At 69.2% G+C, this 57,671-nt stretch carries 47 protein-coding genes (1 of these 47 cut by a window edge); 21 read left to right on the top strand and 26 right to left on the bottom strand.

The genetic code is table 11. From position 1 onward, the window contains the following. Window positions 1–186 precede the first annotated feature (186 nt). Window positions 187–372: a type II toxin-antitoxin system Phd/YefM family antitoxin gene (locus EL266_RS05700; protein ID WP_026426863.1), complete on the bottom strand. Its 186-nt coding sequence runs from the start codon at window positions 370–372 to the stop codon at window positions 187–189. Window positions 373–650: 278 nt separating this feature from the next. Between EL266_RS05700 and EL266_RS05695 the strand changes: the two genes are divergently transcribed. Continuing rightward, window positions 651–1,187 carry a GNAT family N-acetyltransferase gene (locus tag EL266_RS05695; RefSeq protein ID WP_051281105.1) on the top strand — a complete coding sequence of 179 codons (537 nt, stop codon included), beginning with the start codon at window positions 651–653 and terminating at the stop codon, window positions 1,185–1,187. On the opposite strand, the gene EL266_RS05690 is transcribed toward EL266_RS05695, so the two are convergent. The 4 genes from EL266_RS05690 to guaA (EL266_RS05675) form a co-directional block, all read right to left on the bottom strand. Further along, a complete protein-coding gene (locus tag EL266_RS05690) occupies window positions 1,181–2,479 on the bottom strand; it encodes a GNAT family N-acetyltransferase (RefSeq protein ID WP_026426864.1) in 1,299 nt (432 codons plus the stop codon). The genes EL266_RS05695 and EL266_RS05690 overlap by 7 nt on opposite strands. A 375-nt stretch (window positions 2,480–2,854) precedes the next feature. Then, window positions 2,855–3,664: a Fic family protein gene (locus EL266_RS05685; RefSeq protein WP_084500667.1), complete on the bottom strand. Its 810-nt coding sequence runs from the start codon at window positions 3,662–3,664 to the stop codon at window positions 2,855–2,857. 19 nt (window positions 3,665–3,683) lie between these two features. Further along, entirely contained in the window at window positions 3,684–4,682 is a 999-nt protein-coding gene (gene guaA / locus EL266_RS05680; RefSeq protein ID WP_084500669.1) for a glutamine-hydrolyzing GMP synthase, read from the bottom strand. A gap of 167 nt (window positions 4,683–4,849) precedes the next feature. Continuing rightward, window positions 4,850–6,388, bottom strand: coding sequence for a glutamine-hydrolyzing GMP synthase (gene guaA, locus EL266_RS05675; RefSeq protein ID WP_051281115.1), 1,539 nt, complete (start codon window positions 6,386–6,388; stop codon window positions 4,850–4,852). A 416-nt stretch (window positions 6,389–6,804) separates the two neighbouring features. Here guaA (EL266_RS05675) and EL266_RS05670 point away from each other — a divergent pair, with 416 nt between their 5' ends. Then, window positions 6,805–7,089: a hypothetical protein gene (locus tag EL266_RS05670; protein WP_034514855.1), complete on the top strand. Its 285-nt coding sequence runs from the start codon at window positions 6,805–6,807 to the stop codon at window positions 7,087–7,089. 131 nt (window positions 7,090–7,220) lie between these two features. Here the strand turns inward: EL266_RS05670 and EL266_RS05665 are convergent, their stop codons facing one another. The 10 genes from EL266_RS05665 to EL266_RS05620 all read right to left on the bottom strand — a co-directional run bounded on the left by EL266_RS05665 (window position 7,221) and on the right by EL266_RS05620 (window position 20,221). Further along, window positions 7,221–8,366: a zinc-binding dehydrogenase gene (locus EL266_RS05665; protein ID WP_026426867.1), complete on the bottom strand. Its 1,146-nt coding sequence runs from the start codon at window positions 8,364–8,366 to the stop codon at window positions 7,221–7,223. A gap of 338 nt (window positions 8,367–8,704) precedes the next feature. Then, a complete protein-coding gene (locus EL266_RS05660; protein WP_026426868.1) occupies window positions 8,705–10,318 on the bottom strand; it encodes an MFS transporter in 1,614 nt (537 codons plus the stop codon). A 199-nt stretch (window positions 10,319–10,517) separates the two neighbouring features. After that, complete coding sequence (locus EL266_RS05655; RefSeq protein ID WP_026426869.1) at window positions 10,518–11,390, bottom strand: sugar phosphate isomerase/epimerase family protein; 873 nt, start codon at window positions 11,388–11,390, stop codon at window positions 10,518–10,520. 159 nt (window positions 11,391–11,549) lie between these two features. After that, window positions 11,550–12,557: a Gfo/Idh/MocA family protein gene (locus EL266_RS05650; RefSeq protein ID WP_026426870.1), complete on the bottom strand. Its 1,008-nt coding sequence runs from the start codon at window positions 12,555–12,557 to the stop codon at window positions 11,550–11,552. 46 nt (window positions 12,558–12,603) lie between these two features. Then, complete coding sequence (locus tag EL266_RS05645; protein ID WP_026426871.1) at window positions 12,604–13,536, bottom strand: sugar phosphate isomerase/epimerase family protein; 933 nt, start codon at window positions 13,534–13,536, stop codon at window positions 12,604–12,606. A 217-nt stretch (window positions 13,537–13,753) separates the two neighbouring features. Next, window positions 13,754–14,716 carry an ABC transporter substrate-binding protein gene (locus tag EL266_RS05640; protein WP_026426872.1) on the bottom strand — a complete coding sequence of 321 codons (963 nt, stop codon included), beginning with the start codon at window positions 14,714–14,716 and terminating at the stop codon, window positions 13,754–13,756. A gap of 76 nt (window positions 14,717–14,792) precedes the next feature. Beyond that, window positions 14,793–15,815, bottom strand: a complete 1,023-nt coding sequence (locus EL266_RS05635; protein ID WP_051281107.1) for an ABC transporter permease — start codon at window positions 15,813–15,815, stop codon at window positions 14,793–14,795. Then, window positions 15,812–17,344, bottom strand: a complete 1,533-nt coding sequence (locus tag EL266_RS05630; protein WP_026426874.1) for a sugar ABC transporter ATP-binding protein — start codon at window positions 17,342–17,344, stop codon at window positions 15,812–15,814. The genes EL266_RS05635 and EL266_RS05630 overlap by 4 nt, the downstream gene beginning before the upstream one ends. Window positions 17,345–17,419: 75 nt before the next feature. Next, entirely contained in the window at window positions 17,420–18,463 is a 1,044-nt protein-coding gene (locus EL266_RS05625; RefSeq protein ID WP_211227932.1) for a Gfo/Idh/MocA family protein, read from the bottom strand. A gap of 264 nt (window positions 18,464–18,727) precedes the next feature. Further along, window positions 18,728–20,221, bottom strand: coding sequence for a CoA-acylating methylmalonate-semialdehyde dehydrogenase (locus tag EL266_RS05620; protein ID WP_026426876.1), 1,494 nt, complete (start codon window positions 20,219–20,221; stop codon window positions 18,728–18,730). A gap of 982 nt (window positions 20,222–21,203) precedes the next feature. On the opposite strand from EL266_RS05620, the gene EL266_RS05615 reads away from it, so the two are divergent. Then, a complete protein-coding gene (locus EL266_RS05615; protein ID WP_126412021.1) occupies window positions 21,204–22,268 on the top strand; it encodes an IS630 family transposase in 1,065 nt (354 codons plus the stop codon). A 468-nt stretch (window positions 22,269–22,736) separates the two neighbouring features. Here EL266_RS05615 and iolD read toward each other — a convergent pair whose 3' ends face one another. The 4 genes from iolD to iolC all read right to left on the bottom strand — a co-directional run bounded on the left by iolD (window position 22,737) and on the right by iolC (window position 27,584). Further along, window positions 22,737–24,644, bottom strand: coding sequence for a 3D-(3,5/4)-trihydroxycyclohexane-1,2-dione acylhydrolase (decyclizing) (gene iolD / locus EL266_RS05610; RefSeq protein ID WP_026428085.1), 1,908 nt, complete (start codon window positions 24,642–24,644; stop codon window positions 22,737–22,739). Between the two features lie 74 nt (window positions 24,645–24,718). Next, window positions 24,719–25,618: a 5-deoxy-glucuronate isomerase gene (iolB, locus tag EL266_RS05605; RefSeq protein ID WP_026428084.1), complete on the bottom strand. Its 900-nt coding sequence runs from the start codon at window positions 25,616–25,618 to the stop codon at window positions 24,719–24,721. A 9-nt stretch (window positions 25,619–25,627) separates the two neighbouring features. After that, window positions 25,628–26,527 (bottom strand): Cgl0159 family (beta/alpha)8-fold protein, encoded by a 900-nt coding sequence (locus EL266_RS05600; protein ID WP_026428083.1) that lies wholly within the window; start codon window positions 26,525–26,527, stop codon window positions 25,628–25,630. Window positions 26,528–26,594: 67 nt separating this feature from the next. Continuing rightward, on the bottom strand, window positions 26,595–27,584 hold the full coding sequence (gene iolC / locus EL266_RS05595) for a 5-dehydro-2-deoxygluconokinase (protein WP_026428082.1): 990 nt from the start codon (window positions 27,582–27,584) through the stop codon (window positions 26,595–26,597). Between the two features lie 242 nt (window positions 27,585–27,826). On the opposite strand from iolC, the gene EL266_RS05590 reads away from it, so the two are divergent. The 3 genes from EL266_RS05590 to iolG all read left to right on the top strand — a co-directional run bounded on the left by EL266_RS05590 (window position 27,827) and on the right by iolG (window position 30,938). Further along, window positions 27,827–28,588, top strand: coding sequence for a GntR family transcriptional regulator (locus EL266_RS05590; RefSeq protein ID WP_026428081.1), 762 nt, complete (start codon window positions 27,827–27,829; stop codon window positions 28,586–28,588). A gap of 189 nt (window positions 28,589–28,777) precedes the next feature. Beyond that, entirely contained in the window at window positions 28,778–29,854 is a 1,077-nt protein-coding gene (locus EL266_RS05585) for a transaldolase family protein (protein WP_026428080.1), read from the top strand. Between the two features lie 94 nt (window positions 29,855–29,948). Continuing rightward, complete coding sequence (gene iolG, locus EL266_RS05580; protein WP_026428079.1) at window positions 29,949–30,938, top strand: inositol 2-dehydrogenase; 990 nt, start codon at window positions 29,949–29,951, stop codon at window positions 30,936–30,938. An 84-nt stretch (window positions 30,939–31,022) separates the two neighbouring features. On the opposite strand, the gene EL266_RS05575 is transcribed toward iolG, so the two are convergent. After that, on the bottom strand, window positions 31,023–32,054 hold the full coding sequence (locus tag EL266_RS05575) for a LacI family DNA-binding transcriptional regulator (RefSeq protein WP_026428078.1): 1,032 nt from the start codon (window positions 32,052–32,054) through the stop codon (window positions 31,023–31,025). A 276-nt stretch (window positions 32,055–32,330) separates the two neighbouring features. On the opposite strand from EL266_RS05575, the gene EL266_RS05570 reads away from it, so the two are divergent. The 11 genes from EL266_RS05570 to EL266_RS05520 all read left to right on the top strand — a co-directional run bounded on the left by EL266_RS05570 (window position 32,331) and on the right by EL266_RS05520 (window position 46,837). Continuing rightward, window positions 32,331–33,536 (top strand): Gfo/Idh/MocA family protein, encoded by a 1,206-nt coding sequence (locus tag EL266_RS05570; protein WP_026428077.1) that lies wholly within the window; start codon window positions 32,331–32,333, stop codon window positions 33,534–33,536. A gap of 354 nt (window positions 33,537–33,890) precedes the next feature. Continuing rightward, window positions 33,891–34,817, top strand: coding sequence for a myo-inosose-2 dehydratase (gene iolE / locus EL266_RS05565; RefSeq protein ID WP_026428076.1), 927 nt, complete (start codon window positions 33,891–33,893; stop codon window positions 34,815–34,817). A gap of 119 nt (window positions 34,818–34,936) precedes the next feature. Then, a complete protein-coding gene (locus EL266_RS05560; RefSeq protein ID WP_034515722.1) occupies window positions 34,937–35,656 on the top strand; it encodes an AraC family transcriptional regulator in 720 nt (239 codons plus the stop codon). A 53-nt stretch (window positions 35,657–35,709) separates the two neighbouring features. After that, window positions 35,710–36,402: a transglutaminase-like domain-containing protein gene (locus EL266_RS05555; RefSeq protein ID WP_026428075.1), complete on the top strand. Its 693-nt coding sequence runs from the start codon at window positions 35,710–35,712 to the stop codon at window positions 36,400–36,402. 338 nt (window positions 36,403–36,740) lie between these two features. Next, entirely contained in the window at window positions 36,741–38,369 is a 1,629-nt protein-coding gene (locus EL266_RS05550; protein WP_026428074.1) for an MFS transporter, read from the top strand. Between the two features lie 247 nt (window positions 38,370–38,616). Continuing rightward, window positions 38,617–39,669: a LacI family DNA-binding transcriptional regulator gene (locus tag EL266_RS05545; RefSeq protein WP_051281464.1), complete on the top strand. Its 1,053-nt coding sequence runs from the start codon at window positions 38,617–38,619 to the stop codon at window positions 39,667–39,669. Between the two features lie 290 nt (window positions 39,670–39,959). Further along, window positions 39,960–41,168 (top strand): Gfo/Idh/MocA family protein, encoded by a 1,209-nt coding sequence (locus EL266_RS05540; protein WP_026428073.1) that lies wholly within the window; start codon window positions 39,960–39,962, stop codon window positions 41,166–41,168. A 69-nt stretch (window positions 41,169–41,237) separates the two neighbouring features. Continuing rightward, window positions 41,238–42,245, top strand: coding sequence for a sugar phosphate isomerase/epimerase family protein (locus EL266_RS05535; RefSeq protein ID WP_026428072.1), 1,008 nt, complete (start codon window positions 41,238–41,240; stop codon window positions 42,243–42,245). Between the two features lie 295 nt (window positions 42,246–42,540). Then, entirely contained in the window at window positions 42,541–43,302 is a 762-nt protein-coding gene (locus EL266_RS05530; RefSeq protein ID WP_034515752.1) for a sulfite exporter TauE/SafE family protein, read from the top strand. Between the two features lie 234 nt (window positions 43,303–43,536). After that, window positions 43,537–45,591 carry a phosphate acetyltransferase gene (pta, locus tag EL266_RS05525; RefSeq protein WP_026428070.1) on the top strand — a complete coding sequence of 685 codons (2,055 nt, stop codon included), beginning with the start codon at window positions 43,537–43,539 and terminating at the stop codon, window positions 45,589–45,591. 61 nt (window positions 45,592–45,652) lie between these two features. Next, entirely contained in the window at window positions 45,653–46,837 is a 1,185-nt protein-coding gene (locus EL266_RS05520) for an acetate/propionate family kinase (protein ID WP_026428069.1), read from the top strand. A 58-nt stretch (window positions 46,838–46,895) separates the two neighbouring features. On the opposite strand, the gene EL266_RS05515 is transcribed toward EL266_RS05520, so the two are convergent. Next, complete coding sequence (locus EL266_RS05515) at window positions 46,896–47,432, bottom strand: GtrA family protein (protein WP_026428068.1); 537 nt, start codon at window positions 47,430–47,432, stop codon at window positions 46,896–46,898. Between the two features lie 149 nt (window positions 47,433–47,581). Beyond that, complete coding sequence (locus EL266_RS05510) at window positions 47,582–48,223, bottom strand: ribonuclease H family protein (RefSeq protein WP_026428086.1); 642 nt, start codon at window positions 48,221–48,223, stop codon at window positions 47,582–47,584. Between the two features lie 261 nt (window positions 48,224–48,484). On the opposite strand from EL266_RS05510, the gene EL266_RS05505 reads away from it, so the two are divergent. Together EL266_RS05505 and EL266_RS05500 are read left to right on the top strand one after the other, a co-directional pair. Next, complete coding sequence (locus EL266_RS05505; RefSeq protein WP_034515720.1) at window positions 48,485–50,182, top strand: sodium:solute symporter family protein; 1,698 nt, start codon at window positions 48,485–48,487, stop codon at window positions 50,180–50,182. 24 nt (window positions 50,183–50,206) lie between these two features. After that, complete coding sequence (locus EL266_RS05500) at window positions 50,207–50,446, top strand: hypothetical protein (protein ID WP_026428066.1); 240 nt, start codon at window positions 50,207–50,209, stop codon at window positions 50,444–50,446. 326 nt (window positions 50,447–50,772) lie between these two features. Here the strand turns inward: EL266_RS05500 and EL266_RS05495 are convergent, their stop codons facing one another. From EL266_RS05495 to EL266_RS05485, 3 genes are all read right to left on the bottom strand, one after another. After that, the gene (locus EL266_RS05495) at window positions 50,773–51,039 is read right to left on the bottom strand and encodes an HPr family phosphocarrier protein (protein ID WP_026428065.1); all 267 of its coding nucleotides are present in this window, start codon (window positions 51,037–51,039) and stop codon (window positions 50,773–50,775) included. 296 nt (window positions 51,040–51,335) lie between these two features. After that, the gene (locus EL266_RS05490; protein ID WP_026428064.1) at window positions 51,336–53,516 is read right to left on the bottom strand and encodes an alpha-galactosidase; all 2,181 of its coding nucleotides are present in this window, start codon (window positions 53,514–53,516) and stop codon (window positions 51,336–51,338) included. Between the two features lie 41 nt (window positions 53,517–53,557). Next, window positions 53,558–54,682 carry a GuaB3 family IMP dehydrogenase-related protein gene (locus EL266_RS05485; RefSeq protein ID WP_026428063.1) on the bottom strand — a complete coding sequence of 375 codons (1,125 nt, stop codon included), beginning with the start codon at window positions 54,680–54,682 and terminating at the stop codon, window positions 53,558–53,560. A 141-nt stretch (window positions 54,683–54,823) separates the two neighbouring features. Between EL266_RS05485 and EL266_RS05480 the strand changes: the two genes are divergently transcribed. Then, entirely contained in the window at window positions 54,824–55,597 is a 774-nt protein-coding gene (locus tag EL266_RS05480) for an exonuclease domain-containing protein (protein ID WP_051281463.1), read from the top strand. 36 nt (window positions 55,598–55,633) lie between these two features. On the opposite strand, the gene guaB is transcribed toward EL266_RS05480, so the two are convergent. Continuing rightward, window positions 55,634–57,160, bottom strand: a complete 1,527-nt coding sequence (gene guaB / locus EL266_RS05475; protein WP_034515717.1) for an IMP dehydrogenase — start codon at window positions 57,158–57,160, stop codon at window positions 55,634–55,636. Between the two features lie 317 nt (window positions 57,161–57,477). Here guaB and EL266_RS05470 point away from each other — a divergent pair, with 317 nt between their 5' ends. Further along, on the top strand, window positions 57,478–57,671 hold the 5' portion of the coding sequence (locus EL266_RS05470) for a WhiB family transcriptional regulator (protein WP_026428061.1). The gene runs 112 nt beyond the window's last position; 194 of the gene's 306 nt are visible here — the first part of the coding sequence; its start codon is at window positions 57,478–57,480; its stop codon lies off the right edge, out of view.

The raw sequence follows: 57,671 nt of genomic DNA, 5'->3' as shown, positions 1-57,671 counted from the left end.
AGCCCTCTTGCTCCACAGGCCCCTTCTTCCGCCCTTGTCGCGCGCTGCCAGTACGGCAACTGGCGCCATTCTAACCGGGCATGTGGCGCCGCTCCAACCGGGCATGTGGCGCCGCTCCAACCGGGCATGTGGCGACCGGTTGCTCGCCCTCACAGCCCCGGCAGAGGTGGGGCTCGCAACGGTTCATCAGATGTCACCGAGCCCGAGAGGCCGGTCGAGTGCGTCGCGGCCGATCCCGCGGCCCGCGGTCCCCAGGAGCCGGGCAACAGGCTTGCCCGCCCTCGCGATCATGACCTCCTCGCCGCGCTCCACCCTTTTCAGGAGATCGGAGAGACGTGCTTTGGCCTCAGTCACGTTGTACTGCTTGGTCATCACACAACGATCCCACCATGTTCTAGATTGGCCAAGACACGATGACCAATCTGCATCAGATGTCCTCAACCGGGCATGCGACCCTGCATGACGGCCCATGGCACCGTCCCGGCGGAGCTGGACAGGGACCCGCTTGTCAGCCGCCGAGCGCGGGGCACTGGCACCACTCCTCTTGCAGCCTCGTCGGCCTGGCGCTACCCCAACCCTGACCTCGACCGGAGCTCAGCGCCCTGCTCTATGATCGACGGATCGCCTGCAGAGCTGAAAGGACAGTGACCATGACCGTCGCTCTTGTACCGGTTGAGGAGGGCGACCTCGTCGCCTTCAAGAGGCAGATGCAGGAGGCGTTCCGGCTCGGCGCTCCCGACGGCGTGGGCGAGCACGGTGAGGTCCTGCCTGAGGAGGACGTCGACGAATCGCTCGCGGCCGCCGGCGCCGTCGCCCTGGCCGCAGTCGTGGACGACGATGTCGTCGGGGGCGCGGTGGTCATCATCGACCCCGCTGATGGCCATGGCCGCCTCGACCTGCTCTACGTCAGGCACGGCGTGCAGAGCCGCGGCCTGGGTCAGGCGATCTGGCAGACCATCGAGGCCCGCTACCCGAGCGTCGAGGTCTGGGAGACCATCACGCCCTACGCAGACGAGCGCAACGTCCACTTCTACGTCAACCGCTGCGGCTTCCACGTGGTCGAGTTCTTCCACCAGGGGCACCCCGACCCGAACACACCACCCTCACGGCCTGGTCTCCCACAGCCCCCGGCGCGAATGCTTCGCCTTGAGAAGAAGAGGATGGCGAGCCGGCTCTGCCCTCAGTGAGGGTGCCGAGTGGTGCCGGGAGCCTTCTGGTCCGGCCGGTCCGGCAACGTCCTGACGAGCACCACGCAGACGGTGTCGGTCTCGCCGTCGGCGTCCTCCTCGATCAGGGTCTCACGTGCCGCGAGCCTGTACCCGCGGTTGGCGAAGAACTCGTGATTATCCGCTTCGTCGGTGTACAGGAAGACCCGCTGCCCCGCGAGGTCCGACTCCACCGCGTCGAGCAGTCTGCTGCCGATACCCTTGCCCGTGACCTCGGGCTCCGTCACGAGAAGGATGATCTCGGCATCAGGGGCGGGGTCGAGTCGGGAGACCAAGTGCTCTCTCATCGCCAGGTACCTGTCGTCGCCGCCTCCGCGCTGAAAGACCCGCTCAAGGAGCGTGAACGCCCGGTGATACAGGGCGAAGCGGGACCTGGCGTAGGGCCGAGTCCCTCCGTGCCGGTCCGCCAGGGCGAAGCCGACGAGCCTACCGGCGTGGTAGGCGCCGTACAGGTGCGTGGAGCGGGCGATCGCCTCGCACAGGACGTCACGCCCATACGCCCAGGACTCCAGGGCGTTCCTCGAGAACCGGTCGAGCCTCAGGCCCGCGGAGGCGAGCGCCTCCGCATCGGCCAGGTCGGCCCCCGGCCTGAACTCCCTGACTGCCACGGTCCTTCCCCCAAGACTCTCCTGCTGCTGACGCTGGAGGCCTGAGGCGCGTGAGTCCCACTGCACCGAGAAGGACGAGGCGGCCGACGCGAACGAGACGCAGGCGAGCGAGAACCGAGCGAACTCGACGACCCGGCCCGTGCTCTCCACCACGGCCGCCAGCACCATGCTCCCGAACAGCAGCCCCGTGGAGACGCACACGAGCAGCAGGGACACGAGCGCGGTGACGTAGCGGTTCTCGGGCTGCTCCAGGAAGGGCTTCCAGGCGACGGCGTAGGCGGTGAGCCAGACTCCTGCGGCGATGATGGTCGTCACGACTGTGGCCAAAGGGCTGGTTGTGCCGTTGGTGATGACGCTGACCATCAGGTAGTCCGCAAGGAGCACGGCAACGGCGACGACGACGAAGGCACTGGTGGCGACCGTCCGGCGGGCCTCGGTGTGCACGACAAGGCCCCGCATGAACTGGCGGCCGGGCAGCGCAACCACCATATTGCCCACGAAGAGCAGTGCGGTCTCGGCGAGCATCTCGACAAGCGGGCTGGCCAGTGTCAGGGCGTTGATCAGGAGTGCGAGCGCGCTGAGCGCGCCGACAACGGCGACAGCCCGGGCCAGCGCTTTGAAGCGCCTGCTGGGGTGGATCGCCACGGCTCCTCCTGGTCCTGAGCGGGGTGGCCCGCCGGGCGCTATCGTCCACTGCGCCCGGCTGGCGCGTCAACACAACAGCGGCACCGAGCCTGACCCGTCCCGGGCCCCGCAGGCGGAACGCCCGACTCGCGCTGCCTGTGGCGGGCCCAAGCAGCGCCTCGCAGGCGCCACCTGTAGCGCCTTCACGCAACCCGGTGGCGCGGGTGACCGGTTCTCCCCAACGCCACCGGGTTTGGACAAGCCGCCGGCGGGCCGAAGTCTCTCCTGGAGTCGCGCTGCTCGCCCCCGGCAGTGAGCCCGGCTCAGTCCCCCTGGTCCTTCTGATCCCTCCACCTCTTGAGGCCGGGCAGAACAGCAGCCATACAGGAGATGGCCTCATCCTCGGTCATGTGGACGCCTCTGGACATCAAGGGGGCGCTGTACTCGATAAGCTCCTCCGGCGTAGGGGATGCGGAAGTAGTCGAGATACTGCATAAAACGGTCCTGCGCGGCACGGCAGGTCTCCAGGAGGAATCCCGGATGCGAGTCCCATTCACGCAGACCCCGGTAGTAGAAGGCCTTCATATCGTCGGTGATGACAAAGGGGACGACATCGCTGGCCAGACACTCCCTCAGCATGACTAGTCTCCCGACCCGCCCATTACCGTCCTGACAAGGGTGAATGCGCTCGAAGCGCACGTGCATGTCGACGATCTCCTCCAGCGTGTGGGGGCGCTCCGGCTCGTACCCGATCAGTATCGTCGCGATCTCGTCATCGACATCCTCGGGCGCCGTCGTGGTCTGGCCACCGGCCTCGTTCGGGACCCGCTTGTAAGCGCCGACGGCGAACCACTCCTTGCCGGCATCTGCGGTGGCGGCCTTGAGCAGGCCGTGAAGGCGCTTGAGCGCTTCCTGGTCGAGTGGCTCACCCGCGTGGTCGATGACGGCGTCGACGGCACGGAAGTGGTTGGAAGTCTCCACGACGTCGTCGACGCGCACGGGGCCGCCAGAGGCATCGAGCGTGCGGGTCTCGAAGATGAGACGGGTCTGCTCCTCGGAGAGCCGGCTCCCCTCAATGCGGTTTGAGGAGTAGGTGAGGTCGATCTGAAGGCGGTAGTAGATCCCACCCTTGATTCCCTGCGCCTTTTCCGCCCGCAGTCGATCCAGCAGCACGGACCCGGACGAGGTCTCGGGGACGCCGAGCATGCACGCCTCCTTCAGAGCATCATTCCCACTCGATGGTGCCCACGGGCTTGGGGGTGAGGTCGTAGGCCACGCGACACACGCCGGGGACCTCAGCCAGGATACGGGCGGTGATCCGCTTCATGAGCGGCCAGCCCAGCTCGGGCACCTCCGCCGTCATGGCGTCAACCGTGTTGACGCAGCGGATGATGACGGGCCAGTCGAAAGCGCGCTCGCCGTCGCGCACACCAGTGGCGCGCATGTCCGGCACGACGCAGAAGTACTGCCAAATGTCCTGGCCTGCTGCCTCGATCTCCTCGCGGACGACGGCGTCGGCCTCGCGCAGCGCCTCCAGCCGGTCGCGGGTGATGGCGCCCAGGCAGCGCACCCCGAGCCCCGGGCCGGGGAAGGGCTGGCGCTCGACCATGGACTCCGGCAGGCCGAGCCGCTTGCCGACGACGCGCACCTCGTCCTTGAACAGCAGCTTGACGGGCTCAACCAACTCGAAGTCCATGTCCTCGGGCAGTCCGCCCACATTGTGGTGAGCCTTGACGCCCTTATCCGACTCGAGGATGTCGGGGTAGATGGTGCCCTGCCCCAGGAAGCCCACACCGTCGAGCTTCGCCGCCTCCTCGGCGAAGACGTTGATGAACTCGGCCCCGATGAGCTTGCGCTTGGCCTCAGGATCGGTGACGCCCTCCAGCAAGCGGAGGAAGCGATCTGAGGCGTCGACGTAGACGAGATTGGAGCCCAGGCGATCGCGGAAGACCTCGACGACCTGCTCGGATTCACCCTTGCGCATGAGGCCGTGATTGACGTGGACGCTGACCAACTGCTTGCCGATCGCCTCGATGAGCAGGGCGGCGACGACGGAGGAGTCGACGCCGCCGGACAGGGCCAGCAGGACCGTGCCGTTGCCGACCTGCGCGCGCACGGCCCGGGTGGCCTCGGCGATGAAGGCGTCCGCCAGTTCGGGGGTGGTGATGCGCTCCATGTCGGCGGGGCGCTGGTTGGAGGTGAGGTCCACTGCGGTCTCCTTCATCGTCGAGTGCGGTCCTGCCCGACCCTACTGCCAATCTCACCGAGGGGAGGCAATGCGGTCGACGCGCACCGCCACGGAGACAGGCCAGCCGCCGTCGTCGACCCGTTCCTCGCGGCGGGTCTTCGTCCTGAGCCGTCTGGCCGCTATCTCTTTGCCGCCTCAGCGGCTCACTCCCACTCGATGGTGCCCGGAGGCTTGGAGGTGCAGTCGAGCACCACGCGGTTGACCTCGGGAACGGTATTGGTGATGCGCGTGGAGATGCGGGCGAGCACGTCATAGGGCAGACGCGTCCAGTCGGCCGTCATGGCGTCCTCACTGCTGACGGGCCGCAGCACCACGGGGTGGCCGTAGGTGCGCCCGTCGCCCTGGACGCCCACGGAGCGCACATCGGCCAGCAGCACCACGGGGCACTGCCAGATCTCGGCGTCGAGCCCGGCAGCACTCAGTTCCTCGCGGGCGATGGCATCGGCGGCCCGCAGGATGCGCAGGTTCTCCGCCGTCACCTCGCCGATCACCCGAATGCCCAGGCCCGGGCCGGGGAAGGGCTGGCGGGCCACGATCTTCTCGGGCACGCCCAGCTCGCGGCCGATGGCGCGCACCTCATCCTTGAACAGCTCGCGCAGCGGCTCGATGAGCTCGAAGTCGAGGTCCTCGGGCAGGCCGCCCACATTGTGGTGGCTCTTGATGTTCGCGGCGCCATCCCCACCGCCGGACTCCACGACGTCGGGGTAGAGCGTGCCCTGGACCAGGAAGCGGATCTCGCCACCGGCGGCCCCCACCTCCTCAACGACGCGGCGCTGGGCGGCCTCGAAGGAGCGGATGAACTCCCGGCCGATGATCTTGCGCTTGGCCTCCGGCTCGGTGACCCCGGCCAGCGCCCCCAGGAAGCGATCGGTCTCGTCGACGGCGATGACGCGAATGCCCATGCCCTCGGCGTAATCGGTCTCGACCTGCTCGCGCTCCCCGGCGCGCAGCAGCCCGTGGTCCACGAAGATGCAGGTGAGCTGGTCGCCCACGGCCCGGTGGACGAGGGCCGCGGCCACCGAGGAGTCCACTCCCCCGCTCAGCCCGCAGATGACATGGGCGTCGCCCACCTGCTCGCGGATGCGGGCGACCTGCTCGTCGATGATGCTGCCCGGCGTCCAGTCGGCGGCGATCCCGGCCTCATGGCGCAGGAAGTTGACCAGGGCGGCCTGGCCGTGCTCGGAGTGGAGGACCTCGGGGTGCCACTGCAGGCCGTAGAGGCGCCGGGCGCGGTCCTCGAAGGCCGCCACCGGGGTCTGCTCGGTCGAGGCGGTCACGACGAATCCGGTTGGGGCCGCCTGGACGGCGTCGCCGTGGCTCATCCACACCGCCTGCTGCGCCGGCGTCCCGGTGAACAGCCCGCAGCCGGCCTCCACCCGCGCCTGGGTGTTCCCGTACTCGCGCGTCCCGGTGCGCCCCACGGTCCCGCCCAGGGCCTGGGCCATGATCTGGAAGCCGTAGCAGATGCCCAGGACCGGCACATCGGCCTCGAACAGGCCCGCATCCATCCCCGGGGCGCCCTCGGCGTAGACCGACGACGGCCCTCCCGACAGGATGATGGCGGCCGGCTCCTTGGCGAGCAGGGCCTGGGCGCTCATCGTGTGGGGCACGATCTCGGAGTAGACGCCGGCCTCGCGCACACGGCGCGCGATGAGCTGGGCGTACTGGGCACCGAAGTCCACGACGAGGACGGGGCCGGTGCGGGAGGCCGTCGACGCGGAATCGCGGTGAGAGCTGGCAGGAGCGGGGTGGCTGGTCGTCACCGGCTCAGGATAGCCGGGCGCAACCCCGCCGGCCCGAGGCGCCCCGGTAGGGACCGCGCGCCCCTGCCACCACCGTCCCTCCTTGACGGGGTGCTGCTCGCCCGGGCAGAGCGTCGCCATGGCGGGCGGGAGCGGCCTCGGGCGCGGCGGAGTGGCACCGAGGAACGCAAGACAAGTCACTCTTATGGGTCTGGATACATCCAGAGGTAAAGCCGTAGAGTTGTTGTCGACGGAGGACCCTCCGCCCAGCCACACCAAGGCTGCACGCCGCCGTGCAGGGACGCACGGCGAACCCGACGGACCTGCTCGGCACCATCACCGAGAGGATCACTCGCATGACCACCACCCTCATCGAGCGCACCGACCAGGCTCCCACCGCCGCCAGCGGCGCCGTTCCCGGAGCCGTGCCGACCACCGTGCCCGTCGCCGCCCCGGCCGTCGCCGAGGCCACCCGCCTGCCCTTCGCCGCGACCATGGTCACGATGATGGTCGCCGTCATGATCCTGGGCGTCGTCGGAGCCGTCACCGCGATTCCGACCCTCCTGTTCGCCTCCGCGGTGCTGGGCGCCATCACCGCGGGCATCGCCATCTACACCGGTGCCAACATGATGACCGTCTGAGACAGCCCCTCACGCCGCCCACCCGGGCGCGCCCGCCGCCGGCGGCACCACCGGGCGTCGTCGTCGTCCGCCATCAACGGCCGGGCGGCTCCAGGGCGGGCGCCCCAGCCCTGGAACCGCGCCGCAAGCCGTCACAGCGACATGTCCACCACGGCACGGCCCTGGACCTCGCGGTTGTGAAGGGCCTCGTAGCCGAGCCTCGCCTCCTGGAGGGGGAAGCGGCGGGAGACGACGTCGCGGTAGTTGATGACCCCCTGGGCGGCCAGGTCGACCACGGCGGGAAGGTCCTGGCGAGTGCGCGCCCCGTAGGAGCCCAGAATGGACTGCGAGCGGCGCACCGTGCGGTTGATCTCCACCCCGGCGGTCTGGACGCCGGCCCCCAGTCCGATGGGCACCATGCGCCCGCCGTCGGCCAGGACGTCCAGGGCGGTGGTCCAGGTGGCCGGGATGCCCAGAGCCTCGAAGGAGACGTCCACGCCCTTGCCCCCGGTGAGCCGGAAGACCTCCTCGCGGGCGTCGTGGGTAGACGAGTTGACCACGGCGGTGGCCCCGTAGTCGAACATGGGGGCGAGCTTGTCGTCGTCGACGTCGATGGCGATGACCTGTCGGGCCCCGAAGGCCCGGGCGACCTGGACGATATTGGTGCCCACGCCGCCGGTGGCCACCACCGCCACGGTCTCCCCGTAGCGCAGATCCGCCCCGCGGCGCACCGCGCCGTAGGCGGTCATGGCGGCGCAGCCCAGGATGGCGGCGGGCACCATGTCGATGGACTCGGGCACCGGCGTCACCGAGGTCGAGGGCACGACGGCGTACTGGGCCAGTCCGCCCATGGAGTACATGGCCACGGGCTCGCCCTCAGTGGTGGCCAGGCGCGTGGTGCCGTCATAGAGAAGGCCCTTGAGCCGGTTGAGCTCGAAGAAGGGCCCGCACAGCTCATCGCGGCCCGCCGCGCAGGCATCGCACTGGCCGCAGGGCATGAGGAAGCCTCCGGCCACGCTCTGGCCCACCTCCAGCCCGGAGTGCTCGTTGCCGGGGCCCAGCTCGACGATGGTCCCGGAGACCTCGTGGCCGAGCACCGCCGGCAGGGGGAAGGCGATGGCGCCCCCGATGACGTGGAGGTCGGAGTGGCACAGCCCGCAGGCCGCCACCTTGATGAGGACCTCACCGCTCTTGGGCCGGGGGGTTCGCAGGGTCTCGATCTGAAGGCCCGTCTTGTGGTCGCGCAGGACCGCCGCCTGCATGGTCGGGGGGATCTGAGTGGTCTCATCGCTTGTCATGGTGGGTTCCTCTCAATGGATCAAGCATGTGGGGCGACGGCGCCTGTCGTGTCATCTCGCCTCGTCGCACTCTCAGAGTACGTGCTTTGTCATGACAAACAGGAGGGAACAAGGTCCCGAGATCCCTCCTGCCAGGGCTTGGGCAGACATGAGGCGCTTCCCCGACCACAGCGCCGTCGAGGGCGCCCAGGACGAGACCTGCCGCCCATGCCCACTGCGCGACCTCAGGGAGGTGCGCGGCCGGGGCGGATTCACGGCCCGGGCGCCGTGGATCTCATGGGCGGCAGGTCAGAAGAGTTGCCGTGGTGTGCAGTGCCCCGCACCACGGGCTCAGCGTCTCAGCTGTACTCCTTCTCGAAGCGGACCTCGAGCTCCTCCAGGGAGTGGTACTTCGTCTCGGGGACGAACTTCATGTAGAAGATGAGCGAGAGGAAGTTGATGCCGGCGAAGATGATGTAGGTCAGCGCACCGCCCATGAACTCCATCATGCTCGGGAAGACCGCCGCCACAATGCCGTTGGCAATCCACAGGGTTCCAACGGCCAGTCCCATACCGGTGGCCCGCATCTGCATGGGGAAGATCTCAGCGAGGAGCACCCAGGTCACCGTTCCGGACTGCTTGGCGAAGACGAAGATACTGATGATGATCAGCACCAGGTAGGGCGCGAAACTCGGAGCACCAGCGATATTGCCCTCGTCATCCTGATAGGGCTGGATGAAGAAGAAGAACACCGCTGCCAGCACGCTCAGGGACACCACGATGGAGGCCTCCTGGTAGATGCCCACGTGCCGTCGGGCGAACTTGGTGACCAGCCACAGGCCGACGGCCGAGCCCACGAAGGAGACGAATCCGGAGACCACATTGAGACTGATCGAGTCGCTCATGGGCAGGCCTGCGGCGTTGAGCACCTTGGGCGTGTAGTACATGGCGGTGTTGATTCCGGTGAACTGGTCAGCCAGGCCCAGGATGATGCCGATGATGAGCAGGCGCCTGGTCCACCTGGTGCTCCAGATCCTGCCCAGCTCCCATTTCTCCTGGTTCTCCTCAGCGCGCTGGACCTCGAGCATCTCGTTGATCTCGTCAGCCATGGGGCCGTCCTTGGACTCGTCGCGCACGCGCTTGAGAGCACCGATGGCCTCGACGATCTGACCGTTGGCCACATGCCAGCGGGAGGACTCGGGCATGAGGCGGATGCCGATCCACAGGGCGATGGCGGGCAGGGAGGCCAGGATGAGCATCCAGCGCCACGTGCTGCCGTTTCCGTCGACGGCGATCACCGCGAAGTTCTTCACCGTCTCCCACTGGACGGACTCCCCCGCCCTGGCGATGATCTCCCCCTTGGAGTTGACGACATTGCCGCCCAGCTCCACCTCGGGCCCACCGCGGTGACTGGCGATCCAGGCATTCATCGCGAAGGCGAGGAACTGGCCGAAGACGATCATCATCTGGTCCACGGCCACCAGGGTTCCGCGGATGCGCTTGGGAGCGGTCTCACCCAGGAAGACCGGGACGGTCACCGAGGCCCCGCCCACGGCGAAGCCCAGGATGACGCGGCATACGTAGAGCAGCCAGATGTTGGGCGCCAACGCGCAGCCCACAGCGCCCAGGAAGAAGACGAGGGCCAGCAAGGTGATGTTATGGCGGCGTCCGTACTTGTCGGACAAGTAGCCTCCCACAGAGGCGCCAAGGGCCGCCCCCAGGCACAGCAGCCCGCCGATCCACCCCTCCTCGAAGGGCGTCAGGGCCAGGCCATGGGCGTCATGCGGCAGGTACATGTAGGGCAGTGCCCCCGAGATGACGCCGGTGTCATAGCCGAAGAGCAGGGATCCCAGGGTGGCGACCAGGGCGATCAGCCCGAGAGAACGCTTCTTCCCCGACGCTGGGGTTTGGTCCACCAACTCCTGGATCTTCTGCGGCGAGTAGTCCACCGCGGACGAAGATGTGTCAGACATTGATTCTCCTTGTGTGCTCCGCCGTCGCTGGCGGATTCGTGAAAGGGGCGCTGCTCAGGTCGTATCTGCCAGCACCGGCTCCACAGCGCTGGAGCCGATCGACCTTGGGACGGACAGGTCTCAGTCGCGGCACGCGGGCGGCATCCACGGGTGTGCGAGCCGCTCAGCGGGCCGCGACTGAGGGAAGGGCTGCGGGGCTCTAGAGGCCCAGGCCCTGGGTGATGCGCTCGAGCATGCGCCGATTGATCTCATCGGCCCGCTCGTGCCAGCCGAAGACGCATACGGAGATGACGCCGTCGAAGGAGATGTCTCGCAGGGTGGCGAAGACGGTCTCCCAGTCGACCTCCCCATTGCCGATCTCGTTGTGCTGGTGGACGGTGACATCGGCGCCGGGCGGGTTGATGATGTAGCGGTTGCCGTCATTGGCGCGGTGGTTGAAGACGTCGGCCATGTGCACCTCGCGCAGCTTGCCGGCCTCGTGGGCGCTGCGGATCATGCGCTCGACGTCCCCGGCCCCGTCGGAGAGGTGGAAGGCGTGCGGGCAGCAGAACTCGTAGCCGATCCAATCCTTGTTGACCGCCCGGACCAGGCGCAGGGCCTCGTCGTGCAGCTCGACGAAGTCGTAGGGGTGGGCCTCCATGTTCAGGCGGATGCCGTAGCGCTCGAAGTCATCGGTGAGCTCCTCAATGGAGCGGAACCACTGCTCCTGGCTGCGGCGGGCCTGGTTGCGGTCACCGGAGAACTCCGAGGTGATCTCGCGGACGTCGAGCTGGTCGGCCAGCTCCAGCAGGCGGCGCCAGTTGCGCACCTGGGCCTGGCGGTCCTCCTCGATGGGCGAGGCCCAGTTGAACACGGGATTGAGGGTGCGCACCCGCACCCCGGTGTCCTTGGAGGCCTGGAGCAGCTCGGCGACGAAGGCGTCATCGGCTGCGGGGCGGTGATGCCACAGGTGGAAGTCGGCATTGGGCGAGAGCTCCACATGCTCAAAGCCCAGCTCAGCCGCCTTGCGCAGCGTGTCCACCGTGGACATGCTCCGGTAGTACATGTTGGGGTCAAGGGCGATATCGACCATTGCGGTCTCCTCTCGGGATGACGACTGCGTCACTTGTCATGATCCTGTCATGACAAAAAAGTCTCAGGGGCGTTTTCAGACGATGGGTGGGAACGGCCGGGGCGGGGCCCGCGGAGCGCGACGCGCGCGGCGAGGCGCCGCCCCGGCCGACGGGATCGCTCAGGCGTAGAACTCGGGCTTGGCGATCATGGAGACGGCGACCTCCTTGCCACCGTTGTCCAGGGACTCCAGGCCGGCGTCGACCACGCAGGTGGCGGCGTAGCCGTCCCAGGCGGTCGATCCGGTGTGCTCATCGCGCTCCACGGCCCGGATCCACTGCTGGACCTCCTGGTTGAAGGCGTCGTGGAAGCGGTCGATGTGACTGCGGCAGATCGGGTTGCGATTGCCCAGGGAGTCACGGGTGACCGTCCTGTTCTGGTCGCCCAGGCGAATGGTGCCGGCCTCCATGACCAGCTCGCACTCGATGGAGTAGCCGAACTGGATGTTGACGTTGATCTCGTCGTCGATCAGCACGCCCGACTCGGTGGTGGCCACCAGGACCAGGGGGTCGGTCAGGTGCTCGAAGCGGCGCGAGGTCGAGCGCGGGGTGTCCACGCGCACCGAGACGATCTCCTCGCCCAGCAGGTAGCGGCAGATGTCGATCTCGTGGATGGCGGTGTCATCGATCATGTTGCGGGTGACATAGCCCTCCGGCACCGAGGGGTTGCGGTGGCGGCAGTGCACCAGGGTGGCGTAGCCCAGCTCTCCGCCCTCCAGCGCGGCGCGCATCTCCTGGTAGCCGGCGTCGAAGCGGCGCATGAAGCCCACAGTGACCAGCTTCTTGCCGGCCCTCTGCTCGGCCTCGAGGATGGCGATGCAGTCCTGGGGCGTCGTGGCCAGCGGCTTCTCGCACAGCACGTACTTGCCGGCCTCGATGGCGGCGATGACGTCGGGGGCGTGAACCTTGCCGAAGGTGGCGATGAGAACGGCGTCGACCTCCTCATCGGCGATCAGCTCGGCGCCCGTGCCGTAGGCCTTGGCGCCCAGGGGCTCGGCCACCTCCTTGGCGCCCTCCAGGTTGAGATCGGCGACGGCGACGATGCGCCCGCCGGCCAGCTCTGTCTCAATGCGCTCGACATGGGCGCGGCCCATGCCCCCGGCGCCGATGAGTCCAATGCGTACAGTCATGGTCTTCTCCTCGTGGGTGTCGTGGCTTTCCGTTGCGCGGGGCCGCTCAGGCCAGTCCCAGGCCGCACTCGGCCAGGTAGGTGCGCATGTTGATGGCGTTCTGCTTGGGGAACGAGGGGTCGCAGGGGTAGCAGTCCTGCTCGCAGATCGCGTAGATCGGCTTGTCCAGAGCGGCCAGGGCGTCGACGAACTCGTGCATCTCGGGCAGGCCGGCGGGCGGGCAGACCGAGGCCCCCTTGGTCACGGCCTCGCCGAAGGGCCAGTCCTTCTCATGGGCCTCGCGGGTGATGTCCTCGTCGAAGGCCTTGATGTGGACGTAGGTGATGCGCTCGGGGTACTTCCTGCACAGCTCAACGGGGTCGCCGCCGCCGTAGACCACGTGGCCCGAGTCCAGGCACAGGTTGACGTAGGCCGGATCGGTGGCCTCGAAGATGCGGGCGATCTCCTCGGGGGTCTCGATGTGGGAGTCGCCGTGGGGGTGGAGGACCATCTTCAGGCCGTAGTCGTCCAGGAGCATCTGGCCCAGCGCATTGGCATGCTCGACGTAGAGCTTCCAGGCCTCATCGGACAGGACGCGGTCATCGGTCCACTCCCAGGTCTTGTCATCGCGGTAGAGCGGGGGCAGGTGGACGATGTACTCCGCGCCGACGGCGGCGTGGGTCTCGGCGATGGCGCGGAAGGTCCTCAGGGTCTCCTCCCAGGCCTCCTGCTTGTGCAGGATGCCCCAGCCGGTGCCGGCCACGACCCGCATGCCGAACTCATCGCACCACTTCTGGAGCTCCTTGGGGTCGGTGGGGAAGTAGCCGAAGGGGCCGGTCTCGATGACCTCGAAGCCGGCCTCGGCCATCTCCTCCCAGGCCTGGCGGGGGTCCATCTGCTTGGGGTCCTCGGGGAACCACACGCCCCACTGGTCGGGGCACACGCCGATGGTGAGCTTGGAGTACTTGGGATCGTTGGTGTTGACAGCCTTGGACGTCATTGTCTTCTCCTCGATCGAGCATCATCCGAATCGTTTCGGATGCGAGACCAGCGTACCTCACCGATCCGAGCTCGCACCAGACTTTGACAGCACAAAGTCATCAGACCTTGCGCAGGGCCCTGTGGACTCGCCCCCGCGCGAGAACCGGCCCCATCACCGTGAGGTGATGGGGCCGGTCAGCTCAGGCCCGTGCGCGGACGGGCTCATGCCATGAGGCTCACTCGTAGACGGCCTGCTGGATGTCCTCGTCCTCCATGTTGGTGGCGTCGTACCAGAAGTAGCCCGAGTCGATGAACTTCTCCACGCTCTCGCCGTTGACCACCTTCAAGGCGGTCTGAACGGCCTGGTAGCCCATCTGGTAGGGGTTCTGAGTCACCGAGCCGGCGATGGCCCCGGAGGTGATGAGGTCCATCTGGGGCTTGCCGGAGTCGAAGCCGACCACCTTGGCGCTGGCGCCGGCGGTCTGGACGGCCTGGGCCGCGGCGACGGCGCCGTCGTCGTCGGTGGCGAAGATCCCCGCCAGATCGGCGTTGGCCTGGATGATCGCCGAGGCGTGCTGCTGAGCCACGGCCTGGTCGGAGTTGTTGTACTGGACGTCGACGATGGTGATCCCCGGGGCGTTGGCGGTGATCCACTCGCGGAAGCCGTTCTCGCGGTCCTGCCCGGTCAGGGAGGTCTGGGAGTGGCAGATGATCGCGACCTTGCCCTTGGCGCCCAGGAGCTCGGAGAGGTGCTTGGCGGCCTCGGCCGCGGCGGCCTTGTTGTCCGTGGCCACGGTGGACACCGGGATGTCCGAGCCCGGGACGCCGGAGTCGAAGGCGACCACGGGAATGGACTCGTCGGCGAACTGCTGGAGCACCGTGCCCTGGGCATCGGAGTCCAGTGCCGCGAAGACCAGCGCGGAGGGCCGCTTGACCAGGGCCTGCTGGAGCTGGTCGTTCTGGCGGGGCACATCGGTCTCGGTGTCGGGGCCGTTGAAGGTCACCGAGACCTTGAGCTCCTTGCCGGCCGCCTCGGCGCCGGCCTTGACCGTCGCCCAGAAGGGGCTGGCGTAGCCCTTGGCGATGACGGCGATGCTCTTGGAGTCCCCGCCGCCCCCGGAGCGGCCGCAGGCGGCGAGCCCGGCCAGGGGGACGAGGGTCATGCCAGCGGCGAGGGCGTGGCGTCGGGTGAGGTTCATCTGTGTTCTCCTTGTGCGGTGGGATGGTCGGCCCGTCCTTGGGCCCGGGTGGGATGAGCCGCTCGGCGGCCCGGAGTCACTTCTTCTGGCGGCGGGTGTCGAGGTAGACCGCGGCCAGCACGACGATGCCCAGGAGCACCTTCTGCCACTGGTCGGGGATGGACATGAGCACCGCTCCGTTGCGGATGGTGGCGATGACGATGGCCCCCACGACCGAGCCGACCACCGAGGCCCGCCCGCCCAGCAGCGAGGCGCCGCCGAGCACCGCCGCGGCGATGGCGTACATCTCGTAGGACTGGCCCACGTCGGGCTTGCCGGAGGCCAGTCGCGAGGCCATGAGGACACCGGCCATTCCGGTGAAGGTGCCGCCCAGCGTGTAGACGTAGAACTTCCAGCGCCGCACGTTGACGCCCGACAGGCGCGTGGCCTCCTCATTGGAGCCGATGGCCAGGGCGTAGCGGCCGATGAGGGTGCGGTTGAGCAGGTACCAGGCGATGGTGGCGGCGATGGCCAGGAGGAAGACGGCGTTGGTGATCCCCATCGTCTTGCCCTGCCCCAGTCGCAGGAAGGTGCCGAACTCCGACAGCGGGATCGCCGAGGTCCCGGAGATGACCATGGCCATGCCCCAGGCCACGAGCATCATGGCCAGGGTGGCGATCATCGGCTGCATCCTCAGATAGGCCACCAGGATCCCGTTGATGCAGCCCATCGTGGCCCCGGCCGCCAGGCCCGCCAGGACTCCCAGGAGGATGACCATCGGCGTGCCCATGCCGGCGCCGGCCGCCCACTTCATGACCACGGCCAGGCACACCCCGGTGAAGGCGATGCCGAATCCGGGCGTCAGGTCGATGCCCCCGGTGGCGATGACGAAGGTCAGGCCCAGTGCGAGCAGCACGTAGACCGAGGCGTCCAGCAGGAGCGCCGAGAAGTTCGAGACCTGGAGGAAGTAGGGGCTGGCGATCGAGAAGGCGATGATGAGGATGAGCTCGGAGACCACCACGAGCACCTGGGAGGAGTGGCGCTGGAGGAACCCGGTCTTCACCCCCTTCTTGGTCTTCGAGACGGGCGCCGGGGCCTCGACGGTTGCGGGGGTGCTCACTTGGACTCCTTTGTCTGCGCGGCCTGGCCGGTGGCCAGGGCCATGATCGAGTTCTGGGTTGCCTCCTCGTTCATGAGAGTGCCGGTGACCCGGCCCTCCCACATGACCACGATCCGGTGGGCGAGGCGCAGGACCTCAGGGATCTCGGAGGAGATGACGATGATGGACTTGCCCTGGGCCGCCAGGGCGTTGAGCAGGTCGTAGATCTCGTCCTTCGCGCCGACGTCGATGCCGCGCGTCGGCTCATCGAAGATGAGGATGTCGCAGTCCCGGGCCAGCCATTTGCCGATGACGACCTTCTGCTGGTTCCCACCCGAGAGGTTGCGGGCCAGCTGCTGGATGGAGGGCGTCTTGACCCGCAGGCGGCCCACGTAGGTCTCGGTGGTGCTGGCGGCCTTGGAGTCATCGACGATGATTCCGCGGGACCAGGTCCGGTAGGAGGGCAGTGCCGTGTTCTCCACCAGGTCCTTGTCCAGCAGGAGCCCGTAGCGCTTGCGGTCCTCGGACAGGTAGGCGATGGAGTGCTTGACCGCCTGCTCGGGCGTGGCGATGCGAACCTCCTTGCCCTCGACCTCGATCCGTCCCGAGGTGTGGGGGTCCGCGCCGATGAGGGCCCGGGCGGTCTCGGTGCGCCCGGCCCCCACGAGGCCGGCGAATCCGAGGATCTCTCCGCGGCGCAGGTCGAAGGAGACCCCCTTGAGCAGGTCCTTGGTGGACAGGCCCTCCACCCGCAGGACCGTCTCGCGCTCCCCCTCCAGGGGCTCGGGGCGCAGGTTGGACTCGATGCGCCGGCCCACCATCTGCTCGATGATGTCGTCGATGCTCAGGTCCTGGGCCGGGGAGGTGGCGATCCACTGCCCGTCCCGCATGACCGTGATGGTGTCCGAGACCCGCTTGATCTCATTCATCCGGTGCGAGATGTAGACAATCGCGGTGTCCTCCTTGACGAAGTCCTCCATGACGGCGAACAGGGCCTCGGTCTCCCGATCGGTCAGGGCCGCGGTGGGCTCGTCCATGATGAGGATCTTGGCGTCGAAGGACAGCGCCTTGGCGATCTCGACCATCTGCTGGGTCGCCACGGTCAGATCGCCGACCTTGGCGTCGGGGTCCAGGTGCAGGCCCACGCGCTCCAGCAGCTCGTCGGTGGCCTGGCGCATCTTGGACGGCGAGAGGTTGAAGCGGATGCCGTTGTACTGCTCGCGGCCGAAGAAGATGTTCTGCGCGACCGTGAGGTCGGGCATGAGGTTGAGCTCCTGGTGGATGATGGAGATCCCCTTGGCCTGGGCGTCCAGGGGCCCACTGATGGTGGTCTCCTCCCCTGCCAGGCGGATGATCCCGTCATCCGGCTGATGGATTCCCCCCAGGACCTTCATGAGGGTGGACTTCCCCGCCCCGTTCTCGCCGACCAGGGAGTGCACCTCCCCCGGCCTCAGGGTGAATTGCACGCCATCTAGCGCGAGGACGCCGGGGAAGCGCTTGGTGATGCCCTCGGCCTGGAGAAGAGGAGCCGTTGAACTCTCACTCGTCATCTCACATACTCTCCTTCCTGTGAGTGGTGGTTCGACGCGCCCGGGCAGGATCGCCCTGAGAGCACGATCTGCTGATCAGGGCTGAATGTCGGCGACCCGCACCGGCCGGCCCTGCTCGCGCGAGACGCCCAGGGCGATCGCCACCCGCAGCGCCTCCATGGCGTCGCGGGCCTCGCATCGGCTCGTACCGCGCCCGGCGACCACATCGATGAAGGCGGCGAGCTCGCGGCCGTAGCAGTCGGCGAATCGGGCGATGAAATCGACCCAGGGCTCGGGGCCCGGGAAGTCCGCGCCGGGCTCGACGCTCACCAGCGGCACCTTGGGCTCCAGGCCGACGGTGGCATTGCCGAGGGTTCCCGAGATCTCCATCCGCACGTCGTAGCCCTGGCCGTTGTTGCGGGAGGTCTGGGCGGTGACCAGGGTGCCGTCGTCGAGCCTCAGGAGGGCCACGCCCTCATCGATGTCACCGTGCGCACGGAAGTAGTCGGCGCCGCGCACCTGGCCGAAGGCCATGACCTCCTCAACCTCACGGCCGGTGACCCAGCGCAGGGCGTCGATGTCGTGGATGAGGCAGTCCCGCCAGATCCCGCCGGACATGGCCACGAAGGACTCCGGGGGCGGTGACTGGTCGCAGGTGAGCATGTGCACGCGGTGGACCTGGCCGAGCTCACCGGCCTGCACCCGGCGCCTGGCCTCGGTGTAGGCGGGATCGAAGCGGCGCTGGAAGCCGACCTGGGAGGCGATCCCGGCCCGCTCGACGGCCTCGATGCAGCGCTGGGTCCCGGCGAGGTCGGAGGCCAGGGGCTTCTCGCAGAAGAAGGGCAGGCCCGCTCGGGCGCAGGCCAGGACCAGCTCCTCATGGGTGGCCGTGGGCGTGGCGATGACGACGGCGTCGTAGTCCTCGGCCCGGGAGAAGACCTCCTGGGGCGTCGTGTGCGCCACGGTGATCCCCGAGGCCGGCTCAAGGCTCTGGGCCACCTGCTGGGCGCGCTGGGGATCGGCGTCGGCCACGGTCAGCGCGACCTGATCGATCTGCGCCAGTGCCTCGGCATGGCCGACTCCGATGCGTCCTGCGCCCAGCAGGGCGCATCGGATCGCTGAGGCAGCGGTCTGGGTCATCGGTGACCTCGTTTCAGGGCAGGGCGAGAAGCCTGGGAAGGCCTCCCGCGATTGTTGAGCACAGGCATCTTCGCCTGCAATCTCACCGCTCTGGGATGCGGCTAGGGAACTGTAGCATACTCGAACGTCCTGACATATTACGTCTTACGTCGCGAGCGGGGCGTGTCTGCGCCCGCGGCGCGGAGGCCCGGGCGCGATGGCGCCCTCTCAGGGATTGGTCGTCCCCGAGAGGGCGCCGTCGTGCCTACGGCGCGTGAGTGCGGCTCACTCCTCGCGCTGGAATGACATGGTGGCCGCGAAGGTCTTCTCCGAGGGCCAGCGGGAGGTCACGGCCTTGGCCCGGGTGTAGAAGCGCACGCCCTCGGGGCCGTGGATGTGGGTGTCGCCCAGCAGCGACTCCTTCCAGCCGCCGAAGGAGTAGTAGGCCACCGGCGTGGGGATGGGCACGTTGATGCCCACCATGCCGGCCTCGACGTCCAGCTCGAAGCGGCGGGCCACGCCGCCGTCGTTGGTGAAGATGGCCGAGCCGTTGCCGAAGGGCGAGGAGTTGACGATCTCGATGGCCTCCTCGTAGGTCTCGGCGTGCACGATGGACAGCACCGGGCCGAAGACCTCCTCGCGGTAGAGGTCGGAGTCCAGGGGGACGTTGTCCACGATGGTGGGGCCGACGAAGTGCCCCTTCTCGTGGCCGGGGATCACCAGGTCGCGCCCGTCGAGGACGACCTCCCCGCCCTTGGACTCGCCCTCGTTGATGAGGCCGATGATGAACTCCTTGGACTTGGCGTCGATGACCGGGCCCATCTCCACGCCCTCATCCATGCCGTAGCCGACCTTGATCTTCTCGGCGTGGGCCTTGACGCGCTGGGCCAGGTCCGGTCCGCAGCCGCCCACGGCCACGACCACCGGAAGGGCCATGCAGCGCTCGCCGGCGGCGCCGAAGGCCGCGGCGGACAGGTGCTGGGCGGCGAAGTCGAGGTCGGAGTCGGGCATGACGATGGCGTGGTTGTTGGCCCCGCCCAGCGCCTGGACGCGCTTGCCGTGGGACACGCCGGTGTCCTGGACGATGTGGGCCACCGGGGTGGAGCCCACGAAGGAGATGGCGTGGATGCCGGGGTGCTCCAGGACCTTGGTGACCATGGTGCGGTTGCCGGAGACGACGTTGAACACGCCGTCGGGAAGGCCGGCCTCCTTGTAGAGCTCGGCGGTCAGCAGCGCGGCCGAGGGGGTGGCCGAGGCCGGCTTGAGGATGAAGGCGTTGCCGGTGGCGATGGCCACCGGGTGCATCCACATGGGCACCATGGTGGGGAAGTTGAAGGGGCAGATCCCGGCGACCACGCCCACGGGCTGGCGCAGGGTGTGGATGTCGACGCCGGTGGCGATGTCGTAGGAGAACTCGCCCTTGAGGGCCAGGTTGATGGCCGTGGCGAAGTCGAGGGTCTCGCGGCCGCGCTGGATCTCGCCGACCGCGTCGGAGTAGTTCTTGCCGTGCTCCTCGACGATCAGACGGGCCATCTCGTCCTGGTGGGCCAGGACGAGCTCGCGCATCTTGAACATGATGGCGGTGCGCTTGGCCAGGGAGAACTTGGCCCACTCCTTCTGGGCGCGGGTGGCGACCTCGACGGCGTGATCGAGGTCGGCGTCGGAGGCCTGCAGCAGCTCCTTCTCCACCTCGCCGGTGCCGGGGTTCTCCACCGGGAAGCGCCCGATGGGGGTGCCCTCGTAGTACTTGCCGTCGATCCAGTGGGACAGCGTCTTCATCGTCTTTGACTCCTCAGTGTTGCGGGCATGTCGCCGCGGAAGGGCAGTCCCAGCGCCGACGGCGCCGCACCGCCCCAGGCGCCGCGCTGGCGGCGTATGGACATCTCGTACTTTAGTCCCAGCACCCTGAGTTTGTCAGCACAATTCGAGCAACGAGACGAGCATCGCATCCTGTGGACGGTCGGCGCCGCTGCGGCCATCACCTGCGGGTGCGGGAGGTGGCGGCGAGAGGCTCGGAGCATCAGGAGGACCATGGATGCCGACGGCGTCCAGCAGGACCGATGTCCCACGCCGACGCCCTGAGCTCCGGAGGCGCCTGCCTCGATCCGGGATCACCGGGCAGACCCCCCGGTCGCGAGGAGGGCCGATCGACCCCGACCGCCTGGCGCACCTGCTCGGCGAGCTCCGACTCAGACCCCCACACCGCGGCCGCCGCCTCGGCTGCGCCACCGCAACATCAGGATCCTTCTTCAGTGGACACGGAGGACGCCTCCGGGGAGGGGGACACACTCGCAGGAGGAATCCCACCAAGATAAAGCGGAACCACGCCGGGATCATACACAATATTCACATAATAAACCCAAGTCCCTCCAGCCTCGTCAGTGGGAAGAGAGATAAGCGGACCTGGATTGACCGCCAGAAGCGTCACCACCCCCAAACCTTCGATATGAACGCTCTCGCCCAGACGTAGTTCATACCACTCCTTCTCCCCTGTGTAATCATCCGCCCACACAAGCACCCCTACCCACTCATGCCCACGAGAATACATCTTACCCGGCCCCAGCCTCCCTTCCTCATTCTTAAGCGGAGGAATGGCTCCAGTAGATACATATTCATCAGCCCCTGCCTCTACTCCCTCAGGAAGCGGAACACTCCGCAGCGAGGGCCGCGTCCACCACACATATGGCCGAAATTAAACAAAACCGTATTCCGGGGCTTTCTGGGCTGGATATGACGGCACCTTTCGTTGTAGAATTTCTTCATGCACGTGGTTGTGACAGACGAGGAGCAGCAGGTCCTTATCAGGTGGAAGAAGCGAGGTGACTCCCTCATTCTCATCCGGTTGAAAGCTGAGGCTATTCTCTACGCCTCGCACGGCGTTGACCTGGATTTCATTGCGGAGATGGTGGGGCGCACGGTGAGGACTGTTAAGGAGTGGTTGGCGTCTTGGCGTGTCAGCCGTCTGCATTCGGTGGTCACCGGTCATAAGGGAAATCAGAATGCGGCCAAGCTCACCCGCGAGCAGAAGGAGCAGCTCAAAGAGGTTCTGAGCCGGCCACCGTCACAGTCCGGCATCAAGGCGGACTTCTGGGATGTTCCCGCCCTGGCTGACGTGGTGAGGACCAGATTCGACGTGGAGTACGAGTCGGACTCCTCCTACCGGCTGCTCATGCACTTTGCGGGCATGAGCTTCAAGCTGCCCGACCCCTTTGACAAGCGCCGCGACGAGGAGGCCATCACCAAGCGGATGGCCCAGATCCAAGACGAGGTCGCAGACCTCCTGAGCGACGGGTGGGAGGTGTACGCGGCCGATGAGGTGCGCGTGGAGCACGAGGCTGAGACCCGCCGCATGTGGTTGCCCCAGGGTAAACGAACGAAGATCTACGTGGACCGCACCCGCAACGCCTGCTCCTTCTTCGGCGCACTGTCCCTGAGATCCAAGAAGGTCAAGGTCTACCCCATCGAGGGCAACCAGAACACCGAGAAGATCCTCTCCTGCCTGACTCGCCTGGTGCGCGAGACCGATAACGACAAGATCGCCGTGGTTCTCGACAATGCCGGGTTCCACCACGCCAAAGCGCTAAGAGAGCAGCTTCAGCCCGGAGGCCGGCTCGAGAGCCTCAAGCTCATCTACCTGCCGCCCTACGCACCCGACCACAATCCGGTCGAGCACGTCTGGAACACCGCCAAAGGCACAATCGCGAACATCCAGAGAGACACCCCCGAGGAGACCTACACCGCATTCATGGGCTACATCAACACCCGCACCTTCGACTACGACTTCGAACACCTCCCAAACATCACGCCAGCACACGATCTTGTTTAATTCTGGCCATACCCACACCCGCACGCCACCACAAGCAGCACGACGATAAGACTGAGCAGAACTCTCCACATGAGACGTGGTTTCCCGCCTCGGAACCACCGGGCATCAACGACATTCACTGCGATCATTCTCCGATACCCGTGCCTGCGACATACTTCTCACCATCCGCAAACTGATCGCCAGTTGCGGCGCTCATGCTGGCGCGCGCAGCCTCGATCTCATCAATCCCAACGGCCAAAGACATGATGCCTCCTCGCACCTGCTGCGCGGGCCCGTGCCACGCGCACCGAGGCTCAGCCTATCCGCCGCCCGCGCCCGGCGCAGAAGTATTCACCGTCCAATCCTCCCCCGCCCCACCGAGAATCCCACCCCGCCCCCGACAACCATCCCCCACAACCGGTCAGGCCCCCGCCCATAGCTGGGCGGGGGCCTGACCGGCCTGACTACTGCCTCCTCACAGAGGCGCTCTCACAGGTAGTGGCGCTGGGGGGCGCGGTCGCGCTCGTAGTCCTCATAGGCCTTCTGCGTGGACTCCAGGCGGGAGACCCCCGAGACCGGGACATCCCACCAGCTCGAGCCGGGAGGGTTGGGCCCGTAGAGGTCGGTCTCGATGTGGATCATCGTGGCCCGGTCGCTGGCTGCGGCCTTCTTGTAGGCCTCACGGAACTCCTCAATGGTGCGGACCTCGAGAACGTCAAGGCCCCAGGACCGCGCATTGGCGGCGATGTCCACGCCCGCGATCAACTCGTCGTCGGCCAGGTGGCTGCCGGTGCCCCGCTGGCGGTACTTGGTGCCGAAGCGCTGGGATCCGCGCGACTCCGACAGCGCCCCGATGGAGGCGAAGCCGTGGTTCTGCAGCAGCACGTAGATGACCTTGATCCCCTCCTGGACCACGGTGGCCAGCTCCATGGGCAGCATCTGGTAGGTGCCGTCCCCCACGATGGCCACGACCTCGGAGTCGGGGCGGGCCAGCTTGACGCCCATGGCGGCGGGGACCTCGTAGCCCATGCAGCTGAAGGCGTACTCCACGTGGTACTGCACGGGGGTGCGGGCCTGCCACAGGGCCTGGAGATCACCGGGCATGGAGCCCGCGGCGTTGATGACGATGTCCTCATCCCCCATGAGCTCGTTGAGGGCGCCGAAGACCTCGGTCTGGGCCGGGGCCGGGCCGTGATCGCGGTGGTAGCACTCCTGGACCCTGGCCAGCCAGGCCTCGCGCTCGGCGGCGATCTCAGCGGTGTAGGACTCCTCGACCCGGTGACCCTCCAGCGCGCCGGCCAGTGCCACCAGGGCCTCGCGGGCGTCGGCCACCACCATCTCGGCGCTCTCCTTGGCGGCGTCGAAGGCGCAGACATTGATGTTGACGAAGCGAACGTCGGGGTTCTTGAACTGGGTCTTCGAGGCGGTGGTGAAGTCAGAGTAGCGGGTGCCGATGCCGATGATGAGATCGGCCTTGTCCGCCAGGTGGTTGCCGCTGTCGCCCCCCGTGGAGCCCACGCCGCCCACCGCGCAGGGGTGATCGGCGTTGATGGCGCCCTTGCCGGCCTGGGTGTCCGCCACCGGGATGCCCGTGGCCTGGGCCAGGGCGCGCAGCTCCTCGGAGGCCTCGGAGTAGATGGTCCCCCCGCCGGAGATGATGAGCGGGCGCTTGGCCGCCTTGATCATGGCCACTGCCCGCTCCAGGGCCGCGGGCTCGGGCACGGGGCGGCGCACATGCCACACGCGCTTGCGGAAGAGCTCGACGGGCCAGTCGAAGGCCTCGGCCTGGACGTCCTGGGGCATGGCGATGGTCACCGCGCCGGTCTCGGCCGGGTCGGTGAGGACCCTCATGGCATTGAGCAGGGAGGGGATGAGCTGCTCGGGCCGGTTGATGCGGTCGAAGAAGCGCGAGACCGGCCGGAAGGCGTCATTGACCGTGATGTCCAGGGTCGTGGGGTCCTCCAGCTGCTGGAGCACCGGGTCGGGGATCCGGGTGGCGAACTGGTCGGAGGGGAAGAGCAGCACTGGCAGGCGGTTGGTGGTGGCCAGAGCGGCACCGGTGACCATGTTGAGACTGCCCGGGCCGATCGAGGCGGTGCACATGTAGGTCTGGAGCCGGTTGGTGGTCTTGGCGTAGGCGGCCGCCGCATGGACCTGGCCCTGCTCGTTGCGGGGCATGATGTAGGGCATCTCGCCCTCGCCCTGGGCGGGGTCGACCTCGTTCTGCAGCAGGGCCTGGCCGATCCCGGCCACGTTGCCGTGGCCGAAGATGCCGAAGGCCCCGGCGATGAGGCGCTGCTCGACGCCGTCGCGCTCGGAGTACTGGTTGGTGAGGAATCGGATCGTCGCCTGGGCGACGGTCAGGCGGACAGTGCCGGCATAGGCTTCGTTGCTCACGTGCTCTTTCTTCCCTACGTACAGGTGGATGGTTTGCGGATCGATGCGGGTGGAACTGGACCGGTGGTGACCGCTCAGTTCATGGGGGTCATGGGCAGGCGGGGATCGACCTCCTGGTCCTCCCAGGTCTGACGCACCCAGGTGTGGTGGGGGTCGTCGGTCATGAGCCAGGTCGAGTCCTCGGCGGGCCCCGCCATGACGTTGAGGTAGTAGAGGTCGTAGCCGGGGGCCGCCACCGAGGGGCCGTGGTAGCCGTAGGGCATGATGACGACGTCGCCGGCGCGCACCTCGGTGCACACATCGATGTCGTGGCCGGGCGAGGGGTAGATGCGCTGGATGGCGAAGCCCTCGGCGCTGTCATCCCCCACGCCGCCCTGGCGGACCTCGTAGTAGTAGATCTCCTCCAGGACGCGCTCGACCTCGGTGTGCTCGTCGTGCTTGTGGGGCGGGTAGGAGGACCAGTTGCCCCCCGGGGTCAGCACCTCGCAGGCCAGGAGGTGGGAGGTGCTCACCTCGTTGCCCAGGGCGTAGTTGTTGACCTGGCGGGAGGAGGGGCCGGCCCCGCGCAGGCCGGTGCCCACCTCGGAGCGCGGGCAGTAGCGCAGGGGCAGGTCCGCCGTCGCCTTGGCCCCGGGCAGGGCCAGGCGGGCTCCCCGCTCCGCCGCGGTGACGCGGATGTCGGTGCGCCGCGGGACGTAGACGTAGTCGGTGATGTCGGTGAAGACCGACTCGCGCCCGGCCACCTCATAGGCGCTCCCACCGGCCTCCACGGTGCAGCCCCCGGACAGGGGCAGGACGAGGAACTCGTGCTCGCCACCGGGCACCTCGGCGCTCTGCCCTGGCTCAAGAGCGATGACGCGCAGGGACGACCACTCCCACCCGGCTCGCTCGGGATCCAGGTCGAGCTCGTAATCCCCGTGGGCGAGCTCGCCGCGGCGGATGATGTACTGAGACTGGTCTGACTGGGTCATCATGTCCTCATTTCAGTGGTTCAGGAGTTCAACGGCTCTGTCAACGGCACCGGCCACATCCCCGCTGGGAGGATAGAGCAGGGACCTGCCCACGACCAGGCCCCTGACATTGGGCAGGGCCAGGGCCCGGCCCCAGGAGGCCAGGACCGCGTCGGCATCCGAGGAGACCTCTCCGCCCAGGATGAGGCTGGGCAGCGTGGTGGAGTCCATGACGCGCTCCATGTCCTGGACGCAGGGCAGCTTCAGCCAGGTGCGCGCCGAGCTGCGCCCCAGGCCCTGGGCGACGGCGATGGAGCGGATGACCGCCTCGGGGCTCAGGTCGTTGACGGCCCGCCCGTCGCGCCAGCGGGTGAGGAAGGGCTCCACCATGGCGGACAGCCCCCGCTGGCTCAGCGAGTCGATGGCCCGGGCGCTGGCCTCCAGGGTGTCGGCGCTGCGGGGGTCCTCGTAGTTGATGCGGGTGAGCATCTTGCCGCCGTCCAGGCCGGCCTCCCCGATGCCCTGGGCGTCATAGCCGCCGAATCGGTCATCCATCTCGAAGCTGGATCCCTGAAGGCCGATCCGGTTCATCGACCCCCACACGAGCTTGCCGTCCAGGGCGCCCAGGAGGGCGAGGTCCTCGATGATGTCGGCCGTGCCCAGGAAGCCGTTGACCCCCGGGCGCGACAGCGCCGTGAGGCAGCGCCGCAGGAGCTCCTCGCGGGAGGCCATGGCCAGCGGGTCGCCGCCCGCCCCCAGGGCGCCGCGGGCGGGGTGGTCGCAGGCGATGACCATGAGGGCCTTGGTGCCGGCCAGGTCGCCGCGGGGCCGGTGGGCCAGCGCCTGGGCGATGCGCTCGGGCTCCGTGGCGCGGATACGAGTCAGCGCGGCGATGAGGGGCTCATCGACATCGATGGCGGTCGTGCGCGTCATGCCTGTCCTCCGTGCCTGTATCCGGGGTGCTGCTGGTTGCTCATGCGGGATCCGCCTGCGGGCCGGTTCACAGCTCCGTGCCCCCCGGGGCCACGGCCTCCCGGTTGGCCCGCATGAGGTCGAGCAGCTCTGGCTCGGTGGGCATCGCCGTGGAGCACTCCAGTCGCGAGGAGACGATGGCCCCCGCGGTGGAGGCGGCGTAGATGGTCTTCTCCAGCGGCCAGCCCGCCAGCAGCCCGTGGCACAGGGCGCCCCCGAAGGCATCCCCGGCGCCCAGGCCGTTCTTGGTCTCCACCCGGGTGACGGGCATGACCACGCGCTCGGAGCGGGTCTTGGCCAGAGTCCCGGCCAGGCCCTGCTTGACGATGGCCAGCTCCACCCCGGCCTCCAGGAGGGCGTCGGCGGCCGCCTCGGGATCGCTGTGCCCGACGGCGACCTCGCACTCCTCGCGGTTGCCGATGGCCACGGTGACCTTGGGCAGGAGGGCGGACACCTCCCGGTGGGCGGCCTGGCGGCTCTCCCAGAACATGGGCCGGTAGTCCAGGTCCACGATCGTCAGGCCCTGGCGACGTCGGGCATCCAGGGCGGCGTGATGGGCCGCGCGAGAGGGCTCCTGGCTCACGCCGGTGGCCGAGACCCAGAAGATGGAGGCCGAGCGGATCGCCTCCATGGGCATATCGGCGGCGGTCAGCTCCAGGTCCGGCGCCGAGGGCTCGCGGTAGAAGTAGAGGGGGAAGTCGTCGGGCGGGAAGATCTCGCAGAAGGTGACGGGGGTGTTGTAGTCGGCCTTGGTCACCACGTACTCGTCGTCGACCCCCAGGCGCCGCATCTCGGTGCGCACGAAGCGACCGAAGGGATCAGCGCCCACGCCCGTGACCACGGCCGAGGTGTGCCCGTAGCGCGCCGCGGCCACGGCGACATTCGTGGGGCTGCCGCCCAAGAACTTGCCGAAGGTCTCGACCTCCTCCAGGCCCACGCCCACCTGGAGCGGGTAGATATCGATCCCGCAGCGCCCGATGGTCAGGACATCCAGTGCAGGCGTCGTCGAGGCGGTCATGAGTCACTCTCCCACGTCGTCGGGGTGGAGCAGGGGCCGGCGGCCCCGTGCCGTGATACACGAAGCCTGCCCCACGAGCACCCCCCGGGTCAAGCAATTGTCAGAACATATTGCGCTCCGAGCACGGCCGCTCCAGAGGCCGCGCCGCGTGACAAGACCCCCGGCCGCTTCGTATGCTCGCAGCACTGATTCGATCAGCGCCCACCGCACCCACCCTCACTCCGCCCCCAGTCAGGTTCTCCATGTCCGCGGCACGACCCACCCCGACCCCCTTCGCGCTCGACATCACCATCGACCGCTCCAGCTCCACCCCCCTGCACATGCAGATCTCAGAGCCGCTGGCGGCCCTCATCCTGGACGGCACCCTGGCACCGGGCACCAGGCTGGAGGACGAGCTGTCCATGGCCAAGAGGCTCCGGGTCTCCCGCCCCACCGCTCGCCAGGCCCTCCAGGCCCTCGTGGACCGCGGGCTGCTCACGCGCCGCCGGGGCGCGGGCACGAGTGTCGCCCCGCCCCATGTCCACCGCCCCATGGAGCTGACCAGCCTGCTGGCGGACCTGGCCGCAGCGGGCCATACGACCTCCACCACCCTGCTGGACTATGACGAGCACGCCGCCAGCGCCGAGGAGGCCGAGCTGCTGGAGACCGAGGAGGACACGCCGGTGGTCACCTTCACCCGCATCCGCATGGCCGACGACGAGCCCATCGCCGTCCTGCACAACCTCATGCCCGCCGCCATCGCCCCCAGCGCCGAGGAGCTGGGCGCATCCGGGCTCTACGACCTCATGCGGGAGTCGGGGGCGATCCCCTCCAGCGCCAAGCAGATCATCGGCGCCCGCAACGCCACCACCCGGGAGGCCGAGCTCCTTCACGAGCGGCGCCGCGCCGCCCTGCTGACCGCCAGGCGCACCACCTACGACCAGTCGGGACGGGTCATCGAGGTGGGCAAGCACATCTACCGCGCCTCGCGCTACTCCTTCGAGACCGCCCTGTTCACCGCCTGACCCACCGCCCGGCTCCGCCGGACGGGCCACACGGGCCCCACCGGCCCCAGAGACGCCGTCGGCCAGCGCCTTGACGCGGTTTGTCATGACAAACCGTTGACAGATGCCCCCTCCATCTTCTTCAATAGGGGCACGGTCCGCGCATGCAAGGAAGCCCGCTCGCGGACGACCCCCGAAGAGAGCAGACAGATGAGCATCGAATACACCCCCGGACCGCTTCTCGACGCCGCCCGCAGCACCCCCACTGCGCTGTGGAACGACTCCGCCGACCCCAACGAGCTGCGCCAGTCGATCTCCTTCGGAGGCGTGGGCGCCACCTGCAACCCCACCATCGCCTACACCTGCATCAACCAGCGCAAGGACGTCTGGCTGCCCCGCATCGCCGAGCTGGCCGAGGAGATGCCCGAGGCCAGCGAGTCCGAGATCGGCTGGCAGGTGGTGCGCGAGATGAGCATCGAGGCCGCGGGACTCCTGGAGCCCATCTTCGAGGAGCACAAGGGGCGTAACGGCCGCCTGTCCATGCAGACCGACCCCCGCCTGGCCCGCAGCGCCAAGGCCCTGGCGGACCAGGCCGAGGAGTTCTCCGGCCTGGCCAAGAACATCATCGTCAAGATCCCCGCCACTTCCGTGGGCGTCAAGGCCATCGAGGACGCGACCTACCGCGGGGTGTCCATTAACGTCACCGTCTCCTTCTCCGTGGCCCAGGCCGTGACCACCGGCGAGGCGATCGAGCGGGGCCTCAAGCGCCGCGAGGCCGAGGGCCTGGACACCTCCACCATGGGCCCGGTGGTCACGCTCATGGGGGGCCGCCTGGACGACTGGATCAAGATCGTGGCCAAGCGCGATGAGCTCTTCATCGACCCCGGCCACCTGGAGTGGGCCGGCGTGGCCGCCCTCAAGCGCGCCTACCAGGAGTTCCAGTCCCGGGGCCTGCGCGCCCGCGTCCTGTCCGCCGCCTTCCGCAATGTCATGCACTGGTCCGAGCTGGTCGGCGGCGACCTGGTGGTCTCCCCGCCCTTCGCCTGGCAGGAGATCATCAACAAGTCCGGCTACAAGGTCACCAACCGCATCGATGTTCCCGTGGCCCCCGAGATCATGAAGACCCTGCTGTCGATCCCCGAGTTCGTGCGCGCCTACGAGCCCGACGGCATGACTCCCGAGGAGTTCGACTCCTTCGGCGCCACCCGCCGCACCCTGCGCGGCTTCCTGGAGGCCGACCAGGACCTCGACACCCTCGTGCGCAACGTCATCATGCCCCAGCCCTGATCACCCCCTCCGGCGCTCGCCCCGCGCCCTGGGCCGCGCGGGGCGTGCCCGTCCCCCATCCGTCTCACCACCACTCAATTCTCAAGGAGCAACGATGCTGAGAATCGCCGTCATCGGAGCAGGCCGAATCGGCCAGGTCCACGCCAAGACCATCGCCGCCCACCCCCAGGCCGAGCTCGCCCTGGTCTGCGACCCCATCGAGGAGGCCGCCACCGCCCTGGCGCAGACCTACGGTGCCCGCTCATGCACCCAGGCCGAGGACGTCTTCGCCGACCCCAAGGTCGACGCCGTCATCGTGGGCTCGCCCACGCCCTTCCACATCCCCCACCTCCTGGCCGCCGCCAAGGCCGGCAAGGCGGTCCTGTGCGAGAAGCCCATCGCCCTGGACATGAAGGACGTCGAGGCGGCCCGCGCCGAGCTCGACGCGGTGACCACCCCGGTCATGTTCGGCTTCAACCGGCGCTTCGACCCGAGCTTCGCCGCGGTGCGCGCCGCGGTGGAGGCGGGCAAGATCGGGGAGCTGGAGCAGCTGACCATCATCAGCCGCGACCCCGCCGCCCCGCCGGTGGAGTACATCAAGGTCTCCGGCGGCATCTTCCGGGACATGACCATCCACGACTTCGACACCGCTCGCTTCTTCCTGGGCGACATCGTCGAGGTCCACGCCATGGGCCAGAACCTGGACCCGGCCATCAAGGAGACCGGGGACTTCGACGCCGCCGTGGTGACGCTGCGCGCCGCCTCGGGGGCGGTGGCCACGATCATCAACAACCGGCACTGCTCCTCGGGCTACGACCAGCGCCTGGAGGCCTCGGGCCGCGAGGGGGCGCTCTTCGCCGAGAACATCCGCCCCACCACGGTGCGCCTGTCCAATGCCGAGGTCACCGACGCCCAGGAGCCCTACCTGGACTTCTTCCTCGAGCGCTACGCCGACGCCTACCGCCTGGAGCTGTCGGCCTTCATCGAGGCCGTCGAGGCGGGCACCACTCCCCCCACCTCCATCGCCGACGCCGTCGAGGCCCTGCGCCTGGCCGAGGCGGCCACCGAGTCCGCCACAACCGGCCAGCCCGTGCGCCTGAGCTGAGCTGGCACTGACGCCGAGGTAGACATTTTCCGCCGAGATAGACGCATTCACCGTCGATCTCGGCGGAAAATGTCTACCTCGGCGTCAAGCGTGCCGGGGCGCCGTCGTGTCCCGGATGAGAAGACTGGGCATGACCGAGTAGGTCGAACCCCCCAGCTCGCGCTCCCGGCGCACCACGCCCGCGGGCATCTGCCCCGCTCGCTCAGGATGCGTGCGCGCCAGCAGGGCCCGCACGGCGACCTCCGCCAGCACCCCGGCCTCCTGGCGCACCGTGGTCAGGCTGAAGGAGGAGGCGCCGGTCAGCGGGATCCCGTCATAGCCGGTGACGGCGACCTCCTGAGGCACCCTGACCCCCCGACGGCGAAGCTCCATGAGGGCCCCGACGGCGCAGTGATCGTTGAAGCACAGCAGCGCCTCGGGCAGCGGGCCCTCCCCCTCCATCAGGGCGCACACGGCCCGCGCCCCCGACTCCTCGTCGGCCCCGCCGGGCAGGACGCGGACCTGGTCGCCCAGGCCGTGCTCGGTCATGGCCCGGGAGTAGATGCGGACCCGGGGCGCGGCCGAGGTCTGCCTGGCGCCGTCGACATGGACGATGGCGCGCCGACCGGTCATCACCAGGTGGTCCACCAGGGCGGTGACGCCGACGTCGTCGCGCGAGTTGACCTCGTCAACATCCTCCAAGGAGGTGTCGCGGCAGATGAGCACCGTCTGGGCGCGCCGCGCCGCAGCGGTCAGGACGGGGTCGGAGGCATCGGGGTCGATGAGGACGAGCCCCTCGCAGCGCTCGGAGAGCAGGCCCTCCAGGCCCTGGGCGACGCCGCGGTGCGGGGTGGAGGCGGCCAGCACCAGGGAGTGACCGAGCTCCGAGGAGGCGCGGTAGAGCCCGTCGACGATGAGCCCCTGGAAGGCCTGGTCGACGGCGAAGCTGGCGCCGATGAGCCCGGTATGGCGCTGGCGCAGCATGCGGGCGCGCGGGTCCGCGCTGTAGCCGAGCTCCTGGGCCGCCTGGAGGATCTGGGCGCGGGTGGAGGCCGCCACCCCGGCCTGGCCGTTGAGGGCCGCCGAGACCGTGGAGATGGAGCGGCCCGTGCGGGCCGCGACCGTCGCAATCGTCACGCGGCCATCGCGCCCTCGCGCCATGAATATCCTCTCCTCGCCCGGGCAGTCATCGGCAATTCTCCCGATGAGCCCAGATCCTACCGTGCCGCCCCGCCCCGGCGGCCGCGCCGGCAGGGCCCGGCCGCCCCCAGAGGCCATCGCGACCACCGCCCACACTCACCCTTGTCCTGACATACGAGTCCTGTTACGGTGAGGATCAGCAGGGCTGGCAGGTGTTCTCACACCGTCGTCGGCCACCAGAGCACCCGACATCGCCGTCGGAAAGGACCGGACATGACTGAGCAGGATGGACGGAAGTCGCTGGGTGTCGGGGTTGTCTCCCTGGGCTGGATGGGCCGCCTCCACACCCGCAGCTACAAGGCCGTTCGCGAGCGCTTCCCCGAGCTGGGCGTGACCCCGCGCCTGGTGGCCGCCGCGGATCCGGTCGATGAGATCCGTGACGCGGCGCTCCACGAGCTCGGCTTCGAGCGCGCCTACGCCGACTACCACGAGCTCCTGGCCGATCCCGAGGTGGAGGTCGTCTCCATCTGCGCCCCCAACTTCCTGCACGAGGAGATCGCCCTGGCGGCCATCGAGGCCGGCAAGCCCTTCTGGATCGAGAAGCCCATGGGCACCAGCGCCGCCCAGTCCCGGCGGGTCGCCCAGGCGGCCGAGGCGGCTGGGCTGGCCACCGCCGTCGGCTTCAACTACCGCCACACCCCGGCCATCGAGTACCTGCGCGAACTCGTGCGCGACGGCGCGCTGGGCCGGATCACGAATGTGCGCGTCTGGCTCATCGCCGACTACAACTCCTCACCGCACAGCCCCCTGACCTGGAGGGCCTCGCGGGAGAAGGCCGGGGCGGGCGTCATCTCCGATCTCATGAGCCACGGCGCCGATCTGGCCCAGTACGTGGTGGGGCGCATCGCCTCGGTCAGCGCGATGACGGACACCTTCATCACCCAGCGCCCCATCCCCACCAAGGTGGGATTCGGCCACTCCGGCTTCGAGATCGGCGAGGAGACGGGGCCGGTGGAGAACGAGGACTACGTGGCCATGCTCGTGCGCTTCGAGGGCGGGGCCGTGGGCACGATGGAGTCCTCCCGTGTGAGCGTGGGGCCGCGCGCCGAGTACGTCATCGAGGTCTACGGGACCTCCGGCTCGGCGCGGTGGAACTTCGAGCGGCTCAACGAGCTGGAGATCTGCCCGGTGGCCGACGGCGGAGCCATCCACGGCTACACCCGCGCCATGGCGGGGCCGCAGTGGGGCCAGTGGCAGCGCTTCCAGCCCGCCATCGGCACCTCCATGGGCTTTGACGACATGAAGTGCGTTGAGGCCGCCCAGTTCCTGCGCTCGGTGCTCAACGGCGAGCAGCTCGCCCCCTCCGCCGCCGATGCCTGGTGCGCCGCGGAGGTCGATGAGGCCGCTGTCGCCTCGGCCGCGGACGGGCAGTGGCATGACGTTCCCCGCGTCCAGGGGCGCACCACCTTCGACGCCTGAGCCCACGGGGCCCGACCGGTCCGGCGCGCAGGCGCCGGGGAGGGCTTCAGCCGGCTCGCCTGCGCGCCGTCGCCCCCGCGCTCGTGCCATCGGCGCGCTGCGGACCACCGGGCCGCGAGCCGCCCGGGCGCCGAGCGGGTGCCCCTGGGCCCCTCCAGAGATCAGCCCCAGACACATGTCCCTTGTCATGACAATTCAGGACTGCTAGCGTCGACTCTGCGGCACTGGAGCGCAGGACGCCGTCGAGGACGACCGGAGCGCGCGCACCGCCTGCCAGTCCCCGCTCAGCAATCCGACCGCCCGAGACAACCGCGGACTCGACCGAGTCCGCCCCTTCCACCACAAGGAGCAACGATGTCCTTCACCCTCGATCCCGCCACCGCCATCAAGGACCCCAACGGGATCTCCTGGGGCATGCACCCCATCAGCTGGCGCAACGATGACATCCCGGAGGTGGGCGCCTGGAACACCCTGGAGGACATGCTCCTGGACCTGGCCGACACCGGCTACGCCGGCACCGAGTGCGCCGGCTTCTTCCCGCCCAAGGAGGAGGTCAAGGCGGCCGCGGATGCTCGCGGGATCCGGATCGTGGCCCAGTGGTTCTCCTCCTTCATCGTGCGCGACGGGATCGACGCCGTCGTCCCCGACTTCACGGCGACCTGCGAGTACCTGCAGTTCCTGGGCGCGACCCGCGTGGTGGTCTCGGAGCAGACCGGCTCGGTCCAGGGCAAGCGCGATGTGTGCATCTTCGAGAACAAGCCCGTGCTGAGCGATGAGGAGTGGCCCGTCCTGGCCGAGGGCCTCAACCGCCTGGGGGAGATCGCCCAGTCCCACGGCCTGGAGCTGGTCTACCACCACCACCTGGGCACGGTGGTCCAGACCAAGGAGGAGACGATCCGCCTCATGGAGGCGACCGACCCCGCCCTGGTCTCCCTGCTCTTCGACACCGGCCATGCCTTCGTGGGCGACGGCGATGTCATGGGTCTGCTGCGCGCCACCATCGAGAGGATCAAGCACGTCCACTTCAAGGATGTGCGCCCCGAGAAGATGGAGGAGTCGCGCCAGGCCCAGCGCTCCTTCCTGGACTCCTTCCTCGCGGGCATGTTCACCGTCCCCGGGGACGGCACCATCGACTTCACCGAGCCCTACCGCTTCCTGGTGGACCACGGCTACCGCGACTGGATCCTGGTCGAGGCCGAGCAGGACCCGGCCATCGCCAACCCCCTGACCTACGCCCGCATCGCGCGCAACTACCTGGAGGACACGCTGTTCGCCTCCTGACCCCCGGCGGCCCCGCCGGCCCCGCCGCCCCCCTGCCGCCGAGGTAGACGTTTTCCGCCGAGGTAGACGCACTCGACGTCTACCTCGGCGGAAAACGTCTACCTCGGTAGGGTCGGTGCATGGGACGACCGGAGCCGTGGAGCGGAGGACTGGATCTGCTGCCCGGCGCCGTCGTCTATCGCGGGCCCGGAGGCGTTGCGCACTGGCACCAGCACCTGGCCATCCAGGTCATCGTGGCCAGCGGCGGGCCGTGCGAAGTGGAGACGAGCGACGGTCTCACCGAGGTCCCCGTCGGAGAGACCCTGATGGTGCCCAGCGGGCAAAGGCACCGACTCAGCTGTCAGGGTGAGTTGACGCTGCTGCTTGTGGAGCCGTATGGCCCCCGCGGTCGACGGGTCGGCGGGCTGCCGACGGCGCCTGCGGATGTGCCGGTCTCGGGGACTCCAGCCGATGTGGTGGAGGCGATCATCGGGCGGGCCAAGCCCGTCGACCTTTCGCCTGCCGTGGACGCCGCGCTGCGCCATCTCGACGAGCACGCCAGCGGCCCCGACGCCTCCCTTGCCTCCCTCAGTCGCGCGGCTCGGGCCGCGCACCTGTCGCCGTCGCGCCTGACTCACCGGTTCACCGCAGAGGTGGGTATACCGTTTCGGCGCTACGCACTGTGGGTACGGCTGCGCACCGCCGTGGAGGCCATAGCGCGTGGCGCGGGCCTTGCCGACGCCGCCGCCCACAGCGGTTTCAGCGACGGGGCTCACCTGTCCCGGGTCTTTCGCCGCAACGTCGGACTGCCGCCGTCGCAGTTGCTGCGCATGACCACGAGTGTCGACAACTGGCCATGAGGTCAGCCGGAACGTTCAAGACCGCGTCCCCCGGGTGCTCCTAGCCTCAACGCATGGACCCCCACCTGCGTGAGACCCGCCTGCTCGACCTGCCCGCCGTCGAGCCGCTGGTGCGCGAGCGCCGCTGGCGAGAGCTCGCCGTCTCCGAGCGGATCGGCGCAGTCTACGACTTCGTCCGCGAGCTGCCCTTCGGGTACAACGCACGGGACGACCTGCCCGCGTCTCGCGTGCTCGCCGACGGCTATGGGCAATGCAACACCAAGACGATCCTGCTCATGGCGCTACTGAGAGCGGCGGGCGTGCCGTGCCGGCTGCATGGCGCCACCATCCACAAGAGCCTCCAGCGGGGCGTCGTCACCGGTCTCGCCTATCGGCTGGCCCCCGACAGCATCGTGCACACCTGGGCCGAGGTGCGCATCGGTGAGCGCTGGACGGGTCTTGAAGGCGTGATCTGCGATCCGGCCTATCTCGACGGAGTGCGTCGCCTGACGGGAGTGACGGGCGAGTTCCTGGGCTTCGCGGTGGGCACCGACAGCCTCGCCGACCCGCCCGTGAACTGGTGCGGCACCGACACCGCCATTCAGCAGACCGGCATCAACCGCGACTTCGGAACCTTCGACTCACCCGACGACTTCTACGCCCGCCATGGCATCAACCTCAGCGGCATCCAGAGCTGGGTCTACCAGCACCTCGTACGGCACCTCATGAACCGGCGGGTCGCGCGCATCCGCGCATCGCACCGATAGCACGACAGGCGCCACCGGGCAGACCGGAGTGGCAGCGCCTCCGGACCCGCGGCGGTGCCCCTCCCAGGCGGGACTGGCAGGAGTGGGCCACCGGGCAGTGCCCCTCGAATCCGCGGTGGCGCCTCTCTCCAGGGAGGGAGGGGCGCCGCATGCCAAGCCCGCTCACAAGGCCGAGAGTCAAGACCGCCATCCGGACGCGCACGCCTGCATTGATGGACCGAAGCACGAGAGGGTATTGACAACATCAATTCACGCGCGTGAACTTGTGTCTGGAGCACACGGACGTGCCCACCACCCGCTCGTCGCAGCAGACGGGCACGCACAGAAGGATCCCTCTCATGACAGCACCACCCACCGACCTCACCCGAGCGGAGATCGAAGACCTGGTTGAGAAGACCCCGCCGTCGGGCAAGCGCCGCTCCGTCGGCTTCGTCGCCCTCATCGCCACGCTGGGCTCCCTGCTCTTCGGCTACGACACAGGCGTCATCTCCGGCGCGCTGCCCTACATGTACCTGCCGCACGGCGCCGGGGGCATGCACCTGAACTCCACCGAGGAGGGCCTGGTCGGTGCCACCCTTCTGGGCGGCTGCGCCCTGGGGGCCTTTTTCGGGGGACGCCTGTCGGACCAGTACGGGCGCCGGCACAACATCCTCCTTCTCGCCGTCGTGTTCTTCATCGGCGCCATGGGCTGCACCTTCTCCCCCAACATCTGGGTGCTCTACATCGCGCGCTTCATCCTGGGCCTGGCCGTGGGCGGGGCCTCGGCGACCGTGCCGGTCTATCTCGCCGAGACCGCGCCCAAGTCCATCCGCGGCACCCTGGTGGGCATCGACCAGCTCATGATCGTCACCGGGCAGTTCCTGGCCTTCGCCATGAACGCCGGCATCGCCCGACTCAGCGGCGGCCCCGAGGCCACGGTCACCGCAGTCGAGGGGCAGCAGACCATCACCGTCGACGGTCAGGCAACCGTGGTCGAGGTCGGCCAGACCTACTCCTGGGACGCGCTCAAAGCCGTGTCCGACTACGTGACCGTCGACGGCGGCAATGGCGAGACCTGGCGCTACATGCTGGTCATCTGCTCCATTCCAGCCATCGCCCTGTGGCTGGGCATGCGCATGATGCCGGAATCCTCCCGCTGGCACGCCGCCAACTACCACTACGCCAAAGCCATCGCCGACCTCAAGCGCGTGCGCAAGGAGGACGATGACATCGCCGGCGAGATCGATGAGATGATCGAGGTCAACCGCCGCGAGGCCACGCAGGAGCAGTGGACCCTGGCACGCTGCTTCTCCACGCGCTGGACGCGCCGGGTGCTCATCATCGGGGTCTTGGTGGGCGTGTTCAACCAGACCACCGGCGTGAACACCATGATGTACTACGCCCCCAAGATCCTGCAGAACGCCGGATTCGGCACCGAGGCGGCGATCACTCTGACCGTGTTGACCGGTGTGGCCTCAGTGATCGGATCATCCCTGGGCCTGTGGCTCCTCCTGAGATTCTCCCGCCGAGCAGTGCTCATCGGCGGGACCGTGGGGCTGACGGTCATGCTGTGGGTGATGACGGCGCTCTTCCTGTTCGGCATCAACCCGCATCTCGATGAGGCCGGCAATGTGCTGAGCACGATGCCAGCACTGATCCCCTATCTCGTGGTCGTGGTCATCATCGTCTACATGCTCTTCATGCAGGGCGGCAATGCTCCGGGGACCTGGGTCATCATGTCCGAGCTCTTCCCCGCACGCATGCGTGGGGCCGCCATGGGCTTCGCGGTCCTGTGCCTGTGGGTGGTCAATGCCATCATCACCTTCCTCTTCCCCATCATGATGGACAAGCTGGGGCCGGTGGCCACCTACCTCATCTTCTCCATCATCAACGTCGTGGCGGTGATCTACATGATCCGCAGGGTCCCCGAGACCAAGTACTCCTCACTGGAGGAGCTGGAGGAGGAGTTCCAGCAGCGCTACGCGTGAGCCACCGGATCGGCATCGGGACTGGCGGGATCGCCGTCGGACCCGCCGAGCCCACCCTCCTGAGCTCGCCGAGGTAGACATTTTCCGCCGAGGTCGACGCATTCGCCGTCGACCTCGGCGGAAAATGTCGACCTCGGCGGTGTGGCCCGGACGACCGCGTGCCCGGACGGCGGCGCGCGGCCTGAGGCCTTCGCGACACAAGTAGAATGCCCCACACCGTCCTCAATCACCGCACGTCAGGAACGATATGGGCACGCATGCCGCCACGCAGAGCGACGTCGCGCGCGCAGCCGGGGTCTCGCGCTCGCTGGTCTCCCTCGCACTCAGCGGATCGCCCAAGGTCGCCCGCCAGACCCGCGAGCGCATCCAGCAGGTCGCCGCCGAGCTCGGCTATCGGGTCAACGTGGCCGCCTCATCCCTGGCGCGCCAGAGCTCGACCATCATCGGCCTGGTCCTGCCCAATCTGCGCAACGCCTTCTTCGAGCGCCTCGCCCGCTGCTTGGGGGAGGCGGCCGCGGCCCGCGGTCTCACGCTCTTCGTGACGGTGGGGGCCGAGCAGCCCGAGGTGCTCCACCAGGCGATCGAGTCCCTCCTGGGCGTGCGCGTGGCCGGCATCATCCTGGTCTCCCCCTGGCTGATCGACGACGACCTGCTCGCCATTGCCGAGGAGACGCCCGTGTGCCTGGTGGGCCGGCGCAGCCCCGGGGGACGGGTGGACGCCGTCCATGTCGATGAGGAGGCCGCCGCCGGCCTCGTCGTGCGCCACCTGCAGGAGCAGGGGGCCCAGACCATCGGCTATGTCAGTCCGCGGGTGACCGACCAGGCCTCGCGCCACGATCGGGAGGTGGCGCTCCGCCGCGCCGGCACCGAGGCCGGGGTCCCGGTGGTGGTCCAGGGTTGCGGGGAGGATGCCGGGCCGGCGGTGCGCCAGATGCTTCAGGTCCGCCCCGAGCCCCTGGGCCTGGTCATCCACAACGACGTCTTCGCCATCGACGCCGTGCCGGTCCTGCGCGAGGCCGAGCGTCAGACCAGGAGCAGGGTCGCCCTGGTCTCCTATGACAACACCTACCTTGCCCAGCGTGAGGAGTTCTCCCTGACCAGCGTCAACCAGCCCGAGGAGATCATGGCAGGTCGCGCCATCGAGCTCCTGTGCGAGCGCGCCGGCATCGGCGGCCCCGCGGCCCCGGATGCGCCTGCCCGCACCGTGGTCCTGCCCCCCGAGCTCGTCGTGCGCTCCTCCTCCCTGGGCCGCGAGCCGCTCACTGCGCCAGCCACCCCGCCAACCCCCGCACCGAGGTAGACGTTTTCCGCCGAGGTAGACGCATTCACCGTCGACCTCGGCGGAAAACGTCTACCTCGGCGGCTTGGCCAGGCGGTTCGGCCCTGCCGTTCGGCCCGACGGTTCGGCCCTGCCGTTCGGCCCAGCGGCTGACGCCCTGGCGCGACGCCGCCCCCCCCGCGCTGGGGCGGAGACCACCTGGGGTATTGACATCCAACTCGCCGCCCCACAATACTGGCATCACGAATTCACGCGCGTGAATCGCTATGAGACACAACCCCCCATCCGTCACCGAGGACAGAAGGACACTCATGAGCACCTCCACCGCAACCCCCTTGTCAGTCGCCGTCATCGGCGCCGGGATGGCCGGCACCACCCACGCCAACGCCTGGCGCCAGGTCGGCACCGTCTACGACCTGGGCCTGCCCCCGGTCCGCCTGGCCGCCATCGCCGACGCCTACGAGCCCTTCGCCACCGACGCCGCCGAGCGCTACGGCTATGAGAAGGCCGTGACCGACTGGCGCGACATCGCCGATGACCCCAGCATTGACATCGTCTCCATCGTCGTGGGCAACGCCCTGCACCGCGAGATCGCCGAGGCCCTCATCAAGGCCGGCAAGCACGTCCTGTGCGAGAAGCCCCTGGCGGACACCCTGGAGAGCGCCAGGGCCATGGCCGAGGCGGAGAAGCAGGCCGGGGTCGTGACCGCCACCGGCTTCACCTTCCGACGCAACGCCTCCGTCGCCAAGCTCGCCGAGCTCGTCTCCACCGGCCACCTCGGCGAGGTCAACCACTTCGACGCCCGCTACTGGTGTGATTACGGCGCCGACCCCCAGACCCCCATGGCCTGGCGCTACAAGGGCCCCATGGGCTCAGGGGCGCTGGGCGACGTCGGCTCCCACCTCATCGACACCGCCGAGACCATCTGCGGCCCCCTGGTCTCCGTGTCCGGCGCCGCCATGATGACCTCGATCAAGGAGCGCCCCGTCGCCAAGGGCCACGTCACTCGCGGCACCGCCCTGGACACCGCCGACGCCGTCTACGAGGAGGTGGAGAACGACGACGTCGCCACCTTCACCGCGCGCTTCGCCAGCGGCGCCGTGGGCACCTTCTCCTGCTCCCGCGTGGCCTGGGGCCTGCCCAACTCCCTCATGGTCGACGTCCTGGGGTCCAAGGGCCGGGCCTCCTGGGACCTGGCCCGCTGCGGGGAGATCAAGATCGACGACGTCGCCTCCCCCGCAGGCCTGGGCGGAGCGCGCAGGGTCCTGGTGGGCCCGGACTTCCCCTACTACGCGCGCGGGTCCTCCATGGCCGTGGCCGGGGTGGGCCTGAGCCAGATCGAGCAGTTCACCTACCAGGCCCACGCCTTCCTCCAGCAGGTCGCCGGCGTCACCGAGGGCGCCCTGCCGCCCTGCGCCACCTTCGCCGACGGCTACCGCGAGATGCTCATCGCCGACGCCGTCGCCCGCTCGGCCGCAAGCGGCGGGGCCGAGGTGGACCTGACCGACCTGCCCATCTGACCGCCCGCCTGACCCGCCCCAGCCACCCCCATCAACTCACCACATCAACCTGCGAAGGAGCGCACCACCATGACACTGAAGACACTGAACTACGGCGCCTACACCGCCTGCCTCCAGGACCGCCCCCTGGCCCAGGCCCTCGACGTCCTCAAGGAGGCCGGCCTGAGCGGCGCGGAGGTCAACGCCGGCGGATTCATCCCCTCCCCCCACTGCCCCGTCGACGCCCTGCTGGCCTCCCAGACCGCCCGCGAGGACTACCTGGGGATCTTCGAGGACAAGGGCATGAGCCTGCTGGGCCTCAACACCTCCGGCAACCCCGTCTCGCCCCTGCCCAACGAGGGCCTCAAGCACAGCCACGACGTGCGCCAGACCATCGAGCTGGCGGGCGCGCTGGGGGTCAAGGAGATCGTCACCATGTCCGGCACGCCCGGCACCGACCCCACGGCGAAGTACCCCACCTGGGTGGTCAACCCGTGGAACGGCATCGACATGGAGATCCTGGACTACCAGTGGAGCGTCGTCGTCCCCTTCTTCAAGGAGGTTGACGCCATCGCCCGCGACAACGACGTCCAGGTCTGCCTGGAGCTCCACCCGCGCAACCTCGTGTTCAACGTGCCCTCCTTCGAGCGGCTCATCGAGGAGACCGGGGCCACCAACGTCAAGGTCAACATGGACCCCTCGCACCTGTTCTGGCAGCAGATGGACCCCATCGCCGCCACCGAGCGCCTGGGGAGCCTCATCGGCCATGTCCACGCCAAGGACACCAAGATCTTCCCCGGCGCCGCCTACCGCGGCGTGCTCGACACCGACTTCGGCCACGTCCCGCCCGAGGCCGAGGGCAAGGTCCCCGTGGCCTACAACTACTGGTGCAATGCCTGGCCCCAGGACCCGGCCTGGCGCTTCGTGGCCTTCGGCCTGGGCCACGACACCGCCTACTGGACCCGGTTCCTGGCCGCCATCGCCGAGGTCAACCCGGAGATGAACGTCAACATCGAGCATGAGGACGCCGAGTACGGCAATGTCGAGGGCCTGCGGATCTCCGCCGCGAACCTCCTGGAGGCCGCAGCCGCGCTGTGAGCGACCAGCCGCCGGGCCCGCCTGGGGACCCGGTGGTGGACCGCGGGCGACCCCCGCGGGTCCACCGCCGGGTCCGGGCGCATCGAGGCGGCGAGCTCCCGGGGAGGCCAGGACGGTGGGCCTCCAGGGCGGGGGCGCCTGGGACCGCGCGAAGGGCCGCCCGCCGCCGGCCTGACTAGACTCTCCGTCAACCAACTCAGAAAGGCCTGCCGTGCTCGCCAGCCCGGTCCCCTGCCTGCTGCCCGCACTGCCCGCAGCACTCCCGCTCCCCGATCTGGGCGCTGCCGACTGGGCCATGCTCATCGCGGCCGCCGCCCTGGCCGGCATCGCCAAGACCGCGCTGCCCGGGGCCGCCACCATCGCCGTCGCCCTGTGCGCAGCCGTCCTGCCCGCCAAGGAGTCCACCGGCGCCATGCTGCTCATGCTCATGACCGGGGACCTGCTGGCCGTGTGGGCCTACCGGCGCGACGCCGACCTCGCCATGCTGCGCCGGCTCGTGCCCGCCGTGGTGACCGGGGTCGCGGCCGGGGCGATCTTCCTGGCCCTGGCCTCCAACGACTCCACCCGCCGGGTCATCGGCGCCCTCCTGCTGGCCCTCATCGCCATCACCCTGTGGCAGCGCCGTCGGGCCGTCGGCTCCCCCTCCCCCGCCGTCGAGCAGTCCCCCACCGCCCCGAGGGCGCCGGGGCTGTCGGCCACCGCCGCCTCGCCTGCCGCGCGCCTGATCTACGGCTCCCTGGCCGGCTTCACCACCATGGTCGCCAATGCCGGTGGCCCGGTGACCTCCATGTACTTCCTGGCCTGCCGCTACCCGGTCAAGGCCTTCCTGGGCACCACCGCCTGGTTCTTCTTCGCCGTCAACCTGGTCAAGCTGCCCTTCTCGGTGTCCATCGGCCTGGTCAACCCCACCACTGTCGCACTGGCGGTCGCCGTCGCCCCGGTGGTGGTCCTCGCCGCGCTGGCCGGCCGCCGCCTGGCCCAGCGCATGGAGCAGCGGATCTTCGAGCCCGTGGTCATCGCGCTGACGATCATCTCAGCGCTGCCCCTGCTGGTCTGAGCCCGGGCCGCCGGCGGCCCGAGCGATCATCACCGGCTGGCCGGCCGTCACCTGCGCCATTTTCGCCGACGCCCCGAATTCGCCCATCGGATGTGCCTGGTCCCACATCACAGAACGACTCAACACCGGGCCTTTGGTCACACTTCCCTATCACCTGGGGCAGAATCAGACCCGAGCAGAGCCGGAGCGTCCTGCGGCGCCCCACTCGACGTCGAGACACGGGAAGGACCCAACGTGGCGCGCAGCATCTACATCGCCTCACCCAATGCAGGAACCGGGAAGTCAACAGTGGCCCTGGGCCTGGTGGCCTGCCTGAGGAAGGTGGTCGCGAGAGTCGGGGTCTTCCGCCCCTTCGTGGAGTCGCGCGACAACGACGACTTCCTCAACCTCCTCCTGGCCCGCTCGGGCTCGACCACGCCGGCAGCCCAGTGCATCGGCGCCACCTGGGACGAGTTCCACGCCGACCCCGAGGAGTCCCTGTCCCAGATCGTATCCGCCTACAGGGAGGTCGCCCGCGAGCACGACGTCGTCATCATCGACGGCTCGGATTTCACCGATGTGGTGGGCAACCCCGAGCTCGCGCTCAACGCCCGCGTGGCGGCCAATATCGGCGTGCCGATCCTCCTGGTGGTCTCCGGCGCCCACGACCCCGAGGACGTGCGCGGCTCGGTGGAGGTCTCCATCGCCGAGATCGCCGACAACCACGCCCGCACCGTGGCCGTCGTGGCCAACAAGTGCCGCCCCGAGACCCGCTCGGCCGTCGCCGAGGCCCTGGGCGACCTGGAGGGCATCGTCTCCACCACCATCCCGGAGGTGCCGCTGCTGTCAGCCCCCTCGGTGCGCGAGGTCATGGCCAGCGTCGACGGCACCCTCATCGCCGGCGACCCCGTCCTGCTCGAGCGCGAGGCCGAGTCCGTCCTGGTGTGCGCCATGGACGTCTCCCATGTCCTGGAGCGCCTGAGCGAGGGCCAGCTGGCCATCGTGCCCGCCGACCGCTCCGCCGTCCTCATCTCCCTGGCCGCGGCCCAGGCCTCCTCCAACTTCCCGGTGCTCTCCGGCCTCATCCTCAACGGCGGCTTCCAGGTGGCGCCCCACGCCATGCACCTGCTGGAGGGGCTGAAGATCTCCATCCCGGTCATCACCTCCCCGCTGGACACCTTCGAGGCGGCCTCGGTCTCGGGCTCCCTCAGGGGCCTGCTGGCCCACGGCTCAGCGCGCAAGCTGGACGTGGCCGTGACCACCTTCGAGCAGGAGGCCGACGTCAACGCGCTGCTGGCCACCCTGGAGGTCGAGCCCTCCGGCGTGGTCACCCCCATCATGTTCCAGGCCGAGCTGGTCGAGCGCTCCCGCACCGACCGCAAGACCATCGTCCTTCCCGAGTCCGACGACGACCGCGTGCTGCGCGCCGCCGACGCGATCCTGCGCCGCTCCATCGCCGACCTGGTGCTGCTGGGCGATGAGACCGCGGTTCGGGCCCGCGCCGCCGAGCTGGGCCTGGACATCGCCGCCGCCCGCGTGGTGCCCACCAGTGACCCCGAGCTGCTGGAGAAGTACGCCGCCGAGTTCGCCCGCCTGCGCGCCAAGAAGGGCGTGACCCTGGAGGACGCCCGCGAGAAGGTCCAGGACGTGTCCTACTTCGGCACCATGATGGTTCACATGGGCGACGCCGACGGCATGGTCTCGGGGGCGGCCCACACCACGGCTCACACCATCGTGCCCTCCTTCCAGATCATCAAGACCAAGCCCGGCACCTCCATCGTCTCCTCGGTCTTCCTCATGCTCCTGGAGGACCGGGTCCTGGTCTACGGCGACTGCGCCGTCAACCCCGAGCCCACCGCCGAGCAGCTGGCGGACATCGCCATCTCCTCGGCGGCCACCGCCGTGCAGTTCGGCGTCGAGCCGCGCGTGGCCATGCTCTCCTTCTCCACAGGGACCTCCGGCCAGGGCGCGGATGTGGACAAGGTGCGCGAGGCCACCGAGCTGGTGCGGGCCAAGGCCCCCGAGCTCGCCGTGGACGGGCCCATCCAGTACGACGCCGCCATCGACCCCACCGTGGCCGCCAAGAAGGCCCCCGACTCGGCGGTGGCCGGACGGGCCAACGTCTTCATCTTCCCGGACCTGTCCAGCGGCAACATCGGCTACAAGGCGGTGCAGCGCTCCAGCGGGGCGATCGCCGTCGGCCCGGTCCTCCAGGGACTGAACAAGCCGGTCAACGACCTGTCCCGCGGGGCCCTGGTCGAGGACATCATCAACACGGTGGCCATCACCGCCGTCCAGGCCCAGGGCTGAGCTCCCGTCCCCGAGCGCCCGCTGCGGCCCACCACCCACCCACAACCGAAAGGCCCCTTCCGTGACCACCCGCACCGTGCTCGTCATCAACTCCGGCTCCTCCTCCATCAAGTACCAGCTCGTGGATCCCGACTCCGGACAGGCCCTGGCCTCGGGCCTGGTCGAGCGGATCGGCGAGGAGACGGGCGCCATCATCCACAAGCACGGCCAGGACGTCACCGAGCTGGCCGAGCCGGTCGCCGACCACGGCGCGGGCCTGTCCGAGGTGCTGCGCCTGTTCGAGGAGAAGGGCCCCACGCTGGCCGAGGCCCACGTCGTGGCCGTGGGCCACCGCGTGGTCCAGGGCGGCAAGTACTTCTCCGGGCCCGTCATCATCGATGACGAGGTCGTGTCCACCATCGAGCGCCTCGTGCCGCTGGGGCCGCTGCACAACCCCGCCCACCTCAAGGGCATCGAGGTGGGGCGCGCGCTCCTGGCCGACGTTCCGCATGTGGCCGTCTTCGACACCGCCTTCTTCCAGGACCTGCCCGAGGAGGCGGCCCGATACGCCCTGAACCGGGAGATCGCCGACCGCTACGAGATCCGCCGCTACGGGGCCCACGGCACCAGCCACCAGTTCGTCTCCGGCGAGGTCCGCGCCCTGCTGGGGCGCGAGGACCTCAAGCAGGTGGTCCTGCACCTGGGCAACGGGGCCTCGGCCTCCGCCGTCGTCGGGCGCCACGCCGTGGAGACCTCCATGGGCCTGACCCCCCTGGAGGGCCTGGTCATGGGCGGGCGCACCGGGGACATCGACCCGGCGGCCGTCTTCCACCTCTGGCGCGTGGCGGGGCTGAGCATCGATGAGATCGACCAGCTGTTCAACCGCGCCTCGGGCATGAAGGGGCTGACCGGCGACAACGACATGCGCGAGGTGTGGAAGCGGGTCGATGCCGGCGAGCAGGAGGCGCGCGACGCCATGGACATCTACCTGCACCGGCTCACCAAGTACGTGGGCGCCTACGCCGCGGTGATGGGGGGCCTCGATGCCCTGACCTTCACCGCCGGCATCGGTGAGAACGACGCCCGCCTGCGCGCCGAGCTGTGCCAGCGCCTGGCATTCCTGGGCCTGGAGGTCGATGACGCGCTCAACGGGACCCGCTCAGATGAGGCTCGCGTGGTCTCCCCCGAGGGCTCCCGCGCGGCCGTGCTGGTGGTGCCCACCAACGAGGAGCTGGCCATCGCCCGCCAGGCCCTCACCCTCCTCTAACCCTGACTCCGCCAATTTGCGTGAGTTCGTACTTTTCCGGGCCCGGAAAAGTACGAACTCACGCAAATTGGCGGAGTGAGCGGAGTGAGGGGAGGCGGCGGGCCCGGTAGACCAGGCGGGACTGGACCAGGTAGTTGACGGCGAAGAGCACGCTGTCCGCCAGGATCTTGGCCAGCCACAGGGGCGCGCCCGCGCTCTGCAGGGCCGCGATGAGGAGGTAGGAGGCCGTCATGACGCTGCTCTGGACAGTGGCGTAGCCGGCCGCCGAGGACCACAGCGTGGCGGGGTCGGCATTGAAGAGCCTGCGGTTGATGAGGAAGTTCATGGTGCAGGACACGAGCCTGGCCATGACCACCGGCAGCAGGACGGAGTCGGTCATGCTGTTGAGGAGCAGGACCAGCACGTAGTCCACGGTCCAGCTGGACAGCGACGAGGCGGCGAAGAGCGCCACCGTGGGGACCCGACGGCGCAGGCCCCGCAGGACGCCCATGGCCGAGTCCAGGTGGGCGGCCATGTCCTGGCGCAGCGTGGCGAGGAGATCGGCCGGGAGGCTGCCGAGGGCCAGGGAAGCGGTGGGGGCCGTGCTCGTTGTCATGGCTCAACCCTGACTGCCGGCCATATGCCGCCGTCATGACCTGCCTGTGCCGATTCTGTGAAGAGGCGGCACCGGGATTCTCAGGCCCTGACCGCGCCCTCAGGCGGCGATGAGCGCTCCGCGGCCCGACGACGGCGCAGGTCTCCCGCTCAGAACAGCGTGCCGCTCTCCCGGCGCATTCGGGCGCGGCGGGCGGCCGTGGCGCCGGGGATGACCTGCCCGGGCTCCCCGGATCCTGCGGGCCCGGGACCCGCCGCGCCGCGCGCCGGGTCCGCCGCGCCGCCCTTAGCCGCGCTGCCCCCCGATGCACTGCTGCCGGCTGCCGGCCAGCCCGGGCCACTGGGCACCCGACTGCCCCGCTGGTAGGCCGTGGCCGCGGCGCGGGCCCGGGTGTCGGCCGCCTCATTCATGGGGTGACCCACATGCCCGCGCACCCACTCGAAGCGCACCGGCCTGCCCGCGAGCGCGGCGTCGAGCTCGCGCATGAGGTCCTCGTTGAGGACCGGCTTGCCGTCGGCCTTGCGCCATCCGCGCCGCTTCCAGCCGGCCATCCACCTGGTCAGGGAGTTGATGACGTACTGGGAGTCGCACTGGATGAGCAGCTCCTCGCCGGCCAGCCCGGCGGCCTGCGTGGCGCGCAGGAGCTCCAGGACGGCGGTGAGCTCACCGCGGTTGTTCGTCGAGCTCTGCCAGCCCCCGGCCGCCCAGCACTCCTCATTCACGTACCAGGCCCAGCCGGCGGGGCCCGGGTTGCCCAGGGCGGAGCCGTCCGCCGCAGCGATGATCGTCATGCGCGCACCCTACCGGGCGCCGGCGGGACAGACCCGCCGGCCCCGGCCCGCCCCGCCCAGACCCGCCCGCCCAGACCCGCCCGTCCAGGTCCCCCGGTCCAGGCCCCCGTCCGGAGATCCTCGCTCCAGCGGCCCGGCGGACCACCAAATCAAACATTTCATCAATTTCAGTGGAGAACGCCTGCGCAAACCACGCTCCCCCGACTAGCCTGGCCCACGAGTCTGCCGACTCCTCCACCTATCAGTACGAGAGGTACACCGATGTCCTCGACCGTTGTCCCAACCTCCACCCTGATCGCGGCGACGTGGTACGACTACGTTCCCATCATCATCTACTTCGCCTTCGTCATCGGAGTGGGCCTCATGGTCCGCTCCCAGGCCGCCACAGCCGACGGCTTCCTGACCTCGGGGCGCTCCCTGCCCGCCTGGGTCACCGGAATCGCCTTCGTCTCGGCCAACCTGGGCGCTGTGGAGATCATGGGCATGTCCGCCAACGGCGCCCAGTACGGCATGCCGACCTTCCACTACTTCTGGATCGGCGCCATCCCGGCCATGCTCTTCCTGGGCCTGGTCATGATGCCCTTCTACTACGGCTCCAAGGTCCGCTCGGTGCCGGAGTTCATGCTCAAGCGCTTCGGCACGACCGCCCACCTGGTCAACTCACTGAGCTTCGCCCTGGCGCAGCTGCTGATCGCCGGCATCAACCTGTTCCTGCTGGGCAAGATCATGAACTGGCTCCTGGGCTGGCCCCTGTGGCTCGGATTGATCATCGCCGCGGTCATCGTCTACACGTACATCACGATGGGCGGGCTGTCGGCCGCGATCTACAACGAGGTCCTGCAGTTCTTCGTCATTGTGGCGGCCCTGCTGCCGCTGACCCTCATCGGCCTTCACCGGGTGGGCGGATGGAGCGGCCTGACCGAGCGGATCACCTCCTCGGCCCTGGCCGCGGGAACGAACCCCGACCAGCAGCTGCACTCCTGGCCGGGCAACGCGATCTCCGGCTTCGACTCCAACATCCTGTCCGTGGTCGGCCTGGTCTTCGGCCTGGGCTTCGTGCTGTCCTTCGGGTACTGGACCACGAACTTCGTGGAGGTCCAGCGGGCCATGGCCTCGGATTCCATCTCCGCATCCCAGTCCACGCCGATCATCGGCACCTTCGTCAAGATGTTCGTGCCCTTCCTAGTGATCGTGCCGGGGATGGTGGCCGGGGTCCTCGTCCTGGAGGTCCAGGACCTGAAGTCCGGGGCGAACACCTCCTATGAGTACAACGACGCGATCCTCTACCTCATGCGCGACGTGCTGCCCAACGGCCTGCTGGGCCTGGCCATCACGGGTCTGCTGGCCTCCTTCATGGCGGGCATGGCGGCCAATATCTCGGCCTTCAACACGGTGTGGGGCGTGGACCTCTACGAGCGCTACATCAAGAAGGACGCCGACGACGCCCACTATCTCAAGGTCGGCAAGCTCTCGACCCTGGCGGCCGCGGTCATCGCGATCTTCACCGCGCTCATCGCCTCGCGCTACGACAACCTCATGGATTACCTCCAGACCCTGTTCTCCATGTTCAACGCCCCGCTGTTCGCCACCTTCATCATCGGCATGTTCTGGAAGCGGGCGACTCCGGCGGCGGGCTGGAGCGGGCTGGTGGCCGGGACCCTGGCCGCCCTGGGGGTCAATATCCTGCTGTGGAGCGAGGTGCTGTCCATGCCGGGGCAGGGCGGGGCCTTCCTGGCGGCGGGCGTCGCCTTCGTGGTCGACGTCGTGGTGACAGTGGCCGTCTCCCTGGTCACCGAGCCCAAGCCCGACGCCGAGCTCAAGGGCTTCGTCTACTCCCTGACCCCGGCCAGTGAGCGCACGGACCCCCACCTCCACGAGCTGCCCTGGTACCGCCGGCCCATCCCCCTGGCGGCCATCGCCGGAGCGCTGGTCGTCATCCTCAACGTCGTCTTCCACTGATCGCCACGAAACGGAGCAATCACCATGACCAAGCGATCCTTATCCGATATCCGCGCGGTGATCGCCGGCGCGCTGGGGCTGATCGGCCTGTTCCTCCTGGCCTGCGCCCTCCTGGCCACCGACGCCTCGGAGCTGTCCCGCACCGGCGGGATCAACGCCAACCTGTGGTCCGGCCTGGGGCTGCTGGGCATTGCCGTGGGCATGGGGGCGTGGTGGCTCATCCGCCCTGTCCCCGGGGGCTCGTCCGACGCCGCTGACGACTGAGTCCACCCCGCACTGGCGCCATCGGCCCGAGTCCAGCCCCTCGCCGGGCTGCGGCTCGGGCCGATCCGCCACTGGCAGCAATGCCCGACGGCGACGCGGGGCACCGCCCGGACCGTGGAGCCTGCGTGGATGGGCCGGGTGCGGCGTTGCGCGGTGGTGGAGGCGCCGGTCTGCGTCCCAGGCGCCGCCGGCCCGCAGTGACGCCCGGGCGCGAGGGCGCGCCAGGCTCGATGACCAGACCCGCCTACCCGCACAACCTCTGATACGCGATCCGGGGCGCGGCCACCCGTCAGGTGGCCGCGCCCCGGATCGTCGACGCGCTGGGCTCAGGCGTCGAGGTCGGTCTCCAGGAGGGCCTTGAGCTCCTCCAGGGCGGCGTCGGCGCCGTCGGCGTCGGAGGACAGGGTGACAACGTCGCCGAAACCGGCGCCCAGGGTCATGACGCCCAGGATGGAGGAGGCGTCGACAGCGGCCCCTCCCTCCTTGGCGATGGTGACGGGAACGCCCTTCTCGGCAACGGCCTTGACGAAGGTGGCAGCGGGGCGGGCGTGCAGACCGACCTTGGAAGCGATGGTGGCGGTGACCTGAGCCATGTGGAACTCCTTAGTGGTGAAGGGATCGGCACGGCGGGCGCTCGGAGCCCCCTTGTGCCGGACGCAGCAGCCCAATGACTGCCTACGGCCTGACATTACCGGAGATGACCCGTGGTGCGCAGCCATCAGATGGAGGGAATCTCCATTGGGCCCCCGATTGCCGAGCCCCCAGCGACCCCCAGCGACCCCCGGCCGCCCCCGGCCGCCCCTGCCGTCCCCGAGGCCCCGGGCGGGGCCGATCGCCGAGCGCCCCCGGCCGCGCAAGGGCCGGGGGCGCTCGGGGTGGGTCGACGGGCTCAGTCCACGGCGGTCGCCCGCACCAGGATGAGGTGGTCGGGGTGGATGAAGGGCAGGGCCAGGCCCGTGGCCGACAGGTAGGCGCCGGGCAGGGTCACGCCCTGCTCGAGCCAGGCGGCCCTGTAGTGCAGGCCCTCGTAAGCCGGAACCGCCAGGGACACCCGGTAGGTGCGCTGGGGGTCGAGACCGGGCAGGGGCCGCGGGGCGCCCGGCCAGGTCAGGGGCTGGCCCAGGGAGGCGATCTCGAACAGCGCGTCGGAGCCGTCCTGCGCCACCACGCCCTGGATGCGCAGGACGTCATCGTCGTCGACGTCGGCGTGAACCACGGTGCCCGAGTGCAGCAGGCCGCGCAGCTCCTTGTGCAGGGCGATGAGCTCGGCGAGGTTGCGCTTGTCCTCATCGCTGGCCGACACCAGGTCCCACTCCACGCCCATATGCCCCCACAGGGCGGTGCCGGCGCGGAAGGAGATGTCGAGGCTGCGCAGGGTGGAGTGGTCGTGGCCGGAGCCCACGTGGGTGCCCACCAGCTCGGGGGGCAGCAGCAGCGTGGTCCCCCGGTAGATGTTGTGGCGGTCGTGGGCGTCATTGCAGTCCGAGGTCCACACGCGCTGGGCGCGCTCCATGACCCCCAGGTCGATGCGCCCGCCGCCTCCGGCGCAGGACTCGATCTCCAGGGCGGGGAAGCGCTCGTGCAGGGCGTCCAGGAGCCGGTAGAAGGCCAGGGTCTGCTCGCGGATGGCCGGGGCGCCCAGGCGGGTGCCCAGCTCGGGGTTGGCCGCCATATGGCCGCCCGCCAGCACCGTGGAGTTGTGGTCCCACTTGATGTAGGCGATGGACAGGCGCTCAACCAGGGTGGAGATGGCCTCGAAGAGGTAGTCCCAGGCCCCCGGGGCGGTCAGGTCCAGGACCCGCTGGTGACGGTGCTCGGGGGCGCCGCCCGCGCCGTCGGACAGGATCCAGTCGGGGTGCTCCCGGGCCAGGTCGGAGTCGGCATTGATCATCTCCGGCTCGAACCACAGGCCCAGCTCCATGCCCAGGGAGCGCACGTGCTCGGCCAGGGGCTCGATGCCGGTGGGCCACGCCTCCTCCGAGACCTGCCAGTCCCCCAGGCCAGAGGTGTCGTCGCGCCGGGAGCCGAACCAGCCGTCGTCGATGACGTAGCGCTCGATGCCGATGGCGGCGGCCTCATCGGCCAGTGCCTTGAGCGTGTCCAGGTCGTGGTTGAAGTAGACGGCCTCCCAGATGTTGAGCAGCACGGGCCGGGGGCGCTCGGGGTGGGCCGGCAGCGAGCGCAGCCAGGCGTGGGAGCGGGCGGCCAGGGCGTCCAGGCCCTGGCCCCAGGAGCCCACCAGCCAGGGCGAGGCGTAGGACTGGCCCGCCTCCAGGACGACCTCCCCGGGGTGGAGCAGCTCGCCGCCCCCGATGAGCCTGTGCCCGGGGGTGGAGTTGATGGCCAGGTGGCGGGTGTTGCCCGACCACGCCACGTGCACGCCGTGGACCCGGCCGCGCCTCCAGCCGAATCCTGCCTGGCCGGCGGCCAGCCAGGTGGCGGCGTCATGCCCGGTGCGCCCCTCCCAGGACTCGCGCAGGCGGATGCCCGGGGTGAAGGGGGTGCGCAGCAACTGGCGCTCCAGGCAGTGGTGGCCGGTCATGTCCAGCAGCTCGACGGCGTCTGAGGGCACCGGCAGGACGGGGCTGGCCTCATCGACCACGAGAGGGGCGCCGTCGTCAGCGGAGTTGGTCACGGTGGTGCGCAGGCGCAGCAGGCCCGAGGGCTCCAGGCGCAGCTCGGTGGCCACGGTGATGCCGTGGACCTCGTCGCAGCCGGTGGAGACCACCACGTGGGCGGTGCCGCCGGGGGCCTCCTCCTGGCGGGACTCATGGGTCACGGCCCCGGGGTGGGCGCTGAAGGCCGAGCCGTCGGCGCGGTGGACCAGCAGGGCGGGGCGCCCGCCCCATCCCAGGTGGGGCAGGGGCAGGACCGGCAGGTCGGGGGTGGTCCAGGTGGCGTTCTCGCCGGTGCTCATGGACTGGGCCACGGCCAGGTCGGTCAGGGCCACGGGGGTGATCTCCCCCAGGTCCTCGCCCCAGTGGCGCACCACCGGGAAGCGGTCCTCGGGCAGGTCCAGGACCACGGAGGTTCCGGCGTTGCGCAGGTGGATGGGGAGGCGGTCGCTCATGGCTGGCCTTTCGGGGTGAGGTGGGGTGGGACGGTCGGGGGTCAGGAGGCCTCATAGGGGGCGAGAACGACCTCGACCCGCTGGAGCTCCTTGACGTCGGCATAGCCGGTGGTGGCCAGGGTGCGCCGCAGCGCCCCCATGATGTTGACAGTGCCGTCGGCCCGGTTGGACGGCCCGTTGAGGATCTCCGCCATCGAGCCCACGGTTCCCACGTGACTGCGGAAGCCCCGCGGGAGGCGCTCGTGCCGCGCCTCGGCGCCCCAATGGTATCCCCCTCCGGGCGCCTCCTGGGCGCGGGCCAGGGCCGCGCCCAGCATGACGGCGTCGGCCCCGCAGGCCAGGGCCTTGACCACGTCCCCGGAGTTGCCCACCGAGCCGTCGGCGATGACATGGACGTAGCGGCCGCCGGACTCGTCCAGGTAGTCGCGTCGGGCGCCGGCGACGTCGGCCACCGCGGTGGCCATGGGCATGTGCAGGCCCAGGACCTGGCGCACCGAGGAGGAGGCCCCGCCGCCCTGGCCCACCAGGACGCCGGCCGCCCCGGTGCGCATGAGGTGGAGGGCCGCGGTGTAGGTGGTGACCCCGCCCACGACCACGGGAACATCGAGCTCGTAGATGAAGCGCTTGAGGTTGAGGGGCTCGACGGCCCCGGAGACATGCTCGGCCGAGACCACGGAGCCGCGGATGACCAGCAGGTCCACGCCCGCCTCGACCACGGTGCGCCAGTGGCGCTGGGTCTGGCCCGGGCTCAGGCGGCCGGCGACGACGACGCCCGCCTGACGGATCTGGGCCAGGCGCTCGACGATGAGCCCGGGGTCCACGGGGGCGCGGTAGACCTCCTGGAGGACCTCCGTGGCGCGCTCGGGGGAGGCCTGGCGGATGCGCTCCAGGGCGGGGCCCGGGTCCTCGTAGCGGGTCCACAGGCCCTCCAGGTCCAGCACGCCGATGCCGCCGAGCTCGCCGACCAGGATGGCGGTGCGGGGGCTCATCACCGAGTCCATGGGCGAGGCCATCACCGGCAGGTCCACGTGGTAGGCGTCGATCTGCCAGCCCACCCGCACCTCCGTGGTGTCGCGGGTGCGCCTGGCCGGGACCAGGGCGATGTCGTCGAAGGAGTAGGCCCGGCGGGCCCGCTTGGAGCGCCCGATCTCGATCTCTGAGCTCATGGGGGAATCCTATGCGCGCCCCTCCGGGCCCTCGCCGCGCGCGGCCGGTGTTGCGCGTCGTCGGTGTTGTGCGTCATCGGCCGGCCGGGGCGCACTGCCATTCGACCATTCGTGTCATGGCCCGATGGCATGCTTCTGGTCATGAACGATGCGCTCGACCCGCAGTCCCCGCCCACTGCGCCCACCCGGCCCGACTCCTGGATCGACGGCCCCCTGCTGGGCTTCGACACGGAGACCACCGGGGTCGATCCCACCCGGGACCGCCTGGTCACCGCCGCCCTGGTCTCCCGCGGGCCGCGCCGCGCCGATGGCACGCGCCACCAGGAGGTGCGCTCCTGGCTGGCCGACCCGGGCGTGGAGATCCCTGAGGCGGCCGCGGCCGTCCATGGCGTGAGCACCGAGCGGGCCCGCGCCGAGGGCCGCCCGGTGGTGGAGGTGCTGGAGGAGGTGGCCTCCCGCTTGGCTCAGGCGATGTCCCGGGGAACACCGGTGGCGGCCTTCAACGGCTCCTTCGACCTGACCCTCATCGAGTCCGAGCTCGCCCGCCACGGCCTGGACACCCTGCGCCGGCGCCTGGGCGGCCAGCTGGGGCCGATCGCCGATCCCCTCGTCCTGGACCGCGCCGTGGACCGCTACCGTCGCGGCAAGCGCCGCCTGTCGGATCTGTGCGAGGTCTACGGGGTCGGTGTCGATGCGGCCCTGCACACGGCGGAGGTGGACGTGGCCGCCACCCTGGATGTCCTGGAGGCCCTGGTGGCGGCCCACCCCGAGCTCGCCGGGCTGTCGGCGGCCGAGCTCCTGGACTGGCAGGCCCGGGCGCACCACCAGTGGGCCACGAGCTTCAACGAGTGGCTGGCCAGGAAGAACCCCTCTCGCCCCGGCGCCCAGACCTCCTGGCCTCTGCCCGAGCTCTGAGCCGGGGCGGGCGGGGCCCGCCGGCCTCAGGAGGCCTCAGGAGTCTGAGCGGCCCGTGTAGTTGGGGGCCTCCACGGTCATCTTGACGTCGTGGGGGTGGGACTCCTTGAGCCCGGCGCTCGTGATCCGCACGAACTGCCCGCGCTCCTTGAGCTCGGCGATGCTGCGCGCCCCGACGTAGAACATCGACTGGTGCAGGCCGCCCACCAGCTGGTAGACCACGTCCCCCAGCGAGCCGGAGTAGGGCACCTGGCCCTCGATGCCCTCGGGGACGAGCTTGTCGTCCCCGGTGACATCGGCCTGGAAGTAGCGGTCCTTGGAGAAGGAGGCGCGCCCGCGCGAGCTCATCGCCCCGAGCGACCCCATGCCCCGGTAGCGCTTCCACTGCTTGCCGTTGACGAAGACCAGGTCCCCGGGGGACTCGGTGCAGCCCGCCAGCAGGGAGCCGAGCATGACGGTGCTGGCCCCGGCCACCAGGGCCTTGGCGATGTCCCCGGAGTACTGCAGCCCGCCGTCGGCGATGAGGGGGATGCCCGCGGGAGCGCAGGCGCGCGCGGCCTCGTAGACGGCCGTGACCTGGGGCACGCCCACTCCGGCGACGACTCGGGTGGTGCAGATCGATCCCGGGCCCACGCCCACCTTGACGGCATCGGCCCCGGCATCGATCAGGGCCTGGGCCCCCTCGCGCGTGGCCACATTGCCGCCGATGACCTCCACGCCGTCGAAGGCGGAGTCGGACTTCAGCCGGGAGATCATCTCCAGGGCCAGGGAGGCCCCGCCATTGGCGGTGTCGACCACCAGCACGTCCACGCCGGCCTCGGTCAGCGCCTCGGCGCGCTCCCAGGTGTCCCCCCAGTAGCCGACGGCGGCGCCCACCACCAGTCGGCCGGCGTCATCCTTGGTGGCCGAGGGGTACTGCTCGGTCTTGACGAAGTCCTTGACCGTGATCAGGCCGGTCAGCCGTCCCGCGGCATCGACGATGGGCAGCTTCTCGATGCGGTGCTCGGCCAGGAGGGCCTTGGCGTCCTCCCGGGAGATGCCGGTGGTGCCGGTGATGAGGCGGTCGCGCGGGGTCATGCACTCGCGCACGGTCAGGGTCGCCCAGCGCTCGGGCGGCACGAAGCGCAGGTCGCGGTTGGTGATGATGCCCAGGAGGTTGCCCTCGTCGTCGACCACGGGCAGGCCGGAGACCTTGTAGTGGCCGCACAGCTCGTCGAGCTGGGAGATGGTGGCATGCGGCCCCACGGTGACCGGATCGGTGACCATCCCGGACTCGGAGCGCTTGACCCGGCGGACCTGCTGGGCCTGGTCCTCGATGGACAGGTTGCGGTGGAGGATGCCGATGCCGCCCTGCCGGGCCATGGCGATGGCCATCTCGGCCTCGGTGACGGTGTCCATGGCCGCGGAGAGCAGAGGGACGGACAGAGTGATCCGCCTGGTCAGCTGCGAGGTGGTGTCAACCTCGGAGGGGACGACGTCGGTCAGCCTGGGCAGCAGGAGGACGTCATCGTAGGTCAGTCCGGTGGGGGCGTAGATGTCAGGGCTGGTGATCGAGTCGCTCACACGAGCATCGTACGTCCTCCCCCGGACCACCGGCAGCCTCGGGAGCCGACGGGGCCCGCCCGGCAGGCCCCTGCGAACGCTTTATCGACCACAGGGATTAAAAATACAGAATGAGGTGCCCCCTATATGACTCTCGATCGCCACAATGTGACCATCGTTTCCAGATAGGCATAAAATTAGTCGAACGCCAAAAAGAATGCGCGCACCCGACACTGAAACGATATCCGTCTTGATCCATCGGGCAAGCGATCCTATCGTTATAGGTGTATGTCTAGCACCGTGCTCCACGCAAGCGCATCCAAGGGGGGGATCGTTCCATGCATGACAGCTCGCGTCTGCCGGGCCCGATCTCCGCACTGTGGGAGTGGCAGTACCAGGGGGCATGCCTCGGCATGGACTCGTCGATGTTCTTCCACCCCGAGGGCGAGCGCGGAAGCGCGCGGCACAGGCGGGACGAGCGGGCCAAGGCCGTGTGCGAGCGCTGCCCGGTGATCGCTCAGTGCCGAGACCA

This window comes from Actinomyces slackii, assembly GCF_900637295.1.
Classification (GTDB): domain Bacteria; phylum Actinomycetota; class Actinomycetes; order Actinomycetales; family Actinomycetaceae; genus Actinomyces; species Actinomyces slackii.
This window is presented reverse-complemented; position numbering and strand designations above follow the sequence as displayed.

Excerpts from the sequence above, each read along its gene's own strand:
- EL266_RS05700 (WP_026426863.1), bottom strand. The coding sequence starts at position 372 with ATGACCAAGCAGTACAACGTGACTGAGGCCAAAGCACGTCTCTCCGAT.
- EL266_RS05695 (WP_051281105.1), top strand. The coding sequence starts at position 651 with ATGACCGTCGCTCTTGTACCGGTTGAGGAGGGCGACCTCGTCGCCTTC.
- EL266_RS05685 (WP_084500667.1), bottom strand. The coding sequence starts at position 3,664 with ATGCTCGGCGTCCCCGAGACCTCGTCCGGGTCCGTGCTGCTGGATCGA.
- guaA (WP_084500669.1), bottom strand. The coding sequence starts at position 4,682 with ATGAAGGAGACCGCAGTGGACCTCACCTCCAACCAGCGCCCCGCCGAC.
- EL266_RS05670 (WP_034514855.1), top strand. The coding sequence starts at position 6,805 with ATGACCACCACCCTCATCGAGCGCACCGACCAGGCTCCCACCGCCGCC.
- EL266_RS05665 (WP_026426867.1), bottom strand. The coding sequence starts at position 8,366 with ATGACAAGCGATGAGACCACTCAGATCCCCCCGACCATGCAGGCGGCG.
- EL266_RS05660 (WP_026426868.1), bottom strand. The coding sequence starts at position 10,318 with ATGTCTGACACATCTTCGTCCGCGGTGGACTACTCGCCGCAGAAGATC.
- EL266_RS05655 (WP_026426869.1), bottom strand. The coding sequence starts at position 11,390 with ATGGTCGATATCGCCCTTGACCCCAACATGTACTACCGGAGCATGTCC.
- EL266_RS05650 (WP_026426870.1), bottom strand. The coding sequence starts at position 12,557 with ATGACTGTACGCATTGGACTCATCGGCGCCGGGGGCATGGGCCGCGCC.
- EL266_RS05645 (WP_026426871.1), bottom strand. The coding sequence starts at position 13,536 with ATGACGTCCAAGGCTGTCAACACCAACGATCCCAAGTACTCCAAGCTC.
- EL266_RS05640 (WP_026426872.1), bottom strand. The coding sequence starts at position 14,716 with ATGAACCTCACCCGACGCCACGCCCTCGCCGCTGGCATGACCCTCGTC.
- EL266_RS05630 (WP_026426874.1), bottom strand. The coding sequence starts at position 17,344 with ATGACGAGTGAGAGTTCAACGGCTCCTCTTCTCCAGGCCGAGGGCATC.
- EL266_RS05625 (WP_211227932.1), bottom strand. The coding sequence starts at position 18,463 with ATGACCCAGACCGCTGCCTCAGCGATCCGATGCGCCCTGCTGGGCGCA.
- EL266_RS05620 (WP_026426876.1), bottom strand. The coding sequence starts at position 20,221 with ATGAAGACGCTGTCCCACTGGATCGACGGCAAGTACTACGAGGGCACC.
- EL266_RS05615 (WP_126412021.1), top strand. The coding sequence starts at position 21,204 with ATGCACGTGGTTGTGACAGACGAGGAGCAGCAGGTCCTTATCAGGTGG.
- iolB (WP_026428084.1), bottom strand. The coding sequence starts at position 25,618 with ATGATGACCCAGTCAGACCAGTCTCAGTACATCATCCGCCGCGGCGAG.
- EL266_RS05600 (WP_026428083.1), bottom strand. The coding sequence starts at position 26,527 with ATGACGCGCACGACCGCCATCGATGTCGATGAGCCCCTCATCGCCGCG.
- iolC (WP_026428082.1), bottom strand. The coding sequence starts at position 27,584 with ATGACCGCCTCGACGACGCCTGCACTGGATGTCCTGACCATCGGGCGC.
- EL266_RS05590 (WP_026428081.1), top strand. The coding sequence starts at position 27,827 with ATGTCCGCGGCACGACCCACCCCGACCCCCTTCGCGCTCGACATCACC.
- EL266_RS05585 (WP_026428080.1), top strand. The coding sequence starts at position 28,778 with ATGAGCATCGAATACACCCCCGGACCGCTTCTCGACGCCGCCCGCAGC.
- iolG (WP_026428079.1), top strand. The coding sequence starts at position 29,949 with ATGCTGAGAATCGCCGTCATCGGAGCAGGCCGAATCGGCCAGGTCCAC.
- EL266_RS05570 (WP_026428077.1), top strand. The coding sequence starts at position 32,331 with ATGACTGAGCAGGATGGACGGAAGTCGCTGGGTGTCGGGGTTGTCTCC.
- iolE (WP_026428076.1), top strand. The coding sequence starts at position 33,891 with ATGTCCTTCACCCTCGATCCCGCCACCGCCATCAAGGACCCCAACGGG.
- EL266_RS05560 (WP_034515722.1), top strand. The coding sequence starts at position 34,937 with ATGGGACGACCGGAGCCGTGGAGCGGAGGACTGGATCTGCTGCCCGGC.
- EL266_RS05555 (WP_026428075.1), top strand. The coding sequence starts at position 35,710 with ATGGACCCCCACCTGCGTGAGACCCGCCTGCTCGACCTGCCCGCCGTC.
- EL266_RS05550 (WP_026428074.1), top strand. The coding sequence starts at position 36,741 with ATGACAGCACCACCCACCGACCTCACCCGAGCGGAGATCGAAGACCTG.
- EL266_RS05545 (WP_051281464.1), top strand. The coding sequence starts at position 38,617 with ATGGGCACGCATGCCGCCACGCAGAGCGACGTCGCGCGCGCAGCCGGG.
- EL266_RS05540 (WP_026428073.1), top strand. The coding sequence starts at position 39,960 with ATGAGCACCTCCACCGCAACCCCCTTGTCAGTCGCCGTCATCGGCGCC.
- EL266_RS05535 (WP_026428072.1), top strand. The coding sequence starts at position 41,238 with ATGACACTGAAGACACTGAACTACGGCGCCTACACCGCCTGCCTCCAG.
- EL266_RS05530 (WP_034515752.1), top strand. The coding sequence starts at position 42,541 with ATGCTCATCGCGGCCGCCGCCCTGGCCGGCATCGCCAAGACCGCGCTG.
- EL266_RS05515 (WP_026428068.1), bottom strand. The coding sequence starts at position 47,432 with ATGACAACGAGCACGGCCCCCACCGCTTCCCTGGCCCTCGGCAGCCTC.
- EL266_RS05510 (WP_026428086.1), bottom strand. The coding sequence starts at position 48,223 with ATGACGATCATCGCTGCGGCGGACGGCTCCGCCCTGGGCAACCCGGGC.
- EL266_RS05505 (WP_034515720.1), top strand. The coding sequence starts at position 48,485 with ATGTCCTCGACCGTTGTCCCAACCTCCACCCTGATCGCGGCGACGTGG.
- EL266_RS05500 (WP_026428066.1), top strand. The coding sequence starts at position 50,207 with ATGACCAAGCGATCCTTATCCGATATCCGCGCGGTGATCGCCGGCGCG.
- EL266_RS05495 (WP_026428065.1), bottom strand. The coding sequence starts at position 51,039 with ATGGCTCAGGTCACCGCCACCATCGCTTCCAAGGTCGGTCTGCACGCC.
- EL266_RS05490 (WP_026428064.1), bottom strand. The coding sequence starts at position 53,516 with ATGAGCGACCGCCTCCCCATCCACCTGCGCAACGCCGGAACCTCCGTG.
- EL266_RS05485 (WP_026428063.1), bottom strand. The coding sequence starts at position 54,682 with ATGAGCTCAGAGATCGAGATCGGGCGCTCCAAGCGGGCCCGCCGGGCC.
- EL266_RS05480 (WP_051281463.1), top strand. The coding sequence starts at position 54,824 with ATGAACGATGCGCTCGACCCGCAGTCCCCGCCCACTGCGCCCACCCGG.